At 56.8% G+C, this 55884-nt stretch carries 56 protein-coding genes and 1 pseudogene (2 of these 57 running past the window's edge); 16 read left to right on the top strand and 41 right to left on the bottom strand.

Annotation, left to right across the window (positions count from 1 at the left end; translation table 11 throughout):
- From trxB to SIB72_RS13090, 3 genes are all read right to left on the bottom strand, one after another.
- Nucleotides 1-932 carry the 5' portion of a thioredoxin-disulfide reductase gene (trxB, locus tag SIB72_RS13100; protein ID WP_413744136.1) on the bottom strand. Its footprint begins 472 nt before the window's first position, so only the first 932 of its 1404 coding nucleotides appear in the window; it begins with the start codon at nucleotides 930-932; its stop codon lies beyond the left edge, outside the window.
- Between the two features lie 149 nt (nucleotides 933-1081).
- Nucleotides 1082-1327, bottom strand: a complete 246-nt coding sequence (locus SIB72_RS13095) for a hypothetical protein (RefSeq protein ID WP_115019837.1) — start codon at nucleotides 1325-1327, stop codon at nucleotides 1082-1084.
- Nucleotides 1328-1423: 96 nt separating this feature from the next.
- The gene (locus SIB72_RS13090; protein WP_413744135.1) at nucleotides 1424-2908 is read right to left on the bottom strand and encodes a DEAD/DEAH box helicase; all 1485 of its coding nucleotides are present in this window, start codon (nucleotides 2906-2908) and stop codon (nucleotides 1424-1426) included.
- A 60-nt stretch (nucleotides 2909-2968) separates the two neighbouring features.
- Here SIB72_RS13090 and SIB72_RS13085 point away from each other — a divergent pair, with 60 nt between their 5' ends.
- Nucleotides 2969-3145 (top strand): hypothetical protein, encoded by a 177-nt coding sequence (locus tag SIB72_RS13085; RefSeq protein ID WP_170953768.1) that lies wholly within the window; start codon nucleotides 2969-2971, stop codon nucleotides 3143-3145.
- A gap of 19 nt (nucleotides 3146-3164) precedes the next feature.
- Here the strand turns inward: SIB72_RS13085 and SIB72_RS13080 are convergent, their stop codons facing one another.
- Nucleotides 3165-3743 carry an EF-1 guanine nucleotide exchange domain-containing protein gene (locus tag SIB72_RS13080; RefSeq protein ID WP_413745135.1) on the bottom strand — a complete coding sequence of 193 codons (579 nt, stop codon included), beginning with the start codon at nucleotides 3741-3743 and terminating at the stop codon, nucleotides 3165-3167.
- A 118-nt stretch (nucleotides 3744-3861) separates the two neighbouring features.
- On the opposite strand from SIB72_RS13080, the gene SIB72_RS13075 reads away from it, so the two are divergent.
- Genes SIB72_RS13075 through SIB72_RS13055 form a run of 5 tightly spaced genes read left to right on the top strand, consistent with a single transcriptional unit; the run spans nucleotide 3862 to nucleotide 8098 of the window.
- Nucleotides 3862-5007, top strand: coding sequence for a Re/Si-specific NAD(P)(+) transhydrogenase subunit alpha (locus tag SIB72_RS13075; protein ID WP_413744134.1), 1146 nt, complete (start codon nucleotides 3862-3864; stop codon nucleotides 5005-5007).
- Nucleotides 5007-5312, top strand: a complete 306-nt coding sequence (locus SIB72_RS13070; protein ID WP_115118527.1) for an NAD(P) transhydrogenase subunit alpha — start codon at nucleotides 5007-5009, stop codon at nucleotides 5310-5312. The genes SIB72_RS13075 and SIB72_RS13070 overlap by 1 nt, the downstream gene beginning before the upstream one ends.
- Entirely contained in the window at nucleotides 5312-6733 is a 1422-nt protein-coding gene (locus tag SIB72_RS13065) for an NAD(P)(+) transhydrogenase (Re/Si-specific) subunit beta (RefSeq protein ID WP_413744133.1), read from the top strand. The genes SIB72_RS13070 and SIB72_RS13065 overlap by 1 nt, the downstream gene beginning before the upstream one ends.
- Before the next feature lie 10 nt (nucleotides 6734-6743).
- Complete coding sequence (locus SIB72_RS13060; protein ID WP_413744132.1) at nucleotides 6744-7883, top strand: YheT family hydrolase; 1140 nt, start codon at nucleotides 6744-6746, stop codon at nucleotides 7881-7883.
- Nucleotides 7884-7912: 29 nt separating this feature from the next.
- Nucleotides 7913-8098 carry a hypothetical protein gene (locus tag SIB72_RS13055; RefSeq protein WP_115118533.1) on the top strand — a complete coding sequence of 62 codons (186 nt, stop codon included), beginning with the start codon at nucleotides 7913-7915 and terminating at the stop codon, nucleotides 8096-8098.
- On the opposite strand, the gene SIB72_RS13050 is transcribed toward SIB72_RS13055, so the two are convergent.
- A complete protein-coding gene (locus SIB72_RS13050; protein ID WP_413744131.1) occupies nucleotides 8073-8453 on the bottom strand; it encodes a (2Fe-2S) ferredoxin domain-containing protein in 381 nt (126 codons plus the stop codon). The two genes, SIB72_RS13055 and SIB72_RS13050, sit on opposite strands and share 26 nt — an antisense overlap.
- A complete protein-coding gene (locus tag SIB72_RS13045) occupies nucleotides 8450-9697 on the bottom strand; it encodes a 1-deoxy-D-xylulose-5-phosphate reductoisomerase (RefSeq protein WP_115118553.1) in 1248 nt (415 codons plus the stop codon). The genes SIB72_RS13050 and SIB72_RS13045 overlap by 4 nt, the downstream gene beginning before the upstream one ends.
- A gap of 77 nt (nucleotides 9698-9774) precedes the next feature.
- On the opposite strand from SIB72_RS13045, the gene SIB72_RS13040 reads away from it, so the two are divergent.
- Nucleotides 9775-11181 carry a sodium-dependent transporter gene (locus tag SIB72_RS13040; protein WP_413744130.1) on the top strand — a complete coding sequence of 469 codons (1407 nt, stop codon included), beginning with the start codon at nucleotides 9775-9777 and terminating at the stop codon, nucleotides 11179-11181.
- A 36-nt stretch (nucleotides 11182-11217) separates the two neighbouring features.
- Here the strand turns inward: SIB72_RS13040 and SIB72_RS13035 are convergent, their stop codons facing one another.
- Entirely contained in the window at nucleotides 11218-11637 is a 420-nt protein-coding gene (locus SIB72_RS13035; protein ID WP_413745134.1) for a DUF2721 domain-containing protein, read from the bottom strand.
- A 123-nt stretch (nucleotides 11638-11760) separates the two neighbouring features.
- Between SIB72_RS13035 and SIB72_RS13030 the strand changes: the two genes are divergently transcribed.
- Nucleotides 11761-11994 (top strand): hypothetical protein, encoded by a 234-nt coding sequence (locus SIB72_RS13030; RefSeq protein ID WP_115019845.1) that lies wholly within the window; start codon nucleotides 11761-11763, stop codon nucleotides 11992-11994.
- A 22-nt stretch (nucleotides 11995-12016) separates the two neighbouring features.
- Here the strand turns inward: SIB72_RS13030 and SIB72_RS13025 are convergent, their stop codons facing one another.
- Nucleotides 12017-12148, bottom strand: coding sequence for a hypothetical protein (locus SIB72_RS13025; protein WP_413745166.1), 132 nt, complete (start codon nucleotides 12146-12148; stop codon nucleotides 12017-12019).
- Nucleotides 12149-12821: 673 nt separating this feature from the next.
- Here SIB72_RS13025 and SIB72_RS13020 point away from each other — a divergent pair.
- On the top strand, nucleotides 12822-13283 hold the full coding sequence (locus SIB72_RS13020; RefSeq protein ID WP_413744129.1) for a hypothetical protein: 462 nt from the start codon (nucleotides 12822-12824) through the stop codon (nucleotides 13281-13283).
- Nucleotides 13284-13306: 23 nt separating this feature from the next.
- Nucleotides 13307-14107, top strand: coding sequence for a hypothetical protein (locus SIB72_RS13015; protein ID WP_413744128.1), 801 nt, complete (start codon nucleotides 13307-13309; stop codon nucleotides 14105-14107).
- Nucleotides 14108-14208: 101 nt separating this feature from the next.
- Here SIB72_RS13015 and SIB72_RS13010 read toward each other — a convergent pair whose 3' ends face one another.
- The 5 genes from SIB72_RS13010 to SIB72_RS12990 form a co-directional block, all read right to left on the bottom strand.
- Nucleotides 14209-15216, bottom strand: coding sequence for a S66 peptidase family protein (locus tag SIB72_RS13010; protein WP_413744127.1), 1008 nt, complete (start codon nucleotides 15214-15216; stop codon nucleotides 14209-14211).
- Nucleotides 15204-16232: a HesA/MoeB/ThiF family protein gene (locus SIB72_RS13005; RefSeq protein ID WP_115118543.1), complete on the bottom strand. Its 1029-nt coding sequence runs from the start codon at nucleotides 16230-16232 to the stop codon at nucleotides 15204-15206. The genes SIB72_RS13010 and SIB72_RS13005 overlap by 13 nt, the downstream gene beginning before the upstream one ends.
- Before the next feature lie 2003 nt (nucleotides 16233-18235).
- Nucleotides 18236-19726 carry a cysteine--tRNA ligase gene (gene cysS, locus SIB72_RS13000; protein ID WP_413745133.1) on the bottom strand — a complete coding sequence of 497 codons (1491 nt, stop codon included), beginning with the start codon at nucleotides 19724-19726 and terminating at the stop codon, nucleotides 18236-18238.
- A 40-nt stretch (nucleotides 19727-19766) separates the two neighbouring features.
- Entirely contained in the window at nucleotides 19767-22781 is a 3015-nt protein-coding gene (gene polA / locus SIB72_RS12995) for a DNA polymerase I (protein WP_413744126.1), read from the bottom strand.
- Nucleotides 22782-22856: 75 nt separating this feature from the next.
- Entirely contained in the window at nucleotides 22857-24029 is a 1173-nt protein-coding gene (locus tag SIB72_RS12990; protein WP_413744125.1) for an efflux RND transporter periplasmic adaptor subunit, read from the bottom strand.
- A 103-nt stretch (nucleotides 24030-24132) separates the two neighbouring features.
- Between SIB72_RS12990 and ychF the strand changes: the two genes are divergently transcribed.
- Complete coding sequence (ychF, locus tag SIB72_RS12985) at nucleotides 24133-25224, top strand: redox-regulated ATPase YchF (protein WP_413744124.1); 1092 nt, start codon at nucleotides 24133-24135, stop codon at nucleotides 25222-25224.
- 541 nt (nucleotides 25225-25765) lie between these two features.
- On the opposite strand, the gene SIB72_RS12980 is transcribed toward ychF, so the two are convergent.
- From SIB72_RS12980 to SIB72_RS12955, 6 genes are all read right to left on the bottom strand, one after another.
- Nucleotides 25766-26122 (bottom strand): hypothetical protein, encoded by a 357-nt coding sequence (locus SIB72_RS12980; RefSeq protein WP_413744123.1) that lies wholly within the window; start codon nucleotides 26120-26122, stop codon nucleotides 25766-25768.
- Nucleotides 26123-26169: 47 nt separating this feature from the next.
- Nucleotides 26170-26454, bottom strand: a complete 285-nt coding sequence (locus tag SIB72_RS12975) for a hypothetical protein (protein ID WP_413744122.1) — start codon at nucleotides 26452-26454, stop codon at nucleotides 26170-26172.
- 654 nt (nucleotides 26455-27108) lie between these two features.
- Nucleotides 27109-27360 carry a hypothetical protein gene (locus tag SIB72_RS12970; RefSeq protein WP_413744121.1) on the bottom strand — a complete coding sequence of 84 codons (252 nt, stop codon included), beginning with the start codon at nucleotides 27358-27360 and terminating at the stop codon, nucleotides 27109-27111.
- A gap of 404 nt (nucleotides 27361-27764) precedes the next feature.
- Nucleotides 27765-28100, bottom strand: coding sequence for a hypothetical protein (locus SIB72_RS12965; protein ID WP_115119763.1), 336 nt, complete (start codon nucleotides 28098-28100; stop codon nucleotides 27765-27767).
- 644 nt (nucleotides 28101-28744) lie between these two features.
- Nucleotides 28745-29572 carry a hypothetical protein gene (locus SIB72_RS12960; protein WP_137007017.1) on the bottom strand — a complete coding sequence of 276 codons (828 nt, stop codon included), beginning with the start codon at nucleotides 29570-29572 and terminating at the stop codon, nucleotides 28745-28747.
- Between the two features lie 117 nt (nucleotides 29573-29689).
- Entirely contained in the window at nucleotides 29690-30835 is a 1146-nt protein-coding gene (locus SIB72_RS12955; RefSeq protein WP_413744120.1) for an inverse autotransporter beta domain-containing protein, read from the bottom strand.
- 1045 nt (nucleotides 30836-31880) lie between these two features.
- Between SIB72_RS12955 and SIB72_RS12950 the strand changes: the two genes are divergently transcribed.
- Nucleotides 31881-32039, top strand: coding sequence for a hypothetical protein (locus SIB72_RS12950; RefSeq protein ID WP_170953837.1), 159 nt, complete (start codon nucleotides 31881-31883; stop codon nucleotides 32037-32039).
- A 650-nt stretch (nucleotides 32040-32689) separates the two neighbouring features.
- Here SIB72_RS12950 and SIB72_RS12945 read toward each other — a convergent pair.
- From SIB72_RS12945 to SIB72_RS12930, 4 genes are all read right to left on the bottom strand, one after another.
- On the bottom strand, nucleotides 32690-33304 hold the full coding sequence (locus SIB72_RS12945; protein ID WP_413744119.1) for a hypothetical protein: 615 nt from the start codon (nucleotides 33302-33304) through the stop codon (nucleotides 32690-32692).
- Nucleotides 33305-33560: 256 nt separating this feature from the next.
- The gene (locus tag SIB72_RS12940; protein ID WP_413744118.1) at nucleotides 33561-33794 is read right to left on the bottom strand and encodes a hypothetical protein; all 234 of its coding nucleotides are present in this window, start codon (nucleotides 33792-33794) and stop codon (nucleotides 33561-33563) included.
- 393 nt (nucleotides 33795-34187) lie between these two features.
- Nucleotides 34188-34865: a Coq4 family protein gene (locus SIB72_RS12935; RefSeq protein ID WP_413744117.1), complete on the bottom strand. Its 678-nt coding sequence runs from the start codon at nucleotides 34863-34865 to the stop codon at nucleotides 34188-34190.
- The gene (locus SIB72_RS12930; RefSeq protein WP_413744116.1) at nucleotides 34831-36084 is read right to left on the bottom strand and encodes an MFS transporter; all 1254 of its coding nucleotides are present in this window, start codon (nucleotides 36082-36084) and stop codon (nucleotides 34831-34833) included. The genes SIB72_RS12935 and SIB72_RS12930 overlap by 35 nt, the downstream gene beginning before the upstream one ends.
- Here SIB72_RS12930 and SIB72_RS12925 point away from each other — a divergent pair.
- Nucleotides 36078-37757, top strand: a complete 1680-nt coding sequence (locus SIB72_RS12925) for an alpha/beta hydrolase (RefSeq protein ID WP_413744115.1) — start codon at nucleotides 36078-36080, stop codon at nucleotides 37755-37757. The two genes, SIB72_RS12930 and SIB72_RS12925, sit on opposite strands and share 7 nt — an antisense overlap.
- An 8-nt stretch (nucleotides 37758-37765) precedes the next feature.
- Here SIB72_RS12925 and SIB72_RS12920 read toward each other — a convergent pair whose 3' ends face one another.
- The 7 genes from SIB72_RS12920 to SIB72_RS12890 all read right to left on the bottom strand — a co-directional run bounded on the left by SIB72_RS12920 (nucleotide 37766) and on the right by SIB72_RS12890 (nucleotide 44729).
- Nucleotides 37766-38785 (bottom strand): ABC transporter permease, encoded by a 1020-nt coding sequence (locus SIB72_RS12920; protein ID WP_115119782.1) that lies wholly within the window; start codon nucleotides 38783-38785, stop codon nucleotides 37766-37768.
- Nucleotides 38785-40398 (bottom strand): ABC transporter substrate-binding protein, encoded by a 1614-nt coding sequence (locus SIB72_RS12915; protein WP_115119784.1) that lies wholly within the window; start codon nucleotides 40396-40398, stop codon nucleotides 38785-38787. Before SIB72_RS12915 ends, SIB72_RS12920 begins: the two co-directional genes overlap by 1 nt.
- Before the next feature lie 396 nt (nucleotides 40399-40794).
- Nucleotides 40795-42117, bottom strand: a complete 1323-nt coding sequence (locus tag SIB72_RS12910; RefSeq protein WP_115119788.1) for a homoserine dehydrogenase — start codon at nucleotides 42115-42117, stop codon at nucleotides 40795-40797.
- 34 nt (nucleotides 42118-42151) lie between these two features.
- A complete protein-coding gene (locus SIB72_RS12905) occupies nucleotides 42152-42613 on the bottom strand; it encodes a SufE family protein (RefSeq protein ID WP_115119790.1) in 462 nt (153 codons plus the stop codon).
- Nucleotides 42614-42619: 6 nt separating this feature from the next.
- Nucleotides 42620-43102, bottom strand: coding sequence for a hypothetical protein (locus SIB72_RS12900; RefSeq protein ID WP_115119792.1), 483 nt, complete (start codon nucleotides 43100-43102; stop codon nucleotides 42620-42622).
- Between the two features lie 203 nt (nucleotides 43103-43305).
- Nucleotides 43306-43935 (bottom strand): 5-formyltetrahydrofolate cyclo-ligase, encoded by a 630-nt coding sequence (locus tag SIB72_RS12895; protein ID WP_413744114.1) that lies wholly within the window; start codon nucleotides 43933-43935, stop codon nucleotides 43306-43308.
- The gene (locus SIB72_RS12890) at nucleotides 43932-44729 is read right to left on the bottom strand and encodes a class I SAM-dependent methyltransferase (protein ID WP_413744113.1); all 798 of its coding nucleotides are present in this window, start codon (nucleotides 44727-44729) and stop codon (nucleotides 43932-43934) included. The genes SIB72_RS12895 and SIB72_RS12890 overlap by 4 nt, the downstream gene beginning before the upstream one ends.
- 490 nt (nucleotides 44730-45219) lie before the next feature.
- On the opposite strand from SIB72_RS12890, the gene SIB72_RS12885 reads away from it, so the two are divergent.
- Entirely contained in the window at nucleotides 45220-45528 is a 309-nt protein-coding gene (locus tag SIB72_RS12885) for a DUF6447 family protein (protein ID WP_413744112.1), read from the top strand.
- 550 nt (nucleotides 45529-46078) lie between these two features.
- Here SIB72_RS12885 and ruvC read toward each other — a convergent pair.
- The 6 genes from ruvC to SIB72_RS12855 are packed head-to-tail and all read right to left on the bottom strand — an operon-like array spanning nucleotide 46079 to nucleotide 51479.
- On the bottom strand, nucleotides 46079-46561 hold the full coding sequence (gene ruvC, locus SIB72_RS12880) for a crossover junction endodeoxyribonuclease RuvC (protein ID WP_413744111.1): 483 nt from the start codon (nucleotides 46559-46561) through the stop codon (nucleotides 46079-46081).
- 11 nt (nucleotides 46562-46572) lie between these two features.
- Nucleotides 46573-47661, bottom strand: coding sequence for a magnesium chelatase ATPase subunit I (gene bchI, locus SIB72_RS12875; protein ID WP_115119805.1), 1089 nt, complete (start codon nucleotides 47659-47661; stop codon nucleotides 46573-46575).
- Entirely contained in the window at nucleotides 47658-49091 is a 1434-nt protein-coding gene (locus SIB72_RS12870) for a DUF3370 domain-containing protein (protein WP_413744110.1), read from the bottom strand. Before SIB72_RS12870 ends, bchI begins: the two co-directional genes overlap by 4 nt.
- 25 nt (nucleotides 49092-49116) lie before the next feature.
- On the bottom strand, nucleotides 49117-50277 hold the full coding sequence (locus SIB72_RS12865) for a serine hydrolase (protein WP_413744109.1): 1161 nt from the start codon (nucleotides 50275-50277) through the stop codon (nucleotides 49117-49119).
- A gap of 27 nt (nucleotides 50278-50304) precedes the next feature.
- The gene (locus SIB72_RS12860; protein ID WP_413744108.1) at nucleotides 50305-51084 is read right to left on the bottom strand and encodes an RNA methyltransferase; all 780 of its coding nucleotides are present in this window, start codon (nucleotides 51082-51084) and stop codon (nucleotides 50305-50307) included.
- On the bottom strand, nucleotides 51081-51479 hold the full coding sequence (locus SIB72_RS12855; protein ID WP_413744107.1) for a c-type cytochrome: 399 nt from the start codon (nucleotides 51477-51479) through the stop codon (nucleotides 51081-51083). The genes SIB72_RS12860 and SIB72_RS12855 overlap by 4 nt, the downstream gene beginning before the upstream one ends.
- A 53-nt stretch (nucleotides 51480-51532) precedes the next feature.
- Between SIB72_RS12855 and petG the strand changes: the two genes are divergently transcribed.
- Nucleotides 51533-51646 carry a cytochrome b6-f complex subunit V gene (gene petG, locus SIB72_RS12850; protein WP_006041770.1) on the top strand — a complete coding sequence of 38 codons (114 nt, stop codon included), beginning with the start codon at nucleotides 51533-51535 and terminating at the stop codon, nucleotides 51644-51646.
- Between the two features lie 10 nt (nucleotides 51647-51656).
- Here petG and rsmD read toward each other — a convergent pair.
- The 5 genes and pseudogenes from rsmD to SIB72_RS12825 all read right to left on the bottom strand — a co-directional run.
- A pseudogene (gene rsmD, locus SIB72_RS12845) lies at nucleotides 51657-52208 on the bottom strand (16S rRNA (guanine(966)-N(2))-methyltransferase RsmD); the annotation flags it as partial.
- On the bottom strand, nucleotides 52205-52813 hold the full coding sequence (hisH, locus tag SIB72_RS12840; RefSeq protein ID WP_413745132.1) for an imidazole glycerol phosphate synthase subunit HisH: 609 nt from the start codon (nucleotides 52811-52813) through the stop codon (nucleotides 52205-52207). The pseudogene rsmD and the gene hisH, both read right to left, overlap by 4 nt.
- A 41-nt stretch (nucleotides 52814-52854) precedes the next feature.
- Nucleotides 52855-53178 (bottom strand): thioredoxin, encoded by a 324-nt coding sequence (trxA, locus tag SIB72_RS12835; protein ID WP_007098263.1) that lies wholly within the window; start codon nucleotides 53176-53178, stop codon nucleotides 52855-52857.
- Between the two features lie 224 nt (nucleotides 53179-53402).
- Nucleotides 53403-54566, bottom strand: coding sequence for a GuaB3 family IMP dehydrogenase-related protein (locus SIB72_RS12830; RefSeq protein ID WP_413744106.1), 1164 nt, complete (start codon nucleotides 54564-54566; stop codon nucleotides 53403-53405).
- A gap of 90 nt (nucleotides 54567-54656) precedes the next feature.
- Nucleotides 54657-55409, bottom strand: a complete 753-nt coding sequence (locus tag SIB72_RS12825) for a CAAD domain-containing protein (RefSeq protein ID WP_413744105.1) — start codon at nucleotides 55407-55409, stop codon at nucleotides 54657-54659.
- Nucleotides 55410-55550: 141 nt separating this feature from the next.
- Between SIB72_RS12825 and gyrA the strand changes: the two genes are divergently transcribed.
- Nucleotides 55551-55884: the 5' portion of a DNA gyrase subunit A gene (gyrA, locus tag SIB72_RS12820; protein WP_413744104.1), read on the top strand. It continues 2372 nt past the right edge of the window; 334 of the gene's 2706 nt are visible here — the first part of the coding sequence; it begins with the start codon at nucleotides 55551-55553; its stop codon lies beyond the right edge, outside the window.

Below are 55884 nucleotides of genomic sequence, written 5' to 3'. Positions count from 1 at the left end.
CTGCCTGCTGCGGTGATGCCTTGTCGCCATTCGCCATCAGCCACATCGCCAGCGGCATAGACCCCTTCCAACGAGGTTTCCGGGCGTCCGGGTTCGGTGATCAGGTAACCCTTGGTGTCGCACTGAAGTTGTTCTTGCAGCAGATCGGTGTTGGGGGTGTGACCGATGGCATAGAAGAGCCCCCGAACCGGCAATTGACTCTCTTCGCCACTGATGCGGTGGCGGATGGTGAGTCCGGTCAACCAGTCCTCTCCGAAGGCATCCACCAGTTCAGTGTTCCAGTGCACTGTGATCTGGGGGTTGGCCGTAACCCGATCCGCCATGGCTGCACTGGCTCTCAGTTGATCTGATCGCACCATCAGGTGCACATGGCTGCCGTACTTGGTGAGATACACCGCCTCCTCACAGGCGGAATCACCGCCACCAACCACTGCCAGTTCTGCGTTGCGGAATTGGGGTGTGGCTCCATCACAAATGGCGCAAGCGCTAATTCCACTGCTCCAAAATCGTTGCTCGCTTGGCAGCCCGAGGCGATTGGCACTGGCTCCAGTGGCAATGATCAGGGCCTGGGCGTGGATGGTGCGGCCCTCGGACTGAAGCCGGAAGGGTCTTTGGCTTAGGTCGATGGCGTCGGCGTCAGCTTCGACCAGGCGCGTTCCCCAGCGCTCCGCCTGGGCCTTCATCAAGTCCATCAGGTCCGGACCGAGCACGCCATCCGGGAAGCCCGGAAAATTCTCAACGTGGGTGGTGGTCATCAGCTGACCTCCGGGGATGCCGCCCCGCTGAAAGCCTGTGATCAGCAGAGGGCTCAGATTGGCTCTTGCGGCATAAATGGCGGCGGTGTAGCCGGCTGGTCCCGAGCCAACGATGACGAGGTTTTCGACCTCACCCTTGGCGGATGTGTCGGATCCAAGCTGCCCGGGGGCGATCATGACTTAGGCGGAACGGGTATGAGTTAAGCCTAGGGCTGATGACCCGCCTCTGTTGCATTATCTCTGTGGTGTCGGCGGATGTTGACCGGAATTACGCCAAGAATTGAGATGGAATTTTAGCGAAATTAATCTGCAATTTAATTTTTGCTTTAGATTTCGAGGGTGTTGTCGCTGGCGTCTCGATCGAGCTGGGGGCGTTTGCTCGGTGTTCGAGGCGCTACAAGTACAGACTCCTCAAGCAGTTCTTGGTGATCGCCGATACAGGTGATCCATTCTCGAAATTCCTGGGTGATTGCGTAACTGTCCTCATAGCGCTCAGCGCTGTCGAGTACTGCGATTCTTGTGCTTGCCCAGCAGGTCGCAACGCTGACTCGTCGTTCGATGGCTGCGTCCATGATCTGCTCCCAGATGTGGCCAGGCTGCTAGGTCAAGGGGACCATACGCGCCTGAATTGTGCAGAACTTCGCATTTTTCTACGCAGAATGATGTCGTCATTGCTGCAGGAAACGGGGTAATTCCGGAGTGCGGAGACGGATCACTTCGCCGGCGCCATCGTTCACTGCTTCCAGAGGCAGGCTTGGTCCTCTCCAGCTGCCCCCTGAAGTTTCTGTGGCGTCGTCTTCGGGTTGATCGCTTCGAATCCGGTAGGGCTCCGATAGGGACCAACTGCGGGCATAGCTCATCAGCAGTGGATCGGCTGGCGCGAAGATGACGGAGGGGTCTCGAGGAATGTCTTCGATGGCTGCCCGTTCTGAAGACATGCGGACGGCCCTGGTAATGCCCTGCACAAAGCGACTGCGGGTCACCACGGTGGTGAGGTAGGCCACCACCCTCAGTCGGGGGGCATCGAATCCTTCGGCGCACATGTCGATGCTGACAAGCCAGTCGGCCTGTCCTTCCTGAAATTGGGCGAGCCGTTGGGCGGCGTCTGGATCCTGAGAATGCACCAGGTCCACCCTGTCGCCCTCCTCCTCCAGCAGCCTCCCGATCGCCGAGGCGTGGTCAATGTCGCGGGCGATCACAAGACCACCCGCCCGGGGATGCTGTTGGCGCACGCGCTCGAGCTGTCGGCGCGCGCGCAGCAGCAGCTGTAGGGCAATGCTGCTGGAATCAGACAGCCGGATGGCGCGGCGCAGGTTGCGAGCACGCCAACTTTCACGTTGTTCGGCAGAGAGTGGTGACACATCCCTGTCGGGCATCCCTTCTCGGCTGTGTTCCACCCAGCCGTCCTGGAAGTGGAATTCCAGAGGGCGCACATCTCCGGCGGCAATCAGTTGCCGCGGCTCTACGCACAAGTCGGGGCTGATTTGTTCGACCAGTTGCCCTTGGGCTTCCACGCGCACGCGCCGGGCTGCGCAGAAGGCCAGGTTGTCCGCTCGGAAGGGCGTGCCTGTCAACCCGAGCCTCAGCCGGCAGCCATGGCTGAGGTCTAGAAAGGTCCTTCCCCAAATGGGCCCGTCCGGTTCGTCGGGGTCCATGCCGAGGTGATGGGCTTCATCGGCGATCGCCAGCAGGTCAGGTCCACCCCAGTGCTGCAGTGCCGCCGTCAGGGTGGGGAGCTGCCGCGCCGCAGCCTGGTAGGTGAGCAGCCATCCATCCGCTTGCTCTAAGAGGCCAGCATCGCCGCACGCTGACCACTCTTCAAGGCTTAATCCCAAACCAGCGGCCGCATCACGCCACTGGCGCAGGATCGAGGTGCGGTGGCAGAACACCACAAAGCGCGACAGCCGGCCTTCGTGCTGCATGGCTTGAAATCCGAGCAGAGCACCAAGGGTTTTTCCTGCCCCGGGGCCGGCATGCACGAGCACATCTCTTCCCTTGGTACTGGCTGGATCACTGCGGCGTCGCAGCAGCTGGATCAGTTGTTGTTGCCAGATTCGCGGTCGGATGCGGGGTTGGTCCGCATCGGAGCAGAGAGCGAACGACGGTGCTGAGATGGGACTGATCGGAAAGATGAGTCTTTCTAACCATTCCAAACGGCTCAGGCATCCTTAGCTTCCGGCCATCAGCCCTGCGGGTGAGATCCCATTCGCGCCATGGCCAGACTTCGCTACACACCTGGATCCAGCCCCCAGCAGCCACAGCTGCTGGAGCACTGCTTGGCGCTGGACTGTGACATTGATCCGCTCATCCTCCGCGCCAGGCTCCTCCATCAGCAGGGACGGAATCGTCTGGCCCGAGCCTTGGAGCAGGAGGTGATGCCGCTCTTCTGAGCAGCACACCTCCTCATCCTCACAGTGCTTCGCTGTGATTCGTCAGAAGCCTCTGCACTTCATCCAAACCTTCGCCTGCTGCTGTGTGGGCCTGCTCGAAATCGCCTTCGGCGCTCTCCAGAAGTTGGGAGGCGCAACGATCGAGCAGATCCTCTTTCTTCTCCCTGAGCAGGCTGAGCAGTTCATCATCAATCAGATAACGCACAGCCTGGCGTTGTAGATGCTCATCGCTGGCTTCTTCGAGCGTGCCTTCCACCAGTTCTTGGATAAACAGGCGGTGCACCTCACTGCTTCGCAGAAAGCTTTCAGTGGCGTTGATGATGCCGTCCACAAGGGTGCGGTCTGGCTCGGAATTCTCATCGGCCAGCTTGAATTCCCAATCGAGATGACGGCGCTGCCAGCCCTCTGCATGCAGGCTCGGCATCACGGTCTGCGTAAACGTGTCGACCGAAATCTCATAAATACGTTCAGCCAGCCGTTCGCACCATTCACGGCCGTGCTCTTGGAGAACCTCGCGCATGGCAGTGCGCTCAACCGCATGGCCACCGTGGTGGCTGTGGCAGACGCCATCGGGACACTCGATCGCCTTAAGGCCCATGGGATTGCTCAGGGGGCTCTTTTTGCTTAGCCAGGGTGTCTTGATCACAAAGCAATCTTCAGGAAAGCTGCGGTAACCGATACGGCGACCCCGTAATCTCCCTTGGGTCGGCGGCGTCATGATCTTGCCCAGACTATTAATCCCTGTTGAGACAGCGGCGGCGGAAACACGCGTCGCTGTATCCCCGGAAACCATCAAGAAGTTCATCGGCCTGGGCTGTTCGGTTGCCATCGAGCAGGGAGCAGGTGCTTCCGCCGGTTTTGTTGATTCCTCCTATACAGAGGCCGGGGCCGAGCTGGTGGCCGTTGGGGATGCTCAGACTTGGGGGCAGGCTGATCTGCTCCTCTGCGTCCAGACCCCTCAGCAACAGGCCCTAGCCAAGCTGCGCAACGGTGCGTTGGTGGTGGGTCTGCTCTCGCCTTACAGCAACGAGTCGCTGGCCACATCCCTCAAGAGTTGTGGCCTTTCAGCCATGGCACTGGAGCTGCTGCCACGCATCAGCCGGGCGCAGTCTGCTGATGCCCTCTCCTCCCAGGCCAACATCGCTGGCTATAAGGCTGTACTGCTCGGGGCCGCTGCTCTTGACCGTTACTTCCCGATGCTGATGACGGCGGCGGGCACGGTGCAGCCGGCGAAGGTGGTGATCCTTGGTGCCGGTGTGGCGGGTCTGCAGGCGGTGGCAACCGCCCGCCGACTGGGTGCTGTGGTGTTCGTGAGTGATATTCGCCCTGCCGTCAAGGAACAGGTGGAGTCCCTGGGTGCCCGTTTCATTGAGCCCCCTGAGATGGACGACAAGCCCGCCGAATCCGGTGGCTATGCGAAGCAGGCCTCAGAGGCCTTTCTCGCAGCCCAGCGTCAGCAGCTTTCCGATCAGTTAGCCGAGGCAGATGTGGCCATTTGCACCGCCCAAGTGCCTGGTCGCCGTGCTCCCCGTCTGATTAGTGACGACATGCTTGACCGCATGCGCCCGGGGTCGGTGGTGGTTGACCTAGCCGTGGCTCAAGGCGGTAACTGCGCTGACACCCAGCCCTCCCAGACGGTTGACCGCAAGGGCGTGAAGCTGATCGGGGCCAATGATCTGCCCTGCTCGGTGCCCAACCATGCCAGCGCTCTTTATGCCCGCAACCTGTTGGCACTGCTGGAACCAATGTTCAAGGACGGCCAGTTCAGCCTCGATACCGAGGATGAACTCATCGCCGGTTGTCTGATCGCCCAGGACGGCAGCATCCGTCGCGGCGACGTTCTCACCCCCGGAGCCAACTGATGGATTCAATCTTTGTGAATGCCCTCTGGGTTCTGCTGCTTGGCAGCCTCCTGGGCCTGGAACTGATCGGCAAGGTGCCCCCCACCCTGCACACGCCGCTGATGAGTGGTGCCAACGCCATCTCTGGAATCACGGTGCTCGCTGCCTTGACCGCGATCATCAAATCGAATGGAAGCATCCCCCTGCTGGTGCTTGGTTCGGTGTCTCTGGGCTTCGCCCTTTTCAACGTGATCGGCGGCTTCCTGGTTACCGATCGCATGCTCGCCATGTTCAGCCGTAAGCCCGCCCGCAAGGAGAACCGCTGATGGACTTTCTTCAATACGCCATCGACCTGGTCGCCATCCTCTTGCTGGCGCTGGGCATAAAAGGTTTGTCGAAGGTGCGTTCCGCCCGGGGTGCAAACCAATTGGCCGCAGTCGCGATGGCCTTGGCCGTGCTCGGCCTCCTGATTCATTACCTCGGCACCACGGGCATCAGTTCAGCCGCTTGGACCTGGATCATCGGTGGCACCGTTGTGGGCGGTGTGCTGGGTGCGATCACGGCCCAGCGCGTGCCGATGACCTCCATGCCGGAGACCGTGGCGCTGTTCAACGGCTGCGGTGGCATGTCGTCGTTGCTGGTGGCTCTGGCGGCCGCCTTCTTCCCCGCTGCTTTCGGCGCCAGCGGCATGGTTGCCGTGGTGTCGATCGTGATCTCGGTGTTCGTGGGAGCAATCACCTTCACCGGTTCGATCGTGGCCATGGCCAAGCTTCAGGGTTGGCTGTCGACGCCGGCCTGGATGCAGAGCAAGGCCCGTCATTTCGTCAACATTGCCCTTGCCGTGGCATGCCTGGTGGCAGCGGTGGATCTGATCGCCAAGGGCGGCATGAGTGTTCAGGGGCTCTGGTTGCTCGTGATTGCCTCCAGCCTTCTCGGCATTGGCGTCACCCTGCCGATCGGTGGTGCAGACATGCCCGTGGTGATTTCGCTGCTGAACAGCTATTCCGGCGTGGCTGCGGCCGCGGCAGGTTTTGTGGTGGGCAGTCAGCTGCTGATCGTGGCGGGCGCCATGGTGGGTGCCGCCGGCCTGATCCTCACGCAGGTGATGTGCAACGGCATGAACCGCTCGCTGGTGTCCGTGTTGTTTGGTGGTGCCCTCGGGGCGTCAGCAGCAGCCGGAGGTGGCGGTGGTGAATACACCAACATCACTAGTTGCAGCGTGGAGGAATGTGCTCTCACCCTGGAGGCTGCCGAGCGTGTCGTGATTGTTCCCGGCTACGGTCTCGCTGTTGCCCAGGCCCAGCACACCCTGCGAGAAGTGACTCGCTCGCTTGAAGCTGCTGGCATTGAGGTGACCTATGCGATCCATCCTGTGGCCGGCAGGATGCCTGGGCATATGAATGTGTTGCTGGCGGAGGCTGATGTGCCCTACGAGCAGCTCAAAGAGATGGATGTGATCAATCCTGAGTTCCCCGCCACCGATGTGGTGCTGGTGCTCGGTGCCAATGACGTGGTCAATCCCCAGGCCAAGACTGATCCAAACTCGCCGCTCTATGGGATGCCTGTGCTGGATGTGCAGCAGGCACGTACCGTCTTCGTGGTGAAGCGCGGCATGAGCGCCGGCTATTCCGGCATTAAGAACGATCTGTTCGAGCTCGCCAACACCTCGATGGTGTTTGGAGATGCCAAGAAGGTACTGGGTGATCTTCTGGGCGAGCTCAAGGAGCTTGGCGTCGGCAAGAAGTGAGTCTTTCCCAGTGACAGACCACGTCTCCGGCGTGATCGAGAACCCCCGGCTGCTTGAGCAGCTGGGGGTTCCTCCGTATCAGCAGCGCTGGCCATGGCTGGGGGGCGATCTCCAGACCCTTCGCGACACCTTGCGGCCCGTCTCTCTCCCACCGGATCACGGTGCTCCGCTCCAGATTTCTGTTCCTGCTCTGGCCAGTGGTGCCGCTGAAGCCGGTCAGCTGCTGGCCTATTTCGATCGTCCCATTGCGCCAGTGGATGGGGGCTGTCCCCAGTCAAGGGCTCTGGTCGTTCTCCTGCATGGACTAGGCGGCTCGAGTCGCCGCGAGGGCCTGCGTCGGCTAGGACTCAGCCTGCAGGGGGCAGGCTTCGCCGTGCTGCGACTCAACCTCCGGGGTGCCGATCCCGGACGTGATCTCGCCGGTGGGACCTACGCGGCCTGTTGCAACAGTGATCTTCTTCCGGTGCTGGAACGGGCACGCCAGCTGGCCGCAGACCTTGCCAGCGAGGCCAGCCAGTCCAGCCCAATTCCTCTCTATGGGGCAGGTATTTCCCTCGGAGGCACCATGCTCCTCAATGCCTGCCTGGCGATGCCAGGGGCGCTGGATGGTTTGTTCTGTGCCAGCAGTCCCCTTGATCTGGCCCTGTGCAGCGCATCGATCGAACGCCCACGTAATCGGATCTATCAGCGCTGGCTTCTGCAACGGCTGGTGCGACAGACCCTCGCCGACCCCTTCGGTGTGAGCGCCGATGAGGAGAAGGCTCTTGGCCTGGAGCCGCCGCGCACGATCCGGGCCTTTGATGCCGCGATTACGGCACCACGTTGGGGTTATCGCGATGTGGATGCCTACTACGCCGGCGCCTCTCCCTTGCCCAGGCTGTTGGACCAGCCCATGGCCTTGCCGCCCACGATGTTGCTTCAGGCGATGGATGACCCTTGGGTGCCAGCGGAGTCCGCCAGGCGTCTGCAGAGTGCACTGGTGGCCTCAGGCCAAGATGGCGATCTGGATCGGGTGTCGGTGCTGCTCACCCACCAGGGCGGTCATAACGGCTTTCATAGCCCTGGCGACAGTCTCAGACAGGGCTGCTGGTCGGATCGGCTGGCCTGCGCATGGTTCAGCCGCCGCTGTGCGCAGGATCAAGGTCGGTGATGCCTTGAATCAGCTCGAACCTCAGGCCCATGGTTGAGGCTGAAGGGACTTCGATCCCCACTGTTCCGATGACCGAACAACAGGCTGATGTGATGCTGTCCCTCGCCGATGAGCTGATTCAAAATGGCAGGCCTGAATCGGCTGAAGTGCTGCTCTCCCTGCTGCAGAGCGAGCTGCTCTCGCCTGAATTCATGCTGGATGAGCAGCAGACCTGACGCTTGAGAGTGGTGTGCGCTTGAGCATCCATTGCTGGCAGGGCCTGCCTCGCACCACGTGTTCGCGCAGGATTGTTTCAATCCGTTCCGGGGTCACTTCGCGATACCAGATCCCATCAGGCCAGATCAGCAGGATCGGTCCCTGCTCGCAGATGCGCAGGCAATCCACCTTGGAGCGCAGCACCATCCCTTCAGGGCGTTGGGGATTCTCAAGGTCGAGCTCGCGGATCAGCCGCTTGAGGGCATCCCAGCTTTTGAGTCCTAGTTCGGGGTCACAGCATTTGGCTTTGGTGGGCGTGGCGCAGAGCAGGAGGTGATGGCTGATGCGTGGTTCCGGCGATGGTTCGCCGTTCATGCCGCGAAGGCGCCAGCAGGGATGTGACGGGTTCCACGGGCGACCTGTTCACGCACTGCCTGTCGCGCCCATTGATCAACAGACAGCACATCCTCAAGCTGGGGTTGGCTGATCAAGTCGTTCTTGTGTCGCTCACAGGCCGCTTCGATCACCTCGGGGATATCGAGGAAGTGAATCTTCTCTTCTAAGAACTGGGCGACTGCTTCTTCGTTGGCGGCATTCATCACGGCAGGCATGGTCCCCCCGGCGCGTCCGGCGGCATAGGCCAGTTGCATGCAGGGGTATTTGGCTGGGTCGGGTTTGCGGAAGTCGAGCTGTCCTACCTCGGTGAGGTCGAGCCTGCGCCAGGGGGTTTCCAGTCGCGAGGGCCAGCTGAGGCAGTAAAGGATCGGCAGTTTCATGTCGGGCCAGCCCAGCTGCGCCAACACGGAGGAATCGGCCAGCTCGATCATGGAGTGAATGATCGACTGGGGGTGGATCACGATTTCAATGTGGTCGTAATCAAGGCCAAAGAGGTAGTGAGCTTCGATCACCTCCAGGCCCTTGTTCATCAGGGAGGCGGAGTCAACGGTGATCTTGCGCCCCATGCTCCAGTTGGGGTGGGAGGTGGCATCGGCCACGGTCGCTTTCTTGAGGTCCTCTGCCTTCCAGTCTCTGAAGGCTCCGCCGCTGGCGGTGAGCTGGATGCGACGTAAGCCTGGGGTGGGTACCCCCGTGGAGAGGCGAGCGTTATCGGCCCAGGGAGTGCCTTGCAGGCACTGGAAGATGGCGGAGTGTTCCGAATCGGCCGGCAGCAGACGGCTGCCGCTCTTCTTCAGTTCTGGGAGCACCACCGGTCCGGCGGCGATCAGGGTTTCCTTGTTGGCAAGAGCGAGGTCTTTACCAGCGCTGATTGCCGCGAGGGTCGGCAGCAGGCCAGCGCAGCCCACGATCCCTGTGACGACAAGATCGGCGCTATCCCAAGACGCGGCCACGTTGAGGCCGTCGGCTCCTCCGACCAGTTGGGGAGCGGCTGAGCCGTGAATGTCTGCGCTGCGAAGTCGATCCTGAAGCTCTGGAAGCAGAGCTTCATCGGCGAGGGCGACGACCTCCGGGTGATGGTTCCGGATCTGTTCAACCAGTAGGGCCAGATTGCGACCGGCGGTGAGAGCCACAACCTTGAACTGTTCTGGGAACTCCTGGGCGATCTCCAGAGTCTGAGTGCCGATCGAGCCCGTGGAGCCCAGCACGCTGATGGCTTTCACGTCGATCTGGCGGTTGGATTCAGTTTCCCATGCCGAACCCTGGCAAACTTCAGCCAGCTCAAAGGGTCCCAAAGCGGATGGCGGTGAGAGAACACTGGAGGTCGAACCTGGGGTTTGTGCTGGCGGCTTCCGGCAGTGCCGTCGGTTTGGGCAATCTCTGGGGATTTGCCTACAGGGCTTCCCAGGGGGGCGGTGGGGCGTTTCTGCTGCTGTACCTGCTGATTGTTTTGGTGGTCTGCCTGCCGGTGCTGGTGGCTGAGATGGCTTTGGGCCGCAGCACCGGTCACAGTCCTCTGCTGGCGCCGGTGACGGCCGCTGGCAAGGGTTGGCAACCCCTCGGATGGCTTTTCATCGCAGCGTCCTGCGGCATCCTGGCTTTCTATGCCGTGCTGATGGGCTGGACAGGTCACACCCTCATCCATTCCCTCTTTGTGGGTCTTCCTGCCGATCAGGAGGCGGCCTCCACATTTTTTGCCGGTGTGAGCAAGGGCAACAGCGTTCTGGTCGGTCAAGGGCTGTCGCTGGTACTCACCGCTGCGGTGGTGAGCACAGGGGTGCAAGGCGGGATTGAGCGGCTGTCCCGTTGGGCCTTGCCGCTGCTCTTCGCCTTGCTGATTGGTCTGGCGATTTGGGCGTCGGGTCTCGAAGGCGCCGCAGCTGGTCGTCAGACCTTCCTGCTCAATTTCGACAGCGCTCAGCTGTTCAACCTGACCACGATCCGTCACGCCTTCAACCAGGCCTTCTTCTCCATTGGCACGGGCATTGGTTGCATCCTGGCTTACGCGGCTTATTTGGATCGCCGTGCCCATCTGCCTCGGGAAGCCGTTGCGGTGGTGGGGATGGACACGGCCGTCGGCCTGCTCGCCGGTCTGGTTACCTTCCCGGTGGTCATGAGTTTTGGGTTGCAGAACACCGTTGGGGAATCCACCATCGGTGCCTTGTTTATTTCAATTCCCACCGGCCTCGCTTCGCTCGGACAGACCGGGCAGGTGGTGGCGGTGTTGTTCTTCTTCCTGGCTTACCTAGCGGCGATCACATCCTCGGTTTCTCTGCTGGAGGTCCCTGTGGCGTCGTTGGTGGATCGTCTGGGTTGGACGCGTCGTCGGGCGGTCACCGTTGCGGCAACAGTGATCTTTGTTCTGGGTCTTCCCTCCGCGACTTACGGACCAGCGCTCGATTTCATGAGCGATGTCTTTGGCGGCGTGTTGCTGATCGTGGGAGGTTTGTTGATCTCTTTGCTGATGGGTTGGCGCGCTCCCGCCCGTTTTCGCGAGGATCTCTCCCAGTCCGGCACCCCTTCGGACCTGCGCCGCGTCTTGCTGTTTAGTTTGCGCTGGGTGTCACCGCTGGTGATTGCCGTGGGCCTGGTGATCAGCCTCTGGGATCTGCTTGGTCAGTGGTCTTCAGGGCTTTGCCCGGTTCTTCCATCTTGGTTGCCGGTCTCCTGGATGGTTTGCGCTTTTGGCTCAGCCCACGGCGGTTGAGTCTGAGTCGATCCCCATCCGTGTTCAGCTCGCTGCTCAGATCAAGGTCTGCAGCAGCATGGCCGACAGCTGGACCTCCCTGAGGAAACACAGGGAGGCCAGCATCAGCAGAATCATCGCGCCGATGAAGAGAGGCACCACCACCGCGGTGAGGTTGAGCTGAAAGACGACGCTCAGGAACATCGTTGCCACCACAGCGGAGATCAGCAGGGTGGTGGCAGTGAGCAGACCGATTGCGCGGATGGTGAGCTGCATGCGCTGCCGATAGATGCGCCGAGTTCGAGCATCCATGCCCTCGGCTTCTCCCTTTTCATGCTGCAGACGAACCTGTTTGGTGGTGTCAACGATCCGGGCCAGTCGGCCTGAGAGCACGTTCATCAAGGCGCCGATGCCGGCCAGCAGGAACACTGGTGCTACCGAGAGCTGAATCGCCTTGGACAGGCTTTCGGGTTGCATAGTGATGGCAAAAACAAGCCAGGTGGACGGCATGACCGTCAGCTGAATCTGACCTTAGGGACGCGGTCAGAGCTTTTCATGCTTCAAGTCAGGTAGACAGGGTGCGATCACACGCGGCTACGGATGTTCTGGCTGAAGCGTTGGAATTTCATCGAGAGGGCCAAGCTCGAGCGTCAGCTCTGGGATGCATTCGAGCAGCGTGAAGATCTGGAGGCCAAGGTCAAGGCGTTACGCGAGATGGTTGAGAGCGGCACGTCGACCGATCTGGCTGAAGACCGTTTTCGACTCGAGGTGTGGTCCACCACTCTTGAACGGATTCGCAAGATCGAAGTGATGATGAAGGATCAGCAGCGCTGACCCTTCTGCTCGCTGCCCAGGATCAAGCCCGACTCCACTCCGTGATCTCACCAGGCTTGTCGATGAGTTCGATGCCCTGTGCGGTGAGAGCAGCGCGGATGCGGTCGGCTTCGGCTAGTTCTGGCTGATCGCTCCTGTCGAGGCTGGTTGGCAAGGTTATGCATCACCTCATGTGTAGCCGTGAGCTGAATTTGTCGGTCTTGGATCTCTGCAAGCGGGCGAAGTCGAGGTGATCCTGGTTGCACGCTTTCTCTGCGTTAGCAACCCTAAATTCAAAGATGATTGCTCTGTTCGCTCAGCGGCTGAAGAATACATGTTTTCATCAGGTCAATTGTTTCTCTTATAGTCATTAGTTGATTGCTCAAGGCGCAAATGATGTTGAGGCTGCAGATCTCTCTCTTGGTTTTGTGCTTTTGCCTGTCTTAAGCATCGCTGACGCATTAATTGAGCTGTCTCCTTCAGTATTTCAGTGAAGGGTCTTTTCCGTGATACCCTTGAAGTTCTGGGCGAAACTCACTCGTTTTTTATAGTGGATCAGGGCGAGTGGCAATAAAATCCAGTTTATGAATCCGAGGAAGCCGTCTTGATCATTTATTAATGCTTAATGATTTCGTGAGGCAAGGGATCACAAGCAAATTCAATTGACAGGTGGTTATCTGATTTCTTTTATATGAAATCAAAATCTCTAGTTCATGAAGAGATCTTTATAAAAGGCTGAAAGAAAATCGGGAATTTCTGCCGAGTACCCCAAAATTTTGACAATGTTATTTTACATGCGGCTTTAAGGGGCTATGCATATTTCAAGTGTTCTGGTGACAGCATTATGCGTGTCTGTACTGATCCAGCTCTATTGCGTAATTTCTAATGTTAATAAGTGGCCTTTTGTGGCCCAAAATATGTTTGCTCATAAATACAAAGGATTAATTAAAAGAATGGTCGTTGTGCTCTACCGCGAAAATGGCAATAAGTGTCTTGTTTTGCCAGGAGATGTGATTCCTGTTGCATTCTTTAGAGCACAAAGAGTATTGCTTAATATTTACACAAGTAAGGCCAATTGTGAAAATATTGAGCGATTTTCTAGAGACCTTTTGCATCGATTGAATTATCAGCCATGGACCAAATTTGATGAAATCAACAAATCGATTGCGTGCTCAGAGAATAATAAGTTCATAGCATTTAAAATATACATAGCAGAGCTTGACCTGACAAAAGAAGAAAGACTTACAAAAAATTCTACAATAGAGGATGTGATTTCTAAAACCCACTTCTTTTGTGAGTACCGTTCTTAAAGTTCGCCATTCTTTGTTGTGCTATGATCTCTTCTCAAATGTTTTTCCAATCAAATTTAATTAGCAAGGTTTTAGCCTTTACTATTTTAGCTTTAGTCGCATCCAGGGAATATGGAATATTTTTACCCAGTATAGAGCCTATCATGTTGTCCGATTCTTCATTTAAGGAAGAGGCGAAAACATTTTCATTGGTTCAGTTTTACCCTGTTGCAAGAGCATTTTTAATAGGTTCTTGTATTTTAGTTTTCATTGGTGTTTATCCCGCAATTACTGTCACTTTGTTGGTAATAGGATTTCTTTTTTTAGATTTTTATTTTGCAAATCTAACTCCTGAAGTATGGCCAAACTTTTTTCATCTCCACTTTATAGGAATTTGCTGTATTTTGCTTGAAAGCCTTCGTTATTTGGAATTTCCGGCGATGTCGGCCAGCCCAGAGGTATTCACTACAGTTTATCAAGTTATATTTATACAAATTAGCTTGATTTATTTCTTTTCAGGTCTCGCAAAGCTGATACATGGAGGTGTGGCCTGGGCTCACAATGCAGAGTCTCTACATTTAATACTTCTCATGCGTGGTTCTTCTTTGGGCAAGTTAATACTTTCGCGTCCTTTCCCCCGGCGTATGGCAGGAACAGGAACAATTATTTTTGAGTTATTTGTACCAGTCTTGTTGTTTATACCAAATGGTTTTGTATATTTGTCAATATCCGCATTTTTATTCCATATGGCAACATATGCCTTCATTAGGATATCCTTTTGGCATTTATGGGTATTTTTTCCTGCTTTGATTTTTGAAATCCTAAGAAGCTCTGGGAGAATGTAAATTACGAAATTAAATTCTAAATTTAGCTATTACTCTCTTGTTGATTGCAAATATGGGGTGAGCTTGCTATCGCTTCGTTGGACGTGTTGAGTCTTCTGATCCTAATGTTTTATAATCGTTAATTTTACACCATTCTGGTCGCAGATTAATTTTCCAAAGCCGCCAAATGGAATTGTTGTGTGTGGGGTTGTATGACCAATATCAATGCCAAAGGCGATTGGAATGTTTTTAAGTTGCACTATTTCTAAGATGTGCTTTATTGTTCTGGTGTCTAATTTCGAACTCGAAGGGCTTCTGCCAAAGATTAATCCTTTGATGTTCCCTGTGTCCTTTGAATAAAGGAGTGACACTAATGTTCTTGTTATTTCGTTAGAACTACGAAGGTCTTCAAGTATCAAGATCACGTCATTCATTTCAGGCATGTATTCGGTTCCTTGCAGAAGATGGAGCGTGGTTAAATTACCTGCAATAATAGAACCTTCTGCAGTCCCCTCTTGAATACAAGTAATAGGTTTATTTTGTTTAAATATACGATCTTCTTGATTTAAAAACCATTCATCTTCGCTCCAGAAGCCGCTGGCTGTAATTGTCCATGGATCTTTCTGAAAAAGACATTTTTGGAACTCCTGAATTGTGTAGTTTAGACCCTTATTCATTCCAAAAGTAGAATAGTGTGGCCCACTATAAGTGACTAGCCCACTTTTTTTGAGAATAGCCGCAGAGAGTAATGTGATATCGGAATAACCGCAGAAAATCTTGGGGTTATTTCTGATCAACTCGTAGTCCAGATAAGGAATAAGCTGATTTGCATGAAAACCACCAATTGCGGTCAAAATACATTTTATGGATGGATTACTAAAAGCTGAATGAAACTCTTCAAGCCGCTTTTTTAAGGGTAAGCATCCAAAAATGTCGACTTCCTGGGTTTCGGTAGAAGAGATAACTTTGAGCCCCATATTGTTTATGTTTTCACGTGCTTTGTTAAGCGTGTATTGACCTGTGGACCCTTTGCCGATTGTTTGGATGGATTTAGATGGAGAAATTACGCAAACGATATCGCCGTGATTGAGTTTTTCGGGGAAAATTAATTTCATGGTCATTGTTGGCATTCACATTCAGGATGAATCGATATTGATTTTTCGACCGTCTTGTAGGATGATGAATCTAGAATGATTTGTTTTCCGGCTGTTTCCACCTCAAGCCCCAGAAGATAGCGAATTACTTCGTTTGTTGCCATTGAAGCTACAATGGTATTGAGTGGGCCGTATGACGTGGCTTGAAGTCTTGAATTAAGCTGGATTCTGTCAGTTGTCTTGTCTTCTTCGAGTCTGCAAAAATGACAGGCTGTTTGGCCAGGAATAATGAATGGACCAATGAGGCCATTGATCTCTGCGTAGCCTGCAGTTATGAAAGGAACTTTGCATTTTAGGGCTGCCTGATTAGTCCAAGAACATATTGTTTTTGGCGGGCTGTCTGCGGACAAAACCCATGCATCGCAGTCCCCCAAAAACTCTACTATCTCCTCATGGCTTTTAATCTTGCTCTCTTGAAGTGATATTTTGCAGGAACTATTTCTATCCATTAATCGCTTTTGTATTTGTTGTACCTTTGGCAGGCCAACATCAGCTTCTTCTAGTAGCACAACTCTAGGGAGGTTTGTCTCTTCCAGTAGGTCATCGTCCATCAGCTTGATGGTACCAACACCTGCTGCCGCCAAAAGCATCGCAACAGAAGACCCTATGCCCCCAGCACCAATTAATCCAACTTTCTTGTTTTTAAGGACTGAATAATCCTCTTTGGACTTTCCGAAGATGTCATAATATAGTTCGTGTCGATCGTAACGTGAGGTTGCTTGGCTGCTTTCTGTTTCTTCGATGACTCCATAGTCATATAGCTCTTTGACGCATTGGATGATGTTTTCGATGGAGGCGTCTGATGTGGTGTTTTTGAGGCGTGAGCAAAGATCTTCTAGGCTCGTCGGCTGGTTGAGTATTCTGCATAACTCTGCGAGAAATTCTGGTGGCTCTTCGAGTGTAAATGCGCGTGGTGGCGCCATCCAAAATTGAATTTTCCCGGATGGCGAGAGTTGAATTGAAATTGACCGTTTGATTTGAATTTTATCCATCTTGGTGACTCGGTTTTGGAAAATTGTTTGGGTAAATTTTGGTAGGGATTGTGGCTTGGTTGTCTTTTAAACTCTAGCTTGCTTGTCTGGATTGGTTGGAGGCCTTAATCTGAATTTTGGCATGGTTGCTGTTGTTCCTTTAGGCTCTTTAAGGATGGCCTGAGTGTTTAAGGAAGAAGATGATCAAGCTCAATGAGCTGTGTGATTTTGGTCACAGATAGAACTGTGCTGGAGTTCTGTCTGTTTTATGACGTCTGCGAAGACCAAGTTTGAAAGTCGAATGGGGGTGCGTCTGAGTTGCAGACTGCCTGAAGGTGCTAACGGAAGCTGGTTGGGCGTCGTTGTGCATGAGTCAGTGCAATATGGAGGTGCAGAAGAAAGGGGTCAGCCACATGTTGTGACCAACCCCTTCCGTTTCTGATGAGTGAGACTGGCTCGTCTCGATCAATTCATCATGTCTTGCCAAATGCTTGCTTTTGGGGCGACATTGAGCTTGGTGGACTGAAGGAGCCGAGGTGCTTGAAGCTTGGAAGAGCGTCGCAAGAAGGTCAGTGCACGAAAACCACCTGCGATGGATTGCAGTTCTTGTTCGGTCAGTTCGTGGTTGAGGTTTTTCATTGTTTTGAGTTAGGTGCTAGTTGCTTGTCCTGAGTTGGACTGTTTAAGGATGGCCTGAGTGTTTAAGGAAGAAGATGATCAAGCTCAATGAGCTGTGTGATTTTGGTCACAGATAGAACTGTGCTGGAGTTCTGTCTGTTTTATGACGTCTGCGAAGACCAAGTTTGAAAGTCGAATGGGGGTACGTCTGAGTTGCAGACTGCCTGAAGGTGCTAACGGAAGCTGGTTGGGCGTCGTTGTGCATGAGTCAGTGCAATATGGAGGTGCAGAAGAAAGGGGTCAGCCACATGTTGTGCCCAACCCCTTCCGTTTCTGATGAGTGAGACTGGCTCGTCTCGATCAATTCATCATGTCTTGCCAAATGCTTGCTTTTGGGGCGACATTGAGCTTGGTGGACTGAAGGAGCCGAGGTGCTTGAAGCTTGGAAGAGCGTCGCAAGAAGGTCAGTGCACGAAAACCACCTGCGATGGATTGCAGTTCTTGTTCGGTCAGTTCGTGGTTGAGGTTTTTCATTGTTTTGAGTTAGGTGCTAGTTGCTTGTCCTGAGTTGGACTGTTTAAGGATGGCCTGAGTGTTTAAGGAAGAAGATGATCAAGCTCAATGAGCTGTGTGATTTTGGTCACAGATAGAACTGTGCTGGAGTTCTGTCTGTTTTATGACGTCTGCGAAGACCAAGTTTGAAAGTCGAATGGGGGTACGTCTGAGTTGCAGACTGCCTGAAGGTGCTAACGGAAGCTGGTTGGGCGACGTTGTGCATGAGTCAGTGCAATATGGAGGTGCAGAAGAAAGGGGTCAGCCACATGTTGTGCCCAACCCCTTCCGTTTCTGATGAGTGAGACTGGCTCGTCTCGATCAATTCATCATGTCTTGCCAAATGCTTGCTTTTGGGGCGACATTGAGCTTGGTGGACTGAAGGAGCCGAGGTGCTTGAAGCTTGGAAGAGCGTCGCAAGAAGGTCAGTGCACGAAAACCACCTGCGATGGATTGCAGTTCTTGTTCGGTCAGTTCGTGGTTGAGGTTTTTCATTGTTTTGAGTTAGGTGCTAGTTGCTTGTCCTGAGTTGGACTGTTTAAGGATGGCCTGAGTGTTTAAGGAAGAAGATGATCAAGCTCAATGAGCTGTGTGATTTTGGTCACAGATAGAACTGTGCTGGAGTTCTGTCTGTTTTATGACGTCTGCGAAGACCAAGTTTGAAAGTCGAATGGGGGTACGTCTGAATTCCACTCTCCCTCGATCAGTGGATCTAAGTGGTCAGTGTTTTATTGATATCCTGTTATGCATGACTAGGCATTAGCTTTTGCCTAGGCCCTCATGAAGAAAGGGTGGTGGGCTGCGATTTCTTTATTTCTTGATGATCAGAGAGTCCGCCGCGCTGACGGCGCGCATTAGTTGCGTCGCCACTCCGTGATCCCACCAGGCTTGTCGATGAGTTCGATGCCCTGGGCGGTCAGTTCGTCGCGGATGCGGTCGGCTTCGGCGAAGTTCTTGGCGGCCTTGGCCGCTTTGCGCGCTTCGATCGCAGCCTGGATCGTGGCGTCATCGGCCGCGCTCGCTTGCTCCGCTCCAGGGTGTTCTTCCTCGCTCAGGCCGAGCACGGCAGCAAGTTCCCGCAGCAGAAGCCATCGATTCCGAAGGTCTGCAAGTTCTTCGGTGGATTGCTCTGGCTGGTCGCCTCGGTCAAGACGATTGGCGATGCCGCGCAGGGGCCGGGCTAGGTCGAACAGGACTGCAAGGGCTCCGGAACTGTTGAGGTCATCGTCCATGGCCGTAATGAAGCGCTCCCGGAACGAATCAAACCCATCGTTTTGGCTGGCCGAGGCTGTTTGCGCGCCTTTAGTGATGGCAGGTGCTTCAGGCCAGCACAACGCGGCTGCATGGTGGTGACCAAGGGCAACGGCAGCGTTCAGTCCTTTCCAGCCTGTTGTGGCTGCATCCAGTGCCTCTTTGGTGAAGTCCAGGGGCTTGCGGTAGTGGGCCTGTAACACGAACAGGCGCAAAGTCATGGCCGAGACACCATCGTCGAGCAGGGCTCGGATGGTGGTGAAGTTGCCCAGTGATTTCGACATCTTTGTGCCGCCGACATTGACCATGCCGTTGTGCATCCAGAGTTTGGCTAGCGGCTCTCCATTGGCTGTTTCGGATTGAGCGATCTCGTTTTCGTGGTGGGGAAAGACCAGGTCACCACCACCCAAATGGATGTCAATCGTCGGTCCGAATTCCTGGCGCACCATGGCTGAGCATTCGATATGCCATCCAGGTCGGCCGGGACCCCAGGGGGAATCCCAGCTTGGCTCACCATCTTTCGCTTTTTTCCAGAGGGCAAAGTCGAAAGGATGGCGTTTGCGATCGTCTTCCTGATCGTTGGTGCGCCCACTGGCACCTTGCTGCTGGTCGTTGGGATCGCGACCACTGAGTTGGCCGTAATTATTCGCTTTGGAAATATCGAAGTAAACGTCACCACTAGAGCTGTATGCAGCTCCTTTGTTTTCCAGCTCGCTAATTAATGTCTGGATTCCATCAATGCACCTTGTCGCTCTAGGCATGCGGTCGGCAGGCAGGATGTTTAGCCTTGCCATGTCGACTTCAAATGCTTCAATATTCCGCTCGCTTACTTCTTCCATTGTGCTGCCTTCTGCGGCAGCCTTGTTGAGGATTTTGTCGTCAATGTCGGTGTAGTTTTGTACAAACGTGACCTCGTAGTCCTTCCAAATTAAGTAACGGCGCAGTACGTCCCAATTGATATAACTGCGGGCATGCCCCAGATGGCAGAGGTCATAGACAGTGACCCCACAGCAATAGATCGACGCCTTACCAGGCTTCAGTGGCTCGAACGTTTCTGTTCGATTCCGCAGGCTGTTGGTGAAGCGAAGGGGCACAGGTCTGGCCAAACACTTGTTGGAGGTTACGGCGAAGCCCTTACTTCGCCTCCATCCAATTCGCCCCGCAGCCGGTTTCCGCCACCAGCGGCACGGTCAGCTGAACGGCATTTTCCATGGTGCTCACCACCAGCTGCTGCACGCTGTCGAGAGCGGCAGGATCCACCTCCAGCACCAGTTCGTCATGCACCTGAAGCAGCAGACGTGCTGGCAGCCCCTGCTGTTCGAGGCCAGCTTGCAAGTGCACCATCGCCAGCTTGATGATGTCGGCGCTGGAGCCCTGAATGGGAGCGTTGGCTGCCGCCCGCAGTTGCTGGGCTTCCATGCCACCGCGGCGGGCTACCTCCAGATCGATCTCCAAAGGGTCTTTGCCCAACAAACGGCCGAGGCCATTGCGGTCGAAATGGAAGGGACGGCGCCGACCCAGGATCGTTTCCACGTAGCCGCGGCTGAGGGCTAGGCGTTCTTGCAGCTCCAGAAAAGCGAACACCTTTGGATAGCGCTGCTTGTACTTGGTCAAGAACTCTTTGGCTTCGGCTTGGCTGACGCCGGTCTCCCGGGCGAAGCGCTGGGCGCCCATGCCGTAGATCACTCCGAAATTGATCGTTTTACCCAGCCGGCGCTCATCAGCACTGACCTCCTCCTTGTCGAGCAGCAGACGGGCCGTGAGGGCGTGCACGTCATCACCGTTTTGATAGGCCTGCTGCAGCACGTCTTCGCCGGAGAGGTGGGTGAGGATACGCAGCTCGATCTGGGAATAGTCGGCACTGAGCAGCTGCCAGCCTTCTTGAGGCATGAACGCTTTGCGAATCCGTCGTGAGAACTCCGTTCGCACCGGGATGTTCTGAAGGTTGGGATTGCTGCTGCTGAGGCGGCCGGTGGCTGTGACCGCCTGATTGAAGTCGGTATGGACCCGCCCGGTTTCTGCTTCAAGCAGCTGGGGCAAGGCTTCGACGTAGGTGCTCTTGAGTTTGCTGAGCACACGGTGCTCCAGCAGCAGCGGCACGACCGGATGGTCGCCCTCCAGCTTTTCAAGCACGGTGGCATCGGTGCTCCATCCGGTCTTGGTGCGCCTGGATTTCTTGCGGTTGAGCCCGAGGCTGTCGAACAGCAGCTCACCCAGTTGCTTGGGTGAGGCGAGGTTGAAGCTGGCACCAGCCACCTCTTGGGCTTCGCTCTCGAGGCGTTCAAGGGTGGAGCCAAGCTCTGCCGAGAGCTCCTTGAGATAGGGCACATCAATGCGGATACCGGTTGCCTCCATCAGGGCCAGCACCGGTTCGAGTGGTAGCTCCACTTGGTCAAGCAAGGCTGGCAGTTTCTCGCCCTGTGCCTGCAGCTGTTGGCGCAGGTCTAGGGCGAGGCGCCGGGTGAGGTGCACATCCATGGCGCAATACAGCGCCGCCTCATCCAGCGGTACTGCCGCAAAAGTGCTGGCCTTGCCATCTTTCTTTTTCCCGACCAGATCGGAAAATAGGGTTGGAGTAATGCCGTAATCGCGCTGGGCCATCAGATCGAGGCTGTGCTTAGCCGCGGCATCGCGCAGATAGTCGGCTAGCAGCGTGTCCATCACCACGCCCCCCAGCATCAGACCGTGGCGCAGCAGGATCAGGCGGTCGTATTTGGCGTTCTGCAGCGCTTTGGGGTGATCTGCGCTGGCGAGCCAAGGCGCTAGGGCCTGAAGCACGGTATCGAGCGGAAGCTGATCGGGGAGGGCCGGCTCTGCTTCCTCTTCGGCTGTTGCGGCAGGTGTATGACCCACCGGGATGTAAGCCAGGTTCCCGGGCTCCGGGCCCCAGCAGAACCCCAGGCCCACGAGCTGGGCCTTGAACGGATTGAGATCGCTGGTCTCGGTGTCGAAAGCGACAGGCTGCTGTTTGTCTTGGTGGCTGTTCAGGCGTTCCACCAGGGCACTCAGCTGGGCTTCGGTCTGGATCAGCTGGGGCTGCAGAGACGGCTTGCTGGAGAGCTCCTCGGCTGCCTCAGCAGCCTTGCCGTCTTGGGCTGGAACCGGCTCGCTGGCTTTGTTGGCGTGGGTTCGCGACCCGGTGGTGGTGGAGCTCTGCAGCTGGTGCTTGTTGGCCGCAAGACCACCGGTGGAGAAGGTGGCGACGAAGGCCGGCACCTGTCGCACCAGGCTGTTGAGTTCAAGGGCCTCAAGCCGCGATTCGAGCCCTTCGGCATCCACTGGCCCCAGCTCCAGTACGGGCTCCTCCGGCAGGGGGATGTCCACCAGGATCTCGGCTAGCTCGCGTGAGAGGTAGGCCTTGTCGCGGTCGTTGCTGAGCTTGCCCTTGAGCGCCCCTTTGATCGCACCTCGGCTTGCTTTGGGACCTTCCGCCTCCACTTCGCGCAGCGCCCGGTAGACGGCATCCAGATCACCGTTCTCCTTGAGCAGATTGATGGCGGTCTTGGGACCGACACCTTTCACGCCTGGGATGTTGTCGGAGCTGTCACCGGTGAGGGCCTTGAGATCCACCACGGAGGTTGGGGCGACGCCGAGCTTGGCCACCACGCCCTCTTCGTTGATCAGGGTTGGCCCGCTGCTGCGGGCGTAAGGACCACCACCCATGTACATCACCGCGATGTCCCGGTCGTCATCAACCAGTTGGAACAGATCCCTATCGCCGCTGAGGATGCGAACTCGCCAACCTGCATCAGCGGCCCGGTTCGCCAGGGTGCCAAGAACATCGTCGGCTTCGTAGCCAGGCGCCAGGCAGAGAGGTAACTGCAGCTGGTGGCGAAGGATCTCCTGCAGCTGATTGAGGTCTTGGAAAAAGACCTCAGGTGCTTCATCACGATGGGCTTTGTAGTTCGGGTCCGCCTTATGACGGAAGGTGGGCTCGGGGGTGTCGAAGGCGATCGCTACACCCTGAGGTATCAGGGTCTTGCAGTTGTCGAGAAGGGCCTTGAGGAACCCATAGGTGACGCTTGTGGGGATGCCGTCTTTGGTGGCGAGCCCCCCTTCCCCCCCTTTGCTGAAGGCGTAGAAGCTGCGGAAGGCCAAGGAATGGCCATCCACCAGCAGCAGCAGGGGGTTCTCCGGAGAAGGGCTCATCGATGCGGTGGCGGTGCAGCAGGAGAGGCGGTGGCCTCAGGTGGTGGTGGTAAGAAGCCTCTCAGTTCAGGCGGCTTAGTCGCGATTTTTGGCCCAGGGGGGCAGGTCGATGAACACCTGGGTTCCAGGCTTCACACCATCAAGGATGGCGGTCTGACTGCCGCTACTGGATCCCAGTTCCACAGCCTGGAAGCGGGGCTGATCCTGATCCCCCACCAGCAGCACCCCTGGCTTACCGCTTTCGGTCACGATCGCCACCGTCGGTACCAACGTGCTTGGTCTGGTGCTTCCGGTCTGAAAATCAACGTCGACGGTCATGCCGATGCGCAGATCTGGGGCGGGATCCACCAAGTCAAGCTCCACTTCAAAGGAGGTGACGTTGTCGGTTTTGATAGCCCGCGGCGCGATCTCTTTCACCTGGGCTGAGAAGCGCTGGTCGGGAAAGGCGTCGACGCGAACACTGGCGTTTTGGCCGATTCGAATCCGGCCAATGTCGCTTTCTGGCACCTTGGCCGCCACCTCAAGCCCCTGGGAGAGTTCCACGATCGAAGCGCTGGTGGCTCCTGCTGAGGCCGATGCGGCCGTCGTGGGAGTGACGAAGGCGCCAGGTTCTGCGAAGCGTTGGGTGATTTTGCCGGCGAAAGGGGCACGGATCAGGAGTTCATCTCCTTCCACATCGCGCTGTTGGATCCGTTCACGCGCTGCAGCCAGGGAGGCCCTGCTGGTGAGGTAACGGGCTCGGAAGTCGTCGAGATCGGCGGCGCTGATCGCGCCCCGTTCATACAGCGTTTTGCGGCGTCGGTAATCAGCCTCGCGGGCGTCAAAATCTGCCTGGGCCTGGCGTGCGAGGGCCTGCAATTCATCGAGGCGATCGCGGAAATCCCCGGGGTCCATGCGGGCCAGCACTTGGCCCTTGCTGACAGCGTCCCCCTCATCGACCAGCAAGGCCTCAAGCAGTCCTTGACGTCTTGGGCTGACGTTCACCCGCCGCACTGCTTCCAGCTCACCGCTGGCGGTCACGACACCAGGCAGCGTGCCCCGCTCCGCCGCCACTGTGTAGGCAGACAGATCACGGTTGCCATTCCGGCCTGGTCCGAGGAACCAGACAGCACCTGCGCCTAGCAGGAGCGATGCCCCGGCTAGCGCTGCCAGGGTGCGGCGACGGCGTCTCAGGCCGCTGAGTCTGATAAGTGGCGTCAATCCCTTGTCGGATAGGGGGGTGGGGCGCAGGCTGGTTGGTGTGGCCATGGCCCCCGGGTCTTAACTGTTCTCAACAAGTCTCGCCCGCCGTCGGCCTTCGTGGTGATCGGGTGTGCAGATCGTCGGAGTGCGACCCAGTTAGATTCCCGCGATGCTTAAAGCCGGAATCGTTGGCCTCCCCAACGTGGGGAAGTCGACCCTCTTCAATGCCCTGGTGGCCAATGCTCAAGCACAGGCTGCCAATTTCCCGTTCTGCACGATCGAACCCAATGTGGGCACCGTGGCAGTCCCGGACGCGCGTCTGCAGAAGCTGTCTGACCTGAGCTGTAGCAAGGAGATCATCCCGACTCGGATGGAATTCGTTGATATCGCTGGCTTGGTGAAGGGCGCCAGTCAGGGAGAAGGTCTGGGGAACAAGTTCCTGGCCAATATCCGCGAGGTCGACGCGATTGTGCACGTGGTGCGTTGTTTTGAGGATGAAGACGTGATCCACGTCTCAGGTTCTGTGGGGCCTGCCCGTGATGCTGAGGTCATCAATCTGGAGCTTGGCCTTGCGGATCTGGCCCAGATTGAGAAGCGTCGCGAGAGGCTGAAGAAGCAGATGCGCACCAGCAAGGAAGCGCAAGTGGAAGATGAAGCGTTGCAGCGCATTCAGGAGGTGCTTGAGCAGGGTGGATCAGCGCGAAGCGTGACTCTGAATGAGGATGAAGCCGAAATGATCAAGCCCCTCGGTTTGCTGACTGCCAAGCCGATTATTTATGCCACCAATGTCAGTGAAGATGACTTGGCGGAGGGCAACCGCTTCTGTGAGGAAGTTGTTGAACTCTCTGGCAAGGAAGAAGCCGAAACGGTGCGCATCTCCGCCCAGGTCGAAGCTGAGCTGGTCGAGTTGGGTGAGCAAGAGCGTGCCGATTACCTCGAGGGTCTTGGCGTCAGTGAGGGCGGCTTGCATAGCTTGATCAAAGCCACTTATCGATTGCTTGGCTTACGCACATACTTCACCACTGGAGAGAAGGAAACCCGTGCCTGGACATTCAAGGCAGGCATGACGGCACCTCAGACCGCCGGAGTCATTCACACTGATTTCGAGCGGGGCTTCATCCGTGCCCAAACGATTGGCTGGGAGAAGCTGCTGGAGGCAGGATCTCTGGTAGAAGCACGCAACAAAGGTTGGCTGAGAAGTGAAGGGAAGGAATACGTTGTGGAAGAGGGTGACGTGATGGAGTTTTTGTTCAACGTTTAAATAGCCAGTAGCTGCAAGGCTTTTGGCTTGTCTGGTTGAATGATGTCTGCGATATGTCTATGGTCCTATGCCGCGTCTACGGACCAGCAGAGACTATCGAATGGAGAAGCAAGACGAATGGGATGGATGGCTTGGACTTGGGATGACGAGTACACAGAGGCTCGAAAGTGTCCGTCCTAAAATCCAAAAAAACAATGTAATTGTCTGAATCCCTATACATATATAGGAGGACCTAGTATTTACCCCTATGGGTGTCTCTCTAGCTTGCTTGTCAGCTCTGAGAGATCGAGCAAGCTCGCTTTGCTGGTTGCTTCAGTACAGGTTTTAGGTCTTCAATACCAACCACGGCTGAGAACCGTTGTTATGACTGCAGCTTCCTACTTCATGTTGAGCCCGAACCTATTGTTGCTCAGTCATGTCATAGTAAGTTTAGTCATCTCGAACGCTAGTGGAAAGATCAGGCGAATCTACTGCTGGGATTTGTTCCTTAGTGCTTTCGTTCATTCCAATTCCGCTCATCTTGCTTTCTGTATTCCTTATATCAGGGCAATCGGGCTTTATGCTTGGCTTGATGATATTTTGTGCTGGCATAATCTTTGAAGTTATCGCCCTTGTTCTTGGAATTATAGGTATCTTTCAAAAAACAAAAGGGCGCGTCTGTGGTTTTGTGGGAACGGCGATTTCGACTGCCTATATCATTTGTCTTGTGTACCTTGTTCTGTCTTGAAGGCATAGTTCCTAGATCCACCCAGGCGCGAACCATAAAATGCGCAAAATTTTTCGGTGCTGTACTCATTTGTAATTTCATTGATTCTAATTCGATTAAGAAATTCTTCGTTGGTAATTGCGCCGGCGTCGTAAAAAGCGCAGGCTTTACGTAACTTGGCTCTTCGTTCACGGCACAGCCAGGAACGAATGTAATTGCAATTCCAATTAAAATCAAACCTAGTGTTGGTGGATTCTTCCTGGAAGAGGACAATTTGGATGCTGTCTTATGGCCATTTCATAACCCCTCATTGCTCCATCTAAGGAAGCACCTTTTTCTCTTTCTTTAATGCTGTCTCTATAGCCAATTTCGAAATCTTTTACTTCTTGTTCAGATATCACTCCTAGTTCAAACATACCGCATACTGTTTTCAATACACCAAAATTAAAACCAAGTTCCAAAGCATATTTCTGTTCTTCGCTAAATTGATCCACGGATTTCTCCACGGCAATCGATGGAACCATCGAACAACTCATTAAACTAATGCTGGTTGCTAGTAGTGGTGACCACTTCATTTTGTCCCTCTAGTAGTTTTTGCTGTCACTGTCGCGCTATCTGGAGACGATTTGTCTTTCATGTCTGGCGTTACATTTGCCATTACGGTGTCTATTCATTCTATGCCTAGTGTCAATAGGATTGCGATGAATGAGCCCAAAGATGGGACGCTGTTGACTTGTTGGTAGCAACGTTTCCGACTTGCTCATTTCTTCAATGAATCATGGAGATGCCAGCCAAATACCAACCCACATTCACGACTGAGCAATTCAGTAGTACCAATGCTTTTGGAAGTTAGCATTGCCTAGGTTCTAGTTCCTAATGAACTCGAACCTATTGTTGCTCAGTCATGTCATAGTAAGTTCACTCAGCTCCAACGCTAGTGGAAAGATCAGGCGAATCTACTGTCGGGATCTGGTCTTTAGTGCTTTCGTTCATTCCAATTCCGCTTATCTTCCTTTTAGCATTTCTTTTATCATATGGCTTTATGCTTGCCTTGATGATATTTTGTGTTGGCCTAAGCCTTGAACTTATCGCACTTGTTCTTGGAATTATAGGTATCTTTCAAAAAACAAAAGGCCGTGTCTGTGCTTTTGTGGGAACGGCGATTTCGACTGCCTGCATCATTTGTCTTGTGTACCTTGTATTGCCTCTGTCGCACTATCTGCAGACGGTTTGGCTTCGGAATTACCCGCTATAGATAGTGTGTTCTCTTCCATAAATGCCAGTCTCACAGCTATGCCTAGTGCCAATGCTGCTGCGACTACTAAGTCCATTTGTGAGACGCTGCCTATCTCCTTTGTAGCAATAGGCGAATATGCGCGAGATAACGCATAACAAAAAGCAATGCCAACTAAATACCAACGCACATTCACGACTGATCAAGTCAGTGGTTGCAATGGTTTTGAAGGTTAGTATTGCCAATGTGCCAGCTCATCGAGAACTCGAACCTATTTGTTCATCTCGTTTAACACTGAATCAACGCACCATCTCCTCGGTTGGTATCCAATCCCTTTGTCTTCCCAGTAATCAGAGAATGGAACGACGAAGTAATGTGGGTATCTGCATCTCATTGCTCTGCAGATGACTTCGCTTGTACGCATATCGCTGGCTTGTTGACAGTAGAGATGTCGTACCTGCTTCCAGTTGCTGACTACAGAGAGTGATGTCCAGCCGACTATGACGCCTGCTGCTATGAGGACCTTGCGTGATCTGTAAAGCGGCATCTGCTAGGGCCAGTGACTTAAGTAAGTATAATTACAAGTGAAATCGAACCTGATCAACGAAGGACCAGATGCTGATTAGCTGCTCCAAGGCGTATATTACTCAGGCATAAATTTGAGCTTGCTTCTTCCATAATCCATACATGACTTAAGTACGATGAAGAGCTGAACGTATCTCCAGATCTTAGGGTGCGGTAATGTTTGCGAATACCCTCAAAGTCAATCCACACCACATTGACTGGATACCGGCGATTGTTGGTTACGGAGAATTGCACACTCACTCGAGACGTGTATGACACTTCTCTTGAACTGCATGCTGCCAAAGCAGGTTGGGCTGTAAGCAATGACGCGCCAACAAAGGCAGCAGTTGCGATTGCGTTGAAGCTCTTCATTTTGCACCTCTTGTCTTTTTTGCTGTCACTGTAGCGCTATGTGCTGACGGCTTTACTTCTATATCTAGTGTTCTAACCGACATGACAGTCGCTGTCGATGCTATCCCTAACGCTCTTAGGATTGTGATGATTGGCTCCATTGACGAGATGTTCTTGGTCCATTGGTAGCAATGTCTCCTACTTGTTCGATTGCTGTTGTCTCATCTGGCTTGCACGCAAATCTCCAGCTGATCTGGAGTGTTCGTCTACTTTATCTCGATTGCTTGTCTATCCACTGCCTTAAACCGATTGGTAAGACTTGAGCTGGTGGAGTTTGAATAGAAGGTTGGTGTCCTCTTCAGGCTCTTTGGTTTGCTTACGGCCCCTGTGGTTCTTGAATGTCTGCAAGCAAATTGGTGGGTCTCCCGTGTAATCTGTTGACGATTTTCAGCCGCTCCTGAAGGCATTGGTAACCAGTCGACAAAGCTCCACAGCTGGCTTGAAAGTCCATTGAAAGTCTACGGGCTTAAAAGGGTCTAGATCCACTGGTATGACTGATAAAATAAGGTGTTTGTTCAATGGATAGTCTTCAGTTGGAACGGCTGGAACGACATGAAAAAACCCCGCTCTGGCGGGGTTTGATTGATTAGTTGCTCCTAAGAGGTCTATTCAACAACTGTGAAAGAAACGTTGAAAGGTCCTGAAGAGAACAGAATGTTGCTGCATCCACTAGGCCCAATACCGTCACAGTAAACAGATGAGCCGTTGTCAGTCACAGTAAATGTTGCTGTCAATCCCTTGGTTTTTGAGCTGATCGATACTGGCGTAGCAAGTTTTGCGACGCCCAACAATTTAGAAACCCCTGGGCATTTTGTGACTGAACTGTCATCGGCAATCAGCTCATTGCTGCTATTCAGTAGTGCGCCCGTGAGTGATGCGCCCGCGATCGTGACTGTATCTGATGCATCACAGGCGCTGCCATCATTAAACGTATTCATTTGATGGGTAAAAGTTGCAGCCGCTCCCGATGTGGTGCTTGCAGGATTCCCAGTTGGTGATGACGATGTGGTCGAGTAATACGTCAACCCATCTCCAAATGGACCAAAAGAATCTGCGACATCAAAGCTTGGGGCTAGCTCAATGATTGCGTAGCTGTAGGAGCCAATGGCTGGGAATGACGTTCCCGATGCAGGCAGTGCAAGGCTTGAGCCTGCGGCAAAGGATGCTGCACTTCCTGAGGTGGAACTGCTTTTGTAGGTGATCTGGCAGGTGGAGTAATCAGCTTTGACTCCAGCACCACCCGCAATAGGATTCTTGGTGCAGAATCCCATTTTGTAAACGGAAATCCCGTAAACGCTTGGTGTACCTCTGCAAAACCCGTTGTATGTCGGGTCCATCCCAAAGGCCTCTTTGTTGGCGAGGCCTGCAGCCGCAGGACTGCTGGGACAGATTGGATCAGTGGATTGTGCTCGAGCAGCACCCGTGCCAAGCATGGGGAGGATGGAACATGTGCTGAGGCTAAGGGCGGCGGCTAATAGAGATTTCTGGAGGAGTGTTGTCATTGGTTTAACGAGGAGATTTGGAAAGTTTGCTGTTGATATTGGTTGTGGTTAGGCTCCACCAACAGTGTTAGTAAAGCTATTTTTTGTTGTTTCACCCTTTTCGTTCAAACTCTTTTTCCAGCGCTCAAGCAAAATGTCATAGCGCCGCCGCACTGGGCTAATCATTTCCTGTTGCAGCATTTGCTGCGTGTTGTTGGGCTCGTAGCGAACCGCATTCGCTGTGAGTGTGAAGTTCAAGCCAAAAACAAGGTCTTGGCGATCGTCCAGTTCGCGGTTGGAGAGGGTGGGATTTGCAGGGATTTCATTGGAAACCCATGAGTCAATACGCATATGTGGCGAGATCTGATATGCCACAGTTCCTTGAAGGCCAGAGTTGTCGTTGCTCTGCTGGTAATCCCAGCGGAATCCCCTCACGAAAAAGGCAACATTGGGATGGGAGGGAAGCCGGTAGCCAAGTTCCACATCCCAGCCAGGCACGACTCTTTCGTAGTACTCAGTGTTGTAGACCTTGACGGTTTCTTTGCCTGTGCCGGCGATATACCAATTGTTTCTGAGGCTAAGCGAATTCCAGAAAAGCTCGGCACCTACGCCAAAACGGCTATAGGAGGTGCTGTAGTCGGTTGTTCGGTAATCCCAATAACCATTGACGCCTGCCAGCAGGTCATCTCCAACCAGGTGTCTGAGGCCTAGGCCGGCATTCCATGTGGAACCGTTCGAGACGTTGCCTGTGTATTTCGTGTGCAGAAAGGCAAGGCCGTCTCGAGTGTTGTCTTCCTTACGCCCAAAGTCGGCAATTTTAAAGAGTGCATCCCCACCAATGTTTGTTGTACCTTCTGAGCGGATATCAACATTGATCGAAGCAGTGAGGACAAAGGGTATTTTTTTGAAGCTCTTCGTTGCGTATTCTGATATTTCCTCAGATGCAAGATTGAGAGCAAGGTTGGTGATTTGATTGGTCCATTCTATGTCATCTGCATTGTTTAGAGATGTCCAATTCTTGATCACTAGCTGATCAATGACCTTGCTCACAAAAGGTGATTCGTGCCAGATTCCTTGCTGCTTGGCGACGGGAAAGGAAGTGAACTGACCCGATTTGATCGGCATGCCTTGATCGGCCAACGCAGGCATGCTGCTGAACGCTAGCAATGGGGCTGCTAGGGCTGGGGCGATTTTTAGCCGTTTTGATGTGCGCATCGATTAAAATTTTTTAAAATATTAATTGTTCCCTGAAGGATTGCAACCCACCCTCGCCTGGCTTCATGGTTTGGGATGGTTCTTAGTATTCCTTATCGTTGTGGCGTCATGGGCACATCGTTGCCATGACGACGGTCTGGGCTGGGGTAGGTGACTCGCCTTTGATGGATTGTGGATCAAGTACTCCTTCCTTGATTAGGCAGAATTTTGCGGCACGATCAAGGTCTTGATCCGTGATTGTGACTTGCTCGACCTGGATTGTTAGGGGCGGTTTGTTGGTTGGCTCGAGCGATTCTGCATCGGCTTGCAGTGGTATGGCAACTGTGTTCAAGGTGGAGGTAGCAATAAAAACCAGTTTGATGGTTTGATGTCTCAACGTCACGTGTTTGTTGTTGCTCTGCTTAGTATATAAGGCATGGATGATAGTGCTTTCATGGCTACGCAGAGTGAACGACAGAGATTGATTGGTCGCCGTCGTAGCACTCCTTTTGTTTGAAGATGTCCCATTCGACTGCATCGTATTCGTCGATTCCAGATATACCAAGTACCAACAACACCATGACGGCAATGTCTTCTCTAGTCGCTGTTGGATAGCGGCGCACTGTCGTGGTGATGACGCCTTTTCGCAACCCTGTCACGCATTTTGCGACTTTTTCGCAGACATTCTCACTCCCAGCAGGGACGCTGGTTTTTCAGAGACTGCATTCGAAACGTCCCCTTCTTTTGATCGTGCTCAACTGTGAGGAGGTCTTTGAACTCTTCCGCTGCCTGGCAAAGAAAAAGGAGGGGGCTTCCCCTCCTTGATCCCCCTATCCAGACGCCATCAAGGTGTCCTTGAGCCCATAGTGCAGGCTGATGATCTCGAATCAATAGGCAGAAGCACTGGTTGAAGGGCAACGTTCTTCTGCGTGTGTCAACTCAACCCCTTGTTCGTCAGGGTTGGCCGGCTTTGAAGTCGCATGCCAACAGGCGACTTAAAATCAGTTGGGTAGCCACGCTTTGCCTGTGAGCTTTCTTAACGTTTGTTTGTGAAAGGCTTCGTTTTATGCTCCCTCTCCACCAGCAGTTCGAGAAGCAGCTCCTGGCTGAAGCGATCGATAGCTCAACGGATCTCCAAGAATTGAAAGCTGTGGCTCGAGATCTGCTGGAGCTCTACTTTCAGCAGAAGCATGCAACGGCCGCGATTGTTGCCGGCAAAATCTAAACGTGAGGTGCCTTGTCGAGAGCTGGATTGGATCGAAGCCCCATGACTTGAATTATTCAATCGTCGATGCCATCAGCGCTGGCCTGGGCTCCAATTGCTCGCATTGGCTGACATGGCTTTGCAAAAGTTTATGATATCTACTCTTTCTGCCCGCTTTTGGCCGTGATCCCAAAGGGAATCAAGCGATTCCGTGTGATTTTTGAGAAGTTTGGGAAAGTAAAAATAACTTAATCCAGCTCAGTGATTCGCATTCAAAAGTTGACGATCCATGGTTGGACCACTGTGGGCTTCAATCTCGAGATCCACGAGGCCCTGCTCAAGGCCAAGGAGCTGTCTGCACAAACCAGTCATTCCTATCGTCTCGTCAACGATGATTTGGAAATGATCTGCTTCCTGAGGGGAGGCGCAATGGGGCTTGGCTCGCAGGATTCTGATGATCAAGCCCCAATGGTTGTGGGTGCCTGACGTTGAGCCTTTCTTTCTTGATTGGTCAGGAAGCTGATGGGGCACGTCTTGCACCGTCGTTGCAGGCTCGCTGATTGAAATAATCCACTTTCCTCTCGGCATGCGTTGGGGTTGGCCGCGATCAATGCCTTATACGTGGACTTCTGAGCTGCTTGGGGTGGCAACCTCGTGCCGTTTGGCTCAACTCAATCAGAGGAGCAGGAGTCGTTGCTAGAGCTGCTATCGCTTGAGTCACATGAACTGTCTTGATTGTCATGACCGCCATGGCCTTGCATCGACCTGAAGGCCTCGTCTTCGATGTGATCCTGCGCTGTTGTTTGGCTTGATTTGCTTCTCGTTCTCCCCTCTGTTTTGGCGATCTGTTTGAGGCTGGCGAGCTGCCAGATCAGCCAAACCACGACGAGTGCGATCAATCCTACGGCTGGTAGATACGAGTCCAGCCCGATTTGGTAGCTCGGTGTGGGGTTAGGGATCTTCCCCTCACTTTGGAGCCATTTTGTTTGGGAATCATTGAGGTCGTAATACGACTCTCCTGGCTTTGTGCTGCCTGGTTCGACCTCGACAAGTACATAACGGTCGACACGTATCTGGTAGGGAATGATGAAGTTCTCAGTTTTGATCAGTGCTCCGTAGCAAACATTGGTGGGTTGCTTTTCATTGTCGTTTTCGTTGATTGTGAATGTCTTGATCCCCTTGATGCATTTGAGCTCTTCGCCGGTTCCCATCTGGTAGAAGGAGCCGAGGACTGGTTGTGGTCCTTCGGTGAGGAGCTGGCCAAGAATTTGAGATGAATTGAACATGCCTAGCTTCCTATTTGGTTTGAATCTTATGGCTTTGTGGATTGTTGGTAGGTGCTTGCCCTGGAAGTGGCAATAATTATTTTTGTTGTGAGATCTCCCCAGTCATGCATTTCGGTGCAGTTGTTTAGTGGCGTCTTTTGTGACTCTTGCCTGCTGCGCTCTTACCGTGGGCTGACTCTTTGCTGCATCAGGGCATCGCTATCAGATTGAGATAGCAAGACGGTGGCCTCTGTGGTGGAAATCCCGTTTGCTGCGTTTACTTGGCCTGAGTTGCTTTGACTTCGGCTCGGTACTTCTTGCAGTTGTAAGACGAGTTGCTGACTGGTGTTGTCTCGTCTGATGCGCATCGGAAGCCTTCGCGGAACGACGCGCGTTTGGCCTCATCCAGTTGGGCAATACCAAGCACTCCAAGGACCACCAGCACCACTAGGGAGATGCCAGCACCTGTTCCTTTTGGGTAAAACCGCATTGGCTTGGATGAACGCTCCATGTTGATTTTGGCATGACTTAGGCAGTTGAAGCTGATGGATTGGGTTGAGGTGTCAGCCTGTGATGGCTGCTATTGAATTCTCTTCTGCTCTGCTTTGGTGTGGCCGAGCTCCCCCCCCGTATGAATCAAGCCGATCTGTCTCGGCTGTAGTGGCAATCTTGCTTGCCTTGACTGCCCTGATTGTTTGTTCCAGCGCATATCTGGTGGGGCTTGGATGACTCCGTTGTTAACCCATCTCGCTCGGCAGCTTCATTCTTTTTGGTCACTGGAGATCGGACGTTACGTCGCTTGCAGAGAGGCTTGACCATCGTGATCAGTCGCTGCTGGCGATGACTTGTGTTCAGGTGCCAGCAGGTTTGCTATCCAATGATTCTGTTCACTCCCTAGTGATCATCAGTAAGAGGCACTGATTATTTTGGATTCGGGGATCCTCACTCCTAGTTCTTGGCGCCATTCGTTCAGGGGTTTGTCCCATCCCTCTTCCCATTTCTGCACTACCAGAGGAGCCGCTTCTAGGCCGATGCGATTGCCATGAGCAATGCCGCAGCTAATCGCCTCTAGTTCTGCTGGTTGAAAGCGAACGGATTTGAAACTTGCCAGTATGTTGAGCAGCACATAGGCAGGAAAGCCGATTTGGGTGGCTGTGATCGCAAGCACCCCTGATTCCCCAGCTGGCTCCGTATTGAAGCCAGCGATGACATGGTGAATGTCGTGGGTGGTGGCGATCCGCTGGGTCAGCCAAAGAGCCTCGCTGCTTGTGTCACGCGGGCGGAAGAACTCCGGGTCGTAATTCATCCTGCGAATCATGCCGGCGTAGGCATGGCCCAGAGTGTCGTCGGGTAACTCAGATAGCGCCTGTAAATCCGGCTGGAATGGTGGATAGCGTTGTTCGATCAGCTCGGCGCCGCCTGGCAGTGCACGAAATCGCTCCACGCACACCGTCATCGCTTCACTGTCGATGAAGTTGTCAACCAGATCAGCAACGCTGTCTAGCCCACCACCAGTTTTTGCGAGATCCCGAAGAATCCCGAGATTCCTAACGGATCGGAGAAGTTCTCTGGCCTTGCCCATCGATATCGGCCTCCAGATCAAGAGTGGCTAGTTCTGCTGTATAGCGCGGGCGCACGTTCTTGAGCAGGGGGAGGCTGACGACGCACAGTCCTGCCATCAGTAGCCAGAGGCTGAGCCCATGGCCTTGGGAATCCATTAGGGCTCCGGCCACAAGCGGTGCACCTGTGGCACTGATGGCGAAGCACTGGGAGAAGAGAGCCATCGCTAAGCCTCGATGATGGAGGGGCGTTTCCTCGATCATCGCTTCAGCAGCTGTTGGCAAGAACGCCGCCTTGCCAAAGGCCATCGGTACAACCGCGAGGGTGATCAGCAAAATTCCTCCGTTCCAGAGGGCTGAACAAGCCAGCAGCAGACCGCCGATGCTGAAGCTGCAGAGGCCGATGCCAAGCCCAAAGCGAAGGCTTCTCTGTGCCACCCAGTTGCCCACTGGCCACTGCAGCAGAACCAGCCATCCCAGTTCGAGGGCAATCACGACACCACTCCAGGCTGAGCTCAGGGCCGGTCTTTCCAATCCACCTCGGACCAGATCAAGCGGGAGGGCACTCTGGAGCAGTGACACCATCGCCGTGGCCACGATGCTCACCATTAACACCGGCAGCAGCGGCATTAACCAGCCAAAACTGGAGTCGCGTTGGCTGTTGACGGCATCGTTGACACCGATCTCTGCGTCGGCTTTGAGCAGGGACTGACGGCCATCCGGTAGAGGCTTCCAGGCGAGGATCACCAACATCGTGATCACCGCAAGGGCTTCAATCACGTACACCCCGCGGATCATCCCTAAGGCGGCGAGCAAGGCACCTCCCAATGCGCCAATCGCGACCCCGACGGCATCCGCACTACGGGCCAGGGCATAGCCCCGGCTGGATGGGAAGCTGCCGCTGCTCAGTGGAACCGCTAGTTCGATCGCCGGGAAGTAAAGACCGGCGGCGATTCCGATCAGCATCTGACCACTGAGATAACCCTGGAAGGTGGTGGAGGGCAGCAGCACCAGGTCGGCCATGAGTGCAAGCAGTGCGGCGCCACGCACTGGCCAGGAACAGCTCAAGCCGCGGTCGAGCAGGATCCCGCTCACGAGCCGCACCAAGGTGCCGACCAGTGCCGCTGCGGCTAATCCCTGGCCGACCTGGCTTGCTGAGAGGTCGACCTGGTGAAAAATGATCGGGGTCATGTAGATCACTCCACCGGCGCCGATCGACGCCAGTAGACGAATCCATGCCACTTCCTGCAATGTTGCGGGAAACTGGTTCCACCAGTTCAAGGGCCTGGGCCTTGCGACGACGACGCTCAACAGGACGTCCCACGCGGTGGTGGGCGGTGAAGGGTTTGGCCTTCAGTCTGCTGCTCTCACTGGTGTCACCGTGCCCGATCCGGGCCGCTGACCAGCTGGAGGTCACCTTCGATGGTGTGGTGATCCCTGTAGATATCAAGGATCTGGTGGCCTGGGGGCGTTCCGGTGGTGTCTCCAACACAGAACTAGGGATTTGGCTGGATTTGCTCGAGCCGGCCAGCCGCCGGGGAATGCTTGAGCTGTTGCGAGCGCCATTAATCACCAACCGCAGCATGGCCCGACAGATGCTCGACAGCTGGGCCGGGCGCCGCCTGTTGGATGAGGTTGCCGATCTTGTGCGCGTGGATGACGACACCGTCGGCGTCACTGTGCTCAACACCCTGGAAGTTCTGCTCAGCAAGCAGCCCCACGTCACCAGTTTGGATCTGCTTGAGGCGTTGCCTGCGGAGCGGGTGCGTCTCGACCTCGATGGCTTGCTCGGGGTCGCCGAGCATTGGAGAGGCCAGTTGAAGCATCAGCAAGCTCTGGTGAATCGGCTCGACCAGATTCCGATCACTGCGGTGGCTCCCAGTCAGTCGATCTCGATCGACGCCACGACCGGCCGTGCTCCTCTCTCCAAGGCACTGACTGTTGCGCATCGTCCCAGGCCGTTGCAGTTGCAGTTGTGGCAGCCGCCTGCAGAACGGTTTCGATCCAATGCTCGCGACCGGCCTTGGATTGTGCTGATGCCTGGTCTCGGCGGCAGTCCGGATCACTTCCGCTGGCTGGGTCGTCTGCTCAGTGCCAAGGGCTGGCCCGTGGTGGTGCTCGAGCATCCCGGCAGCGATTCCGAAGCCGTGGGCGCTTGGCTTCAAGGGCGTCGTCGCCCCCCTGGGGCGGAGGTGCTGCCTGACCGCCTAAAAGATCTGGAGGCGGTCCTTCAGGCCCAGGCGTCGGGTTCCCTGCCTGTTGTCGGGAACAAGGTGGTGTTGGTGGGCCATTCTCTGGGCTCCCTCACCGCGTTATTGGCAGCGGGTCTGCGTCCACAGCCTGGTTTGGAGCGTCGCTGTCGCAAGGCGCTTGATGATCTTCCTCTCAGCAATCTGTCCCGTTTGCTGCAGTGCCAGCTGAGTGCGGTTCCGCTTCCCTCGATCGAACCCCCCAGCCAGCTGTTGGCAGTGGTCGGGATGAACAGCTTCGGCAGCCTCCTCTGGCCTCGCACACGTCCGGTTCGTTTATCGGTTCCGGTCTTGTTCACTGGCGGCACGCTCGACCTGATCACACCGCCCCTGAATGAGCAGTTGGAGTTGCTCGTGGCAACGGCCCCGGCTCCTGGCAGTGGCGCTGTGGTGGTTCAGGGTGCCAGCCATTTCTCTCCTATCCGCGTTGAAGGTCAGGCTGGCGAGGGCAAGGGCAATGACCTGTTTCAGCTCGGTGAGGAGTTGGTTGGGGTTCAGCCCTTGCAGGTGCAGGCCTTGCTCGGCGAAGAGATCGTCGCCTTCTTGACAGGGATCAATGCGACGTCTTCTCCAGCCGGTCCCAGTCTTGTGCACCGTCAGGTGGGGGAGCTGCATTTGCATCGGATGGACCCTGCTGGCGCCGCAAGCCTTCTCAGTGGCTCCTAGCGCTTCAGTTAGTAGCGCACGCGCGGATCGAGCGACGCGACCAGCAGGTCCACGAAAACGCTAATCATCACCACGAGAGCAGCGATGACCACGACAATCCCTTGCACGACTGGGTAATCGCGCTGGTTGATGCTCTCCTGCAGCCGCAGGGCGATGCCTGGCCAGGAGAAGGTGACTTCGATCAACAGGGCGCCGCCAATCAGCGATGCAACAGTGATGCCGGCGATGGTGAGAACGGGCAGCAGCGCATTCGGCAGGGCATGGCGCAGCACGACTTGGGATTCGCTCAGGCCTCGACTGCGGGCAGCCTCGACGTAATCGGAACGTAGCGCTCGGCGCAGATTGAGGCGTAGGGCGTTGGTGAACACCCCGCTGAGGAGGAGCCCAAGGGTGCAGGCTGGCAAGGCCAAATGGCGCACAGCTCCGTTGAGGGCAACCCAGTCGCCGCTGAGGATGCTGTCGAGGATCAGGAAACCGCTCCCAGAGGGGGGCACCAAGCTGGGAGGAAAACGTCCACCCACAGGAAGCCAGCCCAGGATCACGGCAAACAGCAGCTGGAGCAGCATTGCCACCCAGAAGGGTGGCAGGGCATAGGTGCCGATGCCGTAGAAGCGTCCGGCCAGATCCAGCTTCCCCTCAGGACGGGCAATGCCGCTGAATCCCACGGCGAGGCCGCTCACGGCAGCCAGGATGAGGGCTGTGATGCTTAGCTCCAGGCTGGCTGGCAACGCATCGGCAATGATGTGCCGCACCGGTTCCTGGTTGATTAAGGCCGTTCCGAGATCGCCATGGATCAGCCGATTGATGAAGTCGAAGTATTGATCGCTTAGGGGCATAGCCAGCCCGAGCTGTTCCCGAATCTGCGCCTTGGCGTCGGCAGGTGCCCTGCTGCCCAGGACCGCATCCACCGGGTCCCCCGGCGCCACCCGCAGCAGAAGAAACACCAGGCTGGAAATCAGCCAGAGCATGACCGGTGCGAGGGCGAGTCGGGTCGCGCCGTAGCGGAGGAGTTCGCGTCCGCGGGCCATTAGCGTTTCTCCCGCAGTCGAGCCAGTCGCAGTTGGCCACTGCCGTTGAATTCAAGCGGTGCCAGGTGGGTCTGGGCCCAGGCCTTGGGGGTCACGAGCCACACCGGAAGGTAGGCCGCCCCCTCGGCGGCCATGGTGTCGATGGCCAGGAGTTGTTCAAGTCGTTCTGCGCCTTTGAGGGAATCGCTGCGTCGCAGAGCTTTCTCAAGGCCTGGACGCGTCCAGAAGCTGCCGCTGATCACAGCCTCTCCGGCTTCGCAGATGTCTCCCTTGGCTTGGGTGCAGCTCAGAAGGGGGGCGAGATAAGCCTCAGGATCTGGATAGGAGCCACCCCAGTCGAGCATCACAGCCTTGAAGGCCCCTTTGCCGAGATAACCGTAAACGGTGGTGGACTCCACGCCCTCCAGTCGAAGACGGATGCAGTCGGGTAGATCGCGGCTGAGTTGGGCCTGCCAGGTGAGAGCCATCAGTCGATCGGAGGGCACGTTGGAGCGATAGGTCAAGGGCAGTTCCAGGGGTTGTCCCTGGCAGTAGCCCGCTTGTCGCAGCAGGGTTCGGGTTCTGTCCGGCGAGTAGATGGGCCAAGGTTCCTGTCTGCCGCCCTGCAGGCTGGGCGGAATCAGTGAACGGAGTGGTTGGCGTTGGCCATGGCTCACCCGGGTGCTGATCAGGCTGCGATCGAGGCTGTGGACCAGGGCTTGGCGTACCTGCTTTGACAGCAGCGGTGGGGCGTTGCTGAGGAAGGTGATGTAACCGATCTGGAGTGCAGGGCCGCTGCTCTCCAGCAGCAGGCCCTGGTCGGCCCGTCGATCCAGGGCCAAGCGCTGGTCTTCGTCAATGGATTCCGACAGCAAGACATCCACCTCCCCACTGCGCAGAGCACCAAACAGGGCGGTGGAATTGCTGAGGTTGATCATGTCCAATCCCGCATTGCTCGGAGGGGCGCCCCAATAGCGCTTGAACGGCACGAGGCGTTGTTGGGTGGCCCGGAAGCTGATCAATTTGTATGGCCCTGTGCCAATGAAGCGATCGTTGAGAAAACGGTCTTTGTGGTTGGCGTAGGCCGTCGGGGAAATCGGCGTGAGGTAGGGGGATGTGAGCAAGCTTTCCAGCGAACTGGAGGGACGGCTTAGCCGCAGCCTCAGTACATCGCTAGCGGGCGTCTCGATCGCCTCGATGCGGTCTCCAACCACGTAGCTCTGGATGCCGATGCGCAGAAAGCGGTTCAGGCTGAAGGCCATGGCCTCAGCATCGAAGCGGGTGCCGTCGTGGAACAGAACATCGCGTCGAAGTGGGATGGTGACTGTGCGGCCTCCATCGCTGATCTGCGGTTGCTCAGCAGCGAGCTGGGGTTTGAGGCTGTTGTCCTGCTCACGTGTGTACAGGGTGTCGCCGAGGGCACTGAGCAGCTGGAGGGTGCCGTAGGTATTGGCCTGGGCGGGATCCAGTGATGCGATCCTGCCAGCGCTGGCCACGGTTAATCGATCACTACTGTGCTGGTGCTGGCAGGCGAGCTGGCTGAGGCTCAGCCCCAGCCCAACAGCAACGCTGATCCAAGTGCTGCGGAACCGACGCTGCTGCTGCAAGAGTTGAGATTGGCTGATGCACCCCATTCAAGGGTGGCTTGCGGCTCCTTGGGCATCCTCGTGGCGATCTGATGCGTCTGACAGGCAGATCTGCCCGAGTGATACCTCAAAGACATGGGAGCCTCCGGATGCCTGGAGGGGCCACCGCCTCACCCAGCAGCGATCGTGGCAGTCATCGATTCCGATCACTTGGAACAGATCACAGCTGTTAATCAGCTGGATGCAATCCCCCTGATGCACGTCCATGGTCGATGGCTCCATCGATTGGACGCAGCGTTGACCGTTTCCTGGAATCAAAGCGTTCGGCATGAACGGTACAGAGCACAAATCGAATGGTTCTGATCTGGGCCGCTGTGAACTGTGATAACTCTGCCCTATCGCCAGGGTGTGGCGCCAGTGCGGATGGCTTGTATGTGGTTTTGCTCAGAGACAGCCGAGGTGGGCGGCGATGCCGCGGACCTCTGGCAGGGCTGTGATCGCCTCCAGGGCGGACTTCATGGAGCCATTGCTCACTTCGTGCGTGATCACAACGATCTCTGCACCTGCATCGGTGGCGTCAAATTGCACGATCGATTGGATTGACACGCCCTGATCACCAAAGCAGGAGCCGATCCGGCCGATGACTCCAGGAGCGTCATCCGTTGTGAAGCGCACATAGTTGCGCTGGCGGATCTGGCTGCTGTTCACCAGGTGGCAGGCGCGCCAGCTGCTCGCCGCCAGCAGCGGGTCGAGGTTGCCATCGCTGTCGTTGAGTTGGCGGATGCCGGCGATGTTGAGGATGTCAGCCACGACAGCCGATGCTGTTGGCCCTGCACCGGCGCCCGGGCCGTAGAACATCACCCGGCCGATCGGGTCGCCTTCCACAAGGATGGCGTTGTTGACACCGTTCACACCGGCCAATGGGTGGTCGCTGGGGACCAGGGTGGGTTGCACACGGACGGCCAGCGGTAAGGAGGTCTTGTCGTTGTCGCCCTCGTCGTCTTCCACGCGTTCGGCAACAGCCAGCAGCTTCACTCCGTAATCCAGTTGCGTGGCGTAATCCACATCGCGGCTTTGGAGGTTGCTGATGCCAGCGGTGGGAATGCCGCTGCGGTCGATCGGTCCGCCGAAGGCCAGGCCGGAGAGGATCGCGATCTTGTCGGCGGCATCGAGTCCGTCGACGTCAGCAGCGGGATCGGCTTCCGCGTAGCCCAACTCTTGGGCATCCTTCAAGACCGATTGGTAGTTCGCCCCTTCATGGGCCATCCGGGAAAGGATGTAGTTGGTGGTGCCGTTGATGATGCCGCTCACCCGCTGGATGCGGTTTCCGCCAAGGGATTGCTTCAAAGGTTCGATGATCGGAATGCCTCCACCCACGGCGGCCTCAATCAGCACGTACACCCCTGCGGCCGCGGCGGCCGCGGCGATCTCTTCGCCATGGCGTGCGATCACAGCCTTGTTGGCAGTGACCACGGATTTGCCGGCGGCTATGGCGCGCATGATCAGGGTGCGTGCCGGCTCAAGGCCGCCCATGACCTCCACCACCACATGCACGTTGGCATCGTCCACAACCTCTTGGGGGTCTGTGGTGAGCAACGAGGGGTCGAGTTCAACCGGGCGGGAGCGATTGAGGTCGCGAACAGCGACACGGGCGATTTGCAGGTCGCCGATCAAGGGGTGACGGTCTTTCGGATTGTTGAGGATGGCGGCGACCCCTGCTCCGACGGTGCCAAGGCCGAGCAGGCCGATGCCGATCCGAGTCGCCATGGGGGGGTCCGTTCGCGTCGTCAGTGCTACGACTTTATTCAGAGGTGGGTGCCGCGTTGCCCACGAGGCGTGAGGCCTGGGCCTGCATCATCCGCAGGATGTTGAGAAAGCCATTGGCGCGCGATGGGGTGAGGCTGGCCTGAAGGCCTGTTGCGGCGATGAAAGCAGGGTCCACAGCCATGACTTCTGCTGGAGTGAGGCCATCAAGGCCCTGAATCAGCAAGGCCAGCAACCCTTTGGTGATCAGGGCGTCAGAGGCACCCTGCCAGTGCAGTACTCCATTGTCGAGGCTGGAGTGGATGAAGACCTGGGAGACGCAGCCCTGAACGCGACGGTCTTCCGTTTGCAATTCTTGCTCCATCGCAGGCAACTTTTTGGCTAGCCAAAGCACGTATTCGTAGCGTTTACGTGCGTCTGGCGTGCTATTGAGTTTTTCCGCCAGCCGGTCGAGGGCGGCGCTGCCGTAGCTGCTGCCGGCACTGGCGGATGGATCCATGGCGTATCAGCCGATGCGTGAGCGTCGAACCCTACCGAGCAGGGTGGTGGTGCTGAAGAAACCCACGCCTCCGAGCGCGGCAAGCAGAAGAGCGGACGATGGCTCCGTCTGGCTGATCGCATCGATCTGCACCTCGCCATTGCGGATCGGTAATGCCAGGTAGTCCCGGTGTCCCGGGCCGCCATCAACCTGCAGATCCACGGTTTGCAGGTCCGAGTTGTCTTGGTCGAGGGTCGGCAAGATCAGTCGTAGCTGACCGCTTGCATCGATGCGACCCAATTCCGCTCCGGCGCTGCCATCGGCCTTCATGAAGCGCACCACGGCACCGTTCACTGGATCGCCGCTGGAGTAGGTGCTGCGCAACTCCAGGTTGCCGTTGAGATAGCGAAGGCTGCTTTCGATCGCATGGGCTTTGCCTTCAGTCGGCAGGCACAGCGCCAGGGTGCAGGCCGTGGCGCCAAGCATCAGGCTGCCTTTCAGACTGAACATCGATCGCAGGCAAACAGCCGCTTCATCGTGCGGGCCATCACCAGGAATGGGAAGGGGCGCTCCCGAATCCGTTGCGGCTCAAGAGTGTTGTCGGCGTCGTGACCTACGGCTCGCCTTGGGCCTTGGGCATGGCTTGTCCTCAGTGCTTGAAGTCTCTGGAGACGTCTGCGCCAGCACGCGACAGCCTCATTCAGCACCAGTCTTCAGCCGTTGTCGGTGCGGCTGGCTTGCTCTCTCCACTCCACTCCTCTTTCGCTGACCCAGCCATCAAAGGGCAGATCCCAGGCTGATCTGGGCAGGTCGACCGGGCTGATGCAGGCCTGGGCTACCACCACCATGGCCCTCACGCCCTTCCAGTCGGGGTCGGCACGCAGGCGGTCGTAATAGCCACCGCCGTAGCCAAGCCGCACCCCATGCAGATCCACAGCAAGGGCTGGCACGAGCAGGATCTGGATCTCCTGCGGCATCAGCAGCCTTCCGGTTTGTGGGGCGGGGATTCCGCAGCTGTCAGGGGGGAGTGGGTCGCCATCCCAGGGGCGATACGTCAGTCCGCCTGCTCCATCGCTGCAGGGCAGGGCCAGGGGCCAGGACTCTCCTGCCGTTGGTAAGGAGCGCAGGTCGGTTTCTCCTGGAAGCGGCCAGTAAATGCCGATGTGGCCGCCGCCGCGGATGAGAGCACCTCGGGCGATCATGCCCCCCAGCATGTGCTCCACGGCTGCTTGGATCAGGCAGTCATCGCGTTGTCGTCGCTTGATGCGGAAATGGCGGCGTAGCCGCTGTTTGGCTTCTTGGCTGTTGTCATTTTGGCTGTTGTCAGTCGACGCCTGGTTCATGGCAGCAGCCCCCAGCGCCCCATCAGGGGGAGATGAAAGTGGAGATGGGTCTCCCCCTCCGGCCATAGCGCCTCCAGCTCATTCCGTAGGGCGGTCATGAGGGCAGGAGCCTGGTCGGCCCTGCGCAGGGCCGACCAGGTGCTGATAAAGCCCAACAGTTGATCCATGGACCATTGCAGTTCGATGCGCAGTTGCGAGGGGATCGTCTCGCTGGATCCAGGGAAGGGCAGATCGCTGTAGCGCTGATCCACATGGGCCCGTTCGGGTGGCCACCATCGATGCAGGCGCTGGTGGTAAAGCTGATCAAGCCAGGTTTGCAGTGCTGGCGGGGCTCCTTGGAGAGGGTCGTAGCCCACCCAGGCCAGTAATCCACCAGGTCGAAGCACCCGCTGCACCTCCAGGTTGAAGTGGGGAACCTTCAGCCAGTGGATGGCCGCAGCCACCACCACAGCATCAAGACTCGCGTCCATGAGCCCGCTCTGTTCCGCCGCGGCCACCCTGTAGTGAATGCGGGGATGGGCAGGGGCCGCGGCAATTTGGGCAGGGCTGAGGTCCGTGGCTTCCACACGGTCAAACCATTGGGCCAGCCCCAGGGAGGCCTGTCCGCTGCCGCAGGCAACATCCCAGCAGCAGTGATGGTGAGTGGTTTGATCGGCCAGCCAGCGGAACAGCTGGTCTGGATAGCGCGGACGGCAGTGTTGATAGGAGGTGGCCACTGCGTCGAACCAACCATGGTCGGGGCCGCTGCTCATCGCTGGCACCAGGGGTTGAAGGCTGGAGTGAAGACCATCCATCCTTGCCTTTGATGGAGCTTCTCGCCGATCTCTCGATACCGAGTGCGCCAGCTATGGACACGCCTCTCTTCACTGGCGGACTCCCATGGCCGCCTGCCTCTGCAGAGATCTAGAGATGGCAATTGGTGATCTGTCGTCGCTGTTCTTTCGGCGCGCCTGCGTTTTGTTCACATCGCTTGAACTGCAATCTTCGCCTGATGACTCCCAGTTTGTATTCACAACCGAGTGTTGAATTGGGCGCTGATTGATGATGCCAAAAGCGGGGCAATTGTGATCATCAGTGTGGTTGTTCGGCTTGGTTGGTGGTCATTCGCACTCAGCTTCTGGAGGTTGGCAAGCTGCTCAGAATTCTGGCGGGATCGCGTCTTGTTTGGAATGAAGAGTCTGAGACAGCTCGCTCATAGGAATGCATCGCCTGTCTGAAGCCCTATGTCACTTGATGGCAACGTGTCTGATTGGACGCCATCGTGGGCAGAGAGGGAGCTGAGACATGTTCAAAAAGCTCAGGGAGCGCTTCTGGAGCAAGTCACGGCAGCCAGGCCCTGGCGCAGACTCTGCTGATGTACAAGCAGGAGCTGCTGACCACGATTCAAGGCCTCAGAAGACTGCAGAGAATTTGATTACGGTGGATGGACGCCGGTATGACTCTGCAGACATCTCTGAGGATGTCTCCCAAATGATCACAGATCTGATCAAGGCCGATCGCGCCCTCCGTCGCCATAGCGACAAGGTGCAGATCTTGCGGCTTGGGCGGCGGCAAATGGAACAGCAGCTTCGCCAAGGCCTTTCAGGTTTGTAGGCCTGAGCCTCACTGCAGCATGTCTCCCAATCGGATTGCCAAGTTTTGATGTTGCTTCGGCAGTATCTTGATCTGCCGATTGATCTGCACCTTGGGTTCGCGCTGAAAGTGTTGTGCTGAATGTGTCGCGCTGAACGTGTCGCGTTGATCAGGGCGACTGTTGTTCTACTCGCAACGTACGTTTGTTGGTCTTAGAGGAAGTCATCATTGTCTTCAGCTGGCTCATAAGCTTGCATTGCAAGTGCCGCGGTGACAAAGGCCAGGCCAATCAAGAATTCCATGGGGTTTGGAATCGTGGATGCCTATTGATCTTGTTGTGCTCTTTGAATGGATGCGGTGCAATTGATAACCCTCGGGAAAGGGTATACAAGACTGCGCTTTTTTGGTGCGTGAGTCGATCTTCCTGTTTGTGTGAATTAATTGCCTCTGAATCGTTGTTTTTGTTGTTGGCATGGCTCGGTGCTCTTGGTCGACGGAACCGGGTCGTCAATGCCTGACCTTCCCCTGAGTTCAAGTCAGCCTTGGCTTCAAACTTCGAAGATTCGGATGCCTATCTCTGAAACCAGCTGGTGAGTGCTACGGCCAGAGCATCGGCGGCGTCATCGGGGCGTGGTGGCGTGTCGAGGTTGAGTTCGCGCATCACGGCGTCAAGCACTTCATCCTTGTCTGCATGCCCATGGCCCGTAAGGGCCTGCTTGATCTGCATTGGGGGGAATTCCACGATTGGTAGACCGAAGCGGGTCAGCGTCATGATCACCACACCCCGCGCCTGCACCACAGCAATCGTGTTGCTCGAACGGTAGAAAAAGAACTTTTCAACGGATGCGATCTCCGGCTTCCAGAGGCGGATCAACTGACGTAGATCACGGGCGATCTCCACCATCCGCTCGCCCTCACTGCGACCGGCATCGGTGCGAATGATGCCGCAGTCCACCATCCGCTGGCTATCAGCCCCTCTGCCTGCGCTTGGATCGACATCGATGACGCCATAGCCCACACGGGCCAAACCTGGATCGATGCCGAGGATGCGCATGCGGTCTTGGTTTAGGCCACCAGAGCCAGTTCGAATTCAGCTCGGTCGCTGCTCTCGCTGCGTTCAAACACCTTGCAGAACACTTTGACCACCCGGTCACCAGAGTCCACTTGCTCGAGGGGGTCTTTGCGCAGGCGGTGGCGGAGGCAGCAGGAGGCGACACGGGCGACGTCCTCTTCGCTGACCTCGGTGCGCCCTTCAAATGCAGCCAGGGCACGAGCGGCGCGGTTGGTGACGATGTCACCCCGCAAACCATCAACGTCGAGCTCACCGCACACGGCTGAGATCCGCAGCCGTAGGTCGTCATCGATGCGCACCTGATCCAGGCGTTGCTGAGCTTCCACAACCCTTTGTTGCAGGGCCTTTTGGTTCGACTCCACGCTGGTACTGAAGCCGTCAGGGTCGGAGTCGAAGGCAGTGCGCTGATCCACCACTTGCACGCGTAGTTCGGGCTCGCGCACGGTGCGAACTTCCACGCTCATCCCGAAGCGGTCCAGCAATTGGGGCCGTAGCTCGCCTTCTTCCGGGTTGCCGGATCCGATCAAGACAAAGCGGGCTGGGTGCCTGACGGACACGCCTTCACGTTCAACGGTATTCCAGCCAGAAGCGGCAGAGTCCAGTAGGACGTCCACGAGGTGATCGTCCAGCAGATTGACCTCGTCGACGTAGAGCAGGCCGCGATTGGCCTTGGCCAGTAGCCCAGGCTCGAAGGCGCGCACGCCTTCGCTCAGAGCTTTCTCAATATCAATCGTGCCGCAGAGCCGGTCTTCTGTGGCACCGAGTGGGAGGTCGACCATGGGCACCTGGCGTTGTTCGGTGCCAAGGCTTTCGCCGCGATCCAAGCGCTCACGCACCTCGCTGCTCTGGAGGTCGGGATCGGAGGGGGAGCTGTTGTACGGGTCGCCTGCCACGACCTCGATCCCTGGCAGCAGATCAGCCAGGGCTCGGATTGTGGTTGATTTCCCGGTGCCTCGGTCACCCATGATCATCACTCCGCCGATGCGGGGATCAATCACATTCAGTAGAAGGGCCAGCTTCATCTCCTCCTGGCCGATGACGGCGGTGAAGGGGAAAACCCTGCGCTTCCGGGGTGCACTCACGGGCTGACACTCACAGTTGCTGTGGATTGTTTCACAGGCAGGACGGATAACACCTGCGGTGGTGTGGCATCGGCTGGATAAATGAGGCGAACCTGCACCCGACGGCTGGCGCCTGGGGCCAGGGTGACGCGGCCTAACACTGGACCTTCCATGCCCTGGTGCAGAACAAGATGATGCAGCCGTCGTCCGCTGGGGCGGCCTTCACTCCCGTCTAAACCCCTCACTTCGACGGGCCCACGGAACATCACTGAACTCTTTGCCGGACTCTGAAAGCGCAAACTGTCAGATCTGCTGCCGCTCTTGATCGGAGATTCGAGGGCGATGGCGACGCTGCGCGTCTCTCGACCTGGGTTGTGCAGTGGTAGACGGATGTCGTACTCGACTCCGTAGTTGCCATGGGCAGCCCAGGCGGTGCCGGGGCTGAAGGCCTGCAGCTCCGCGGTCTGTACCTGGCCGGTGCCCAGCTCCCCTCGCTCCAGGCTGCTGATTGGCCAAGAGATTGGCGCCTGAGGTAGCGACAGAGTGCTAGTGCCGGGGTCGGTGATGGTGGCGGCCCAGCGACTGCCCACCTGGATGCCGCTGACGCGCGAATAAATCATTTTGCCTCGGCTGCCTCGTGGCGTGGGCATGTGTTCCTTTGGGCTGAGGCGTCCTGAGCGCAGCAGCTCCTGCCAACGGGTCAGCGTTGGTGCATCGTCGTTGTTGCCCTGGGCGGCCAAAGTTGCCAGATAGACCGGCCCTGAGCTGCGCAGTCGCAGTTGCAGATTGCGGCCATTGAGCAAGGGGTCAAGGCCGGCCACCGGAATGGGGAGCACCATCAGGCTGCTGGGAGCTCCAGGCTCCAGCGTCCAGACCTTTGGGAGTTCAGGCGCGCTGGACCCTCGCAACAGGTCACCGGCGACGCGGCTACCTGGTCCTGCTGCGATCGGCTCGCTGGTCTCGCTCATCAGTGCAGGCAGAGGCAGGAAGGGGGCCGCTGTTTGGCCGGGGGCGGTGGCCTGGGAGAGCGAGGTGCTTCCACCCACCAACTCCAGAGTCACCGGACCATCACCCACAGGCTGGGCCAGCACTGCCAGCCAGAGGGTGGAGTCGAGTTGTTCAGGGGTGCCTGCGTAGACGTGATGGCTGAACAGATCGAAGCGGCCGTCGAGAGGCTGATTCAGCCCAGGCTTGTCGGGAAAGGTGGAGAGCAGGATCCCGTCGTCGGTGATCAGTTCCGGGTTGTTGTCGTTCACCACCATCACTTGATCGAGTCCACCTGGGAGGGCCAGCACCTTCTGCTGCCTCTGAATGGTTCGCACCTCAGGTGTTGGCTCGAGATTGTCGGTCGCGCCTGCAGCTATGACTCCTGTTTCGACACAGCACAAGCCGAGGGCGGCCAGGGTGAGAGCCATCGTTCCCCGAGCTGTTCGGCGGCGATCAGTGGTCATGCGAGTGCTGCCATTCGCCACTGTTCTAGGGAGATGGTGCAGCAGTGGCAGGTTGGGCCGGTGCGCGAAGGGGCACTGGCTTTGGTTTGAGCACCGGGGCCATCGCTGCCGCCATGCTGCGGATCAGTTCGGTGGAACGGGGGTCGTTGAAGGGGCCCTGCACCATGAATGCTGCAACGGCTCGGCTGCCATCGGGTAGTTCGATCAAGCCCGCATCGGCGTAGGCGATGCCGATATCGCCTGTTTTGTTGTAAACCCTGTAGCCCTTGATCATCAGGCTGGCATCGGGGCGGCCCTGTTCGCCGCCTAGTCCTTTGAGCAGACCACCTGGGAGCAAACGATTGGTCACCGAGGTTCCCATCACCTCCCTGAACAGGTCTCGGCTGCGGGTGCTGAGGGCTTTTCCTGTGTCCACGAGGGCGATCGCACGGGCCAGGTCTCGGGCGCTGGAGGTGTTGGTGCCCTGGAGATCAGGCAGCCAGTTGTTCACCTCAGTAGCGCTCAGGCCCAGGGCATTGAAACGGGTATTCACGACCTCTTTGCCACCCGCCCGTTCGATCAACAGGTTGGTGGCGGTGTTGTCGCTGATCCGGATCATCTCAGTGGCCACTTCATGGGTGGGGAAGCGCGTTCCAAGAGGTTTGGTGGCCATCCAACCGGCGCCACCTCCCACAACCTGTTTGGTGAGTGTGAGCGGTTCGTTCCAGCGCAGGCTGCCGCTGTCGAGCAGCTCAAGGGTGGTGAGCAGGATGGGTGTCTTGATCGAGCTGGCAGCAGGCAATGCCGTGTCGGGATTGAGCTCGGCGTAGCGCCCGTCATCGAGCACGAGCATGAAGGCACTGACCTTGAGGTCGTTCTGTTGCGCTGCCAGCTGACGCCAGCGACCGCTCAGGGTGGTGACTTCCTTTTTGGTCTCGAACCGCCCGAGCTGAGCACCCCAGGCTTGCGTCGGATGCTGTTGGTTCTTCACTGCGCTCGGCGTGAGCTTGGTGGTGATGCCTTCGCCTTCGGGCAGCGTCAACCAGTCGGGCAGGTTGATCTGGCCATGTTCGATTTGGGGCGCCAGCATCTTTAGAGCGGAGCCAGTGATCACCCCGAGGCCGATGCCCATCAGCATCAACCGCAGCATGAGCCGCACCGGCTTGCCCCACCCAGGTTGGTTGCGCTTGGAACGACTGCTGCTCACCCGAGATTGATGGAGGGCTGCCAGAGGTTAGGGGCGGTGTTGCCGAACCGCCCAGCGGAGTTGGCGCACCATGCCGCGCAGTAGGGCCACTTCATCGGCTCGGATCAGGCCGCGCAGCAGCAACCCTCTCAGTTTGGCCATGCGGGCTCGTGCCGTGTGCTCGAGCAGAAAGCCCACCTCCAGCAGCAGCTCCTGGGCATCGTCCAGGCAGGCTTCCAACTGCTTAGGGCTAGACGGTTCAATCGGCTCGGCAGGGATTGGCGCAGGATTGGCCATGGCTGCCGCCTCCGCTTCCATCGTCTGCTTCGCCGCTGCAACGCGCAGACGGGTGATCTCGTGGAGCACGACTGCCACGGCGTGAGAGAGGTTGAGCGATGGATAGTCGCCACTGCTGTGGAGCGTGATCACCCGCTGGCTGAGCAGTAGCTCGGCATTGGTGAGGCCATGGTCTTCCCGACCGAATACCAGAGCCAGTGGTTGTTTGGATCCTGTCTTGATCGCCCATGGCAGCACGGCGTCTGGAGGGCCGAGAGGAATGGTGCCGTGATCCAGTCGGCCTGCTGTGGCGACCACTCGGCTGCAGTCGCCCACAGCCTCTAGCAATGTGGAATAGACGCGGGCTGCCTCCAGCACAGGCCGGCCATGCACCGCCATCCGTCGTGCATCGGCATCGTTCGGGTCGCATCGCGGTGCCACGAGGCGCAGATCATCAACGTCGAAATTGGCGCAGAGTCGGGCCACGCTGCCCACATTCAGAGGACCGGCCGGTTCCACCAGCACCACGCACAGTGATCCCTTCAAGCTCATTCAGGGGCCGTGAAGGATTTGAGATGGGCCAGTAGGTCGGCCATGTCTTGCGGTTCGATCTCGAAGCGGGGCATCGGCGGTGTCTGACCACTGACCACCTGCTGGATGATTTGGGGATCGTTCAGGCGTGATTCCACCCCTTTGAGGCTGGGCCCCACCAACCCCTGGCCGGCAATGCCATGGCAACCGGCGCAGTTGATGCGAAAGAGCAGGCCACCATGCTCGGCATCACCTGAGAGCGAGCGAGTCGCAATCACATAGGGATCACGGCCGGCACTGCGCATCACCCAGAGCAGCAGCACGATGCATGTCAGCGCCGCCAGCGTGACCAGCCCAGCAATTAAGCCCCGGCGTCGCGGCGGCGTTGCTGCAGCAGTTGATGACGGGGCTGTCACGATCGCGTCCAAGCCATGAAACAATTGTGGGCAAGTTTTCCATTGAGCGCGACATGATCGAACCCCTGCTCTGCGGCATCGTTCTGGGTCTGATCCCCGTCACCTTGTTGGGTCTGTTCGTTGCGGCTTGGAATCAGTATCGCCGGGGCAGTGCTCTAGGGGGCTGAGAAACAGCACAGAACTGTTGCCGTAATGGCGTTGATCCACTTCCCGCCACCCATTCGGAGTGGCGGGTTTTTTTGTCTTGGTGTGTTCGCAGAGCACAACGGCGTCTTGTCGCAACCACTGCCCGCTGATCAGAGCGTCCAGTCCTGCGCCATAGAGCCCTGAGCTGTAGGGCGGATCGAAGTACACCAGATCAAAGCCAGGATCGTCGGCTGGGCGTCCTCGCTTCAGCCAGGTGACCAGGTCGCGCTGCACAACCACGACCTGCACAGGGTCGGGTTGGCCGGAGGCGGTGGCGATCAAATTGCTGCGGCAGATGGCTGCAGAGGCTCCATGGGCCTCGATGGCAACCACCCGTTGCGCCCCGCGTTGAAGTGCTTCACAGCCCATCACACCGCTGCCACTGCAGAGGTCTAACCAGTGGGAACCGTCGAGACGCGGGCCCAGGATATTGATCACCGCCTCACGCACTCGGGCTGTGGTTGGGCGAGTCTCTCCTCCCTTTGGACTGCGCAGTTTCCGTCCGCCGGTGAGCCGAAGCTGACCCTGGCCGCCGCTGCTCACTGGGGAAGAGGTGCGCCCTGATCCAGCCAGCGCAACCACCGCTTCAGCAGCCGCTGGCCGGCTTCACCGGATTTTTCTGGGTGGAACTGGCAGGCTCCAAGTCGTCTCTCCCAGACGATGGCGGTGGCCTTGCCCGAGCCAAATGGGGCCGTCGCGGCCAATGCGGCGGTGTTGGCGGGATGGGCGGCGTAGGAATGCACGAAATACATCCACTCCTGATCGTCTTGGACGCCTAGTAACGGCGAGGGCTGGCATGACTGGAGCCGTGCCCAGCCCATATGCGGGATCCGTTCGCCTTGGTCAGCAGGCAGGCGCTCCACCCGTCCAGGCAGCATGCCAAGCCCACCTCGGCTTCCCTCATCACTCGCGTCGAACAGCAGCTGCAGACCCAGACAGATGCCGAGCAGCGGCCGCTGATCGTCGTGCCATTGGCGCAGGTCTGGCACCAGCCCCGTGGCCTCAAGTCGTTCCATCGCTGGGTCGAAGGATCCAACCCCAGGCAAGATCAGGGCGCTGCAACCGTTGAGGTCTGTCGCCTGATGCACAGCTTTCAGTGACACGCCAAAACGGCGAAAGGCAACCTGCACCGAGTGCAGATTGCCCATCCCGTAATCAATCAGACCGATCGTCAAGTTGACGAGTGCAATCAGAGGTACTTGGAGATCGTGCCAGAGAGGGTGGCCTTGGGAACGGCTCCAACCACCGTGTCAACTTTCTGGCCGCCTTTGAACACCATCAAGGTTGGAATGCTGCGGATGCCGTACTGGCTTGCAACGTTTGGGTTTTCGTCGGTATTCAGCTTGAAGACCTTGATCTTGCCCTCGAACTCCTTGGAAATCTCATCAACGATCGGGGCGACCATGCGGCAGGGGCCACACCAGGGTGCCCAGAAGTCCACGAGCACAGGCACGTCGCTTTGGAGCACGTCCTGCTCGAAGGAGGCGTCTGTAACAGCAGCTGCGCTGGACATTCTCTTGACCTTGGTATGTGCGGAAATTTAGCAATGGTTTTAAGGAAAACCCGGGTTTCACGCCCCTTTAGGGAGGAACTGTGATCAACCCCTGAAGACAAAAAGCCCGAACGCGTCGGGCCGGAGGGTGTGAGGAGTGTGTGGGCCGGAGCCCGCACGCCTGAAGATTAACGCTTGTCTCAGGCGTCTCAACCATCTTCGTTGCTTTGCAGTGGTCGGGGTTCTTACTTGCCCATGCCCAGCTGTTGGGCTTTTTGATAAACCTTGCCTTCCGTGAGGAGCGACGGGGCGACGACCACTTCGACTTGCTGCATCTCTTTGATGGTTCGGGCACCGAGGGTGCCCATGGATGTTTTCAGGCAGCCGAGAAGGTTGTGGGTGCCGTCGTCGAGCTTGGCGGGGCCACGCAAGATCCGTTCGAGACTGCCGGTGCTGCCAACATTGATGCGGGTGCCGCGGGGAAGCACGGGGCTGGGTGTGGCCATCCCCCAGTGGAAGCCGCGACCAGGAGCTTCTTCGGCGCGGGCGATCGGGGAGCCGATCATCACGGCGTCAGCACCGCAGGCTAGGCACTTGCAAATATCACCACCGGTCACGATTCCACCATCGGCAACGATCGGCACGTAGCGGCCACTTTCACGTTCGTAGTCGTTTCGAGCTTCGGCACAGTCCGCAACGGCTGTGGCCTGAGGGATGCCAACGCCAAGCACACCGCGAGAGGTACAGGCTGCCCCTGGGCCAATGCCCACCATCACGCCTGCGGCTCCGGCGCGCATCAGCTGCAGGGCAACGTCATAGGTGACACAGTTGCCGATCACGACGGGGACACCCATGTCACGGCATAGGGCCTCGAGATCGAGGGTCTCCTGGCCTTCCGGGCCGATGTGATTCGTGGAGACGACAGTTGCTTGCACGAAAAACAGATCAGCACCTGCTTCGGCGATGGCCTTGCCGAAGCGCAGGGCGGCCACGGGAGTTCCGCTCACCGCGGCGATGCCACCCTGAGCCTTGATCTGTTGAATCCGCTTGCGGATTAGGTCTTCCTGCACTGGCTGGCTGTAGATCTCCTGCATCAGTGGGACGAATGCGTCCTTGGCCACCGCGGCGATCTTGTCGAGTACCGCGTTGGGGTCCTCGTAGCGGGTCTGGACGCCCTCAAGATTCAGCACACCCAGGGCGCCGAGTTGAGAGAGCTTCACGGCCATGTCCACATCGACGACGCCGTCCATTGCACTGGCAATGATCGGAATCTCACGTTGAATTCCGCCCAGGCTCCAATGGGTGTTAGTCACCTCCGGGTCAACGGTGCGGCCGCCTGGCACCAGGGCTATCTCGTCGATGCCATAGGCCCGACGGACAACTTTGGAACGACCAAGCTGAATGTTCACCGCAAGCGAATGAAAGATCTGGTCAAGCTACCAAGCGGCCTTGGCTTGATTGGCCGCTTGGCTTGATCGAGATCTTGCCAGGGAGATGCTTCAGTTTTTGCTGCCGGTGAAGGAGTTCCAGCGTTCGCGCAGGCTCTGGAGCACGTCGCGGCGTTCGTCGCTTCTGACCAGTCGTGTCACGGAGAATTGGATCATCCAGCAAATTCCCACCAGCTCGAACAGGCGGGGGGCCAGGGGGATGGTGTCAATCGCGCTGAGGAGTCCGGAATAGACCTTGATCAGAAGGACAACGGCCACCAGGATGGCCACAATCCGCAGCGGCTGGCGCAGGTGATTGAGCTGCTCGCCGAGATCGTTGCCTTCCCACCAGGACGTCAGCTTGGCGGTGAGCAGTTTCCATTCGCCACCGGTGCTGGCGTCGTCATCACTGCCACTGCCGGCAGGGATGGAAATCCGTTCGGCGATTACGGCGTCGTCGCTCGGTGTTGGTGCTGGTGGCGTGGTCGGAACTGAGGGAGGGGGAGTTGTCCCCGCGGTGGTTGACGTCTCAGCCGAATCCTTCTGGCTCGGGGAGGTTGGTGGCTGTGCGCTTGTGGAGGCGTTGGAACTGAAGGGATCAGGAGTTGTTTGCATCCCTGTTCCTGCCGAGAACGAGGGCGTGGACGGTGTTGAAGGGGAGGGTTTGGTTTGTGGATTGGTCGCGTCGTTGGCTGCTGCGGCATCGCTCCCTGCGCCATCGCTTGCTGAGGCCTCGGAGCTTGTGTCGGCAGCAGAAGTGGTGTCTCCGGAGGGAGAAGAAGGGGTGCTCGAAGAGGAGGTTGAGATATTGATTTCAGAGCTCATCGCGGGTCTCACGCGTTGTAGGCAGGCAATTTAAGGGCGGTCGACGAAAATTGTCTTCCCTCAGCATTGATTGGTATTGATCGCAATAACTGGTGAGTAGCGCTCTGCCGCGATAAAGTTGTTGGGTCTTTTAGGTCTTGTATGGCGGATCCAGTGGGGCCCGGCAACGGTGGTCCTGGCGAGTCCGACGACCGGATCATCCAGACGGATCTGCGCAACGAGATGTCGCGTTCCTATCTGGAATACGCGATGAGCGTGATCGTTGGGCGTGCTCTGCCCGACGCCCGCGATGGTCTCAAGCCCGTGCATCGCCGCATTCTCTATGCGATGTACGAACTGGGGCTCACCAGCGATCGGCCTTATCGGAAATGTGCCCGTGTGGTGGGCGAGGTGCTCGGTAAATATCACCCCCATGGCGATACCGCCGTCTATGACGCCCTGGTGAGGATGGCCCAGGACTTCTCCATGTCGATGC

The sequence above is a fragment of the Synechococcus sp. MIT S9451 genome (genome assembly GCF_047304725.1).
GTDB lineage: Bacteria > Cyanobacteriota > Cyanobacteriia > PCC-6307 > Cyanobiaceae > Synechococcus_C.
The sequence above is the reverse complement of the archived record's forward strand: the minus strand, read 5'-3'. Positions and strand labels throughout refer to the sequence as shown.

Coding starts and splice junctions, on each gene's coding strand:
- SIB72_RS13070 (WP_115118527.1), top strand. CDS start 5,007: ATGGATTCAATCTTTGTGAATGCCCTCTGGGTTCTGCTGCTTGGCAGC.
- SIB72_RS13080 (WP_413745135.1), bottom strand. CDS start 3,743: ATGGGCCTTAAGGCGATCGAGTGTCCCGATGGCGTCTGCCACAGCCAC.
- SIB72_RS12860 (WP_413744108.1), bottom strand. CDS start 51,084: ATGAGCTTGAAGGGATCACTGTGCGTGGTGCTGGTGGAACCGGCCGGT.
- polA (WP_413744126.1), bottom strand. CDS start 22,781: ATGAGCCCTTCTCCGGAGAACCCCCTGCTGCTGCTGGTGGATGGCCAT.
- SIB72_RS12965 (WP_115119763.1), bottom strand. CDS start 28,100: ATGAAGAGCTTCAACGCAATCGCAACTGCTGCCTTTGTTGGCGCGTCA.
- SIB72_RS12885 (WP_413744112.1), top strand. CDS start 45,220: ATGTTCAAAAAGCTCAGGGAGCGCTTCTGGAGCAAGTCACGGCAGCCA.
- SIB72_RS12910 (WP_115119788.1), bottom strand. CDS start 42,117: ATGGCGACTCGGATCGGCATCGGCCTGCTCGGCCTTGGCACCGTCGGA.
- SIB72_RS12945 (WP_413744119.1), bottom strand. CDS start 33,304: ATGTTCAATTCATCTCAAATTCTTGGCCAGCTCCTCACCGAAGGACCA.
- SIB72_RS12990 (WP_413744125.1), bottom strand. CDS start 24,029: ATGGCCACACCAACCAGCCTGCGCCCCACCCCCCTATCCGACAAGGGA.
- SIB72_RS12870 (WP_413744110.1), bottom strand. CDS start 49,091: ATGACCACTGATCGCCGCCGAACAGCTCGGGGAACGATGGCTCTCACC.
- SIB72_RS12920 (WP_115119782.1), bottom strand. CDS start 38,785: ATGGCCCGCGGACGCGAACTCCTCCGCTACGGCGCGACCCGACTCGCC.
- SIB72_RS12960 (WP_137007017.1), bottom strand. CDS start 29,572: ATGCTTGGCACGGGTGCTGCTCGAGCACAATCCACTGATCCAATCTGT.
- SIB72_RS12940 (WP_413744118.1), bottom strand. CDS start 33,794: ATGGAGCGTTCATCCAAGCCAATGCGGTTTTACCCAAAAGGAACAGGT.
- SIB72_RS13095 (WP_115019837.1), bottom strand. CDS start 1,327: ATGGACGCAGCCATCGAACGACGAGTCAGCGTTGCGACCTGCTGGGCA.
- SIB72_RS12935 (WP_413744117.1), bottom strand. CDS start 34,865: ATGGGCAAGGCCAGAGAACTTCTCCGATCCGTTAGGAATCTCGGGATT.
- SIB72_RS13085 (WP_170953768.1), top strand. CDS start 2,969: ATGGCCAGACTTCGCTACACACCTGGATCCAGCCCCCAGCAGCCACAG.
- SIB72_RS12915 (WP_115119784.1), bottom strand. CDS start 40,398: ATGGGGTGCATCAGCCAATCTCAACTCTTGCAGCAGCAGCGTCGGTTC.
- SIB72_RS13050 (WP_413744131.1), bottom strand. CDS start 8,453: ATGAACGGCGAACCATCGCCGGAACCACGCATCAGCCATCACCTCCTG.
- SIB72_RS12950 (WP_170953837.1), top strand. CDS start 31,881: ATGCTCCCTCTCCACCAGCAGTTCGAGAAGCAGCTCCTGGCTGAAGCG.
- SIB72_RS12955 (WP_413744120.1), bottom strand. CDS start 30,835: ATGCGCACATCAAAACGGCTAAAAATCGCCCCAGCCCTAGCAGCCCCA.
- SIB72_RS13040 (WP_413744130.1), top strand. CDS start 9,775: ATGGCGGTGAGAGAACACTGGAGGTCGAACCTGGGGTTTGTGCTGGCG.
- SIB72_RS12905 (WP_115119790.1), bottom strand. CDS start 42,613: ATGGATCCATCCGCCAGTGCCGGCAGCAGCTACGGCAGCGCCGCCCTC.
- hisH (WP_413745132.1), bottom strand. CDS start 52,813: ATGGGCAATCTGCACTCGGTGCAGGTTGCCTTTCGCCGTTTTGGCGTG.
- trxA (WP_007098263.1), bottom strand. CDS start 53,178: ATGTCCAGCGCAGCTGCTGTTACAGACGCCTCCTTCGAGCAGGACGTG.
- SIB72_RS13055 (WP_115118533.1), top strand. CDS start 7,913: ATGGTTGAGGCTGAAGGGACTTCGATCCCCACTGTTCCGATGACCGAA.
- ychF (WP_413744124.1), top strand. CDS start 24,133: ATGCTTAAAGCCGGAATCGTTGGCCTCCCCAACGTGGGGAAGTCGACC.
- ruvC (WP_413744111.1), bottom strand. CDS start 46,561: ATGCGCATCCTCGGCATCGATCCAGGTTTGGCCCGTGTGGGCTATGGC.
- SIB72_RS13030 (WP_115019845.1), top strand. CDS start 11,761: ATGTTCTGGCTGAAGCGTTGGAATTTCATCGAGAGGGCCAAGCTCGAG.
- SIB72_RS12975 (WP_413744122.1), bottom strand. CDS start 26,454: ATGGTTCCATCGATTGCCGTGGAGAAATCCGTGGATCAATTTAGCGAA.
- SIB72_RS13065 (WP_413744133.1), top strand. CDS start 5,312: ATGGACTTTCTTCAATACGCCATCGACCTGGTCGCCATCCTCTTGCTG.
- SIB72_RS13035 (WP_413745134.1), bottom strand. CDS start 11,637: ATGCAACCCGAAAGCCTGTCCAAGGCGATTCAGCTCTCGGTAGCACCA.
- SIB72_RS12925 (WP_413744115.1), top strand. CDS start 36,078: ATGCCACTTCCTGCAATGTTGCGGGAAACTGGTTCCACCAGTTCAAGG.
- SIB72_RS12890 (WP_413744113.1), bottom strand. CDS start 44,729: ATGGATGGTCTTCACTCCAGCCTTCAACCCCTGGTGCCAGCGATGAGC.
- SIB72_RS12900 (WP_115119792.1), bottom strand. CDS start 43,102: ATGTTCAGTCTGAAAGGCAGCCTGATGCTTGGCGCCACGGCCTGCACC.
- SIB72_RS13005 (WP_115118543.1), bottom strand. CDS start 16,232: ATGGATAAAATTCAAATCAAACGGTCAATTTCAATTCAACTCTCGCCA.
- SIB72_RS13075 (WP_413744134.1), top strand. CDS start 3,862: ATGATCTTGCCCAGACTATTAATCCCTGTTGAGACAGCGGCGGCGGAA.
- SIB72_RS12895 (WP_413744114.1), bottom strand. CDS start 43,935: ATGAACCAGGCGTCGACTGACAACAGCCAAAATGACAACAGCCAAGAA.
- petG (WP_006041770.1), top strand. CDS start 51,533: ATGATCGAACCCCTGCTCTGCGGCATCGTTCTGGGTCTGATCCCCGTC.
- SIB72_RS13015 (WP_413744128.1), top strand. CDS start 13,307: ATGATCTCTTCTCAAATGTTTTTCCAATCAAATTTAATTAGCAAGGTT.
- SIB72_RS12825 (WP_413744105.1), bottom strand. CDS start 55,409: ATGAGCTCTGAAATCAATATCTCAACCTCCTCTTCGAGCACCCCTTCT.
- SIB72_RS13010 (WP_413744127.1), bottom strand. CDS start 15,216: ATGCCAACAATGACCATGAAATTAATTTTCCCCGAAAAACTCAATCAC.